Source organism: Cellulosimicrobium sp. SJTW-1, assembly GCF_047716875.1.
Lineage (GTDB): Bacteria > Actinomycetota > Actinomycetes > Actinomycetales > Cellulomonadaceae > Cellulosimicrobium > Cellulosimicrobium funkei.
This window is the reverse complement of sequence record NZ_CP136680.1, coordinates 281,167-338,837: the sequence shown is the minus strand read 5'-3', so window position 1 is coordinate 338,837 and position 57,671 is coordinate 281,167. Positions and strand designations below refer to the sequence as shown.

Here is a 57,671-nt window from a genome sequence, read left to right as displayed (position 1 = left end):
CATCGACGGCGTGCACTTCGACGACTACTTCTACCCGTACGCCGTCGCGGGCGAGACGATCCCGGACGCCGCGACCTTCGCGACCCACGGCGCCGGCTTCGACCGGGTCGAGGACTGGCGGCGCCACAACGTCGACACGTTCGTGCAGTCCATCTCGCAGCGCATCAAGCAGGCGAAGCCGTGGGTCAAGTTCGGCATCAGCCCGTTCGGCATCTGGCGCAACGCCTCGACGGACCCGCGCGGCTCGCAGACGGGCGGCTCGCAGTCGTACGACATGCAGTTCGCCGACACGCGCAAGTGGGTCCTCGAGGGCTGGCTCGACTACATCAACCCGCAGATCTACTGGCAGCTGGGGCTCGCCGTCGCGGACTACGCGAAGCTCGTCCCGTGGTGGGCCGACGTCGCCGCGCAGTCCGGTACGCACCTGTACATCGGCGAGGCGCTGTACAAGGTGACGTCGGGCGTCTTCACCGACCCGGCCGAGCTGTCGAACCACCTCACGTTCTGCCAGGAGCAGGAGCACCCGGTGCACGGCAACGTCTACTTCTCGGCCAAGCACGTCCCGGCCGACCCGCAGGGCTCGATGACGCGCGTGCGCGACGACCACTACCGGTACCCGGCGCTCGTCCCGGCCATGCCGCACCTCCCGGGCACGAAGGTCCGCACGCCCGTGCTCGCGTGGGCCGGCTGGCGCGACGACGGCGTCCGCGTGCACTGGACCGACGCCGGCGGCCGCCGGTTCGCGGCGACGTCGTTCGCGATCTACCGTGCCGACGGGTGGGTGCAGCACGTGGACACCGAGAACCCCGCGAATCTCGTCGCGACGCAGCGCGCCGAGGGCCGGGTGGTCCAGGACTTCCTCGACCCGACCGCCGTGCGCGGCCGCCGGTACACGTACGCCGTGACCGCGCTGGACCGCGTCTGGAACGAGTCCGCACCGAGCAGGGTCCGCTGGTCGGTGTGACGATCGTCGTGCCGGGCCTCGGCCCGGCACGATCGCCCTTCGCCGGAACTGGGGCCGCGCGAGGGGCAGGCCCGACGGCGCGTGGTTCGCTGGGTGCGCCACGCGCCGTCGGGGTTCCTCGGCCGCCCCGCCGTGGGTGCCGGGTGGCACAGTGGGACGCGTGAGCACGCCCGACCTGCGCCCCGCCGACCCCTCGACCGCCGGAGCGTCGGCCCCGCCGTCCGACCTCCCGCCCCTGCGCACCGTCGGGTGGGTGAACGTCCGTGACGGACGCCTGCTCGCGGTGCGGACGACCGGGAAGGACCGCTTCTTCATGCCGGGCGGCAAGGTGGAGCCCGGCGAGACGGACACCGAGGCGCTGGTGCGCGAGATCCACGAGGAGCTCGGCGTGCGCCTGGACCCGGGGACGGTCCGGCCCGCGTTCGTCGCCGAGGCCCCGGGGCACGGGCTGGGCGGGCGCGTCGTGCGGATGCACTGCCTGTACGCCGAGCCGCTGCCCGGGTCCCCCGAGCCGGCGCCGAACGCCGAGATCGCCGAGCTCGCGTGGCTCACGCCGGCGGACGCGGACCGCGTCCCGCCCGCCGGCCGCATCGTCCTCGAACGCCTCGCGGACGTCCTCTCGGCCTGACCGCGCGCCCGTCGGAAGGCCGCCCGGACGCGGCATGGGGACCTCGCCCCATGGGCACCCCGAGACGCGGGGGCGCCCGTCCACGTACGCTCCGGAAGCACGATCCGCCGCGACAGAGGGACGACCATGGGGTTCTACGGTGCCGACATCGGCGAGCTGCGCAGGCTCGCGCAGAGCCTGACGACGGCGTCGGAGTCGCTCGAGACGACGCGCGGCGGCCTCCAGTCCACCGTCAGCGGGGCCCGCTGGGCCGGGCCCGACGGCGACGAGCTGCGCGGCCGCTGGACCTCCGAGCTCGGCCCCGCGCTCGCCGCCGCCGCGGCGACGCTGCGCGACGCGGCCGACAAGGTGCGCACGAACGCCGACCAGCAGGAGAACGCCAGCTCCGACGGCACGGGCGGGGGTGCCGGCGGGGCTGGCGGGTCGGGCGGGTCCGGGTCGGGGTCCGGCGGCTCGGGCTCCGGAGGGTCGGGCGACGGCGGCTCGGGCGAGAGCGGTGACGGCCCCGGCGGACCGACGGTCTCGGTGAAGGGCAGCCAGAGCGGCGGCTCCGACAACGGCGGCCTGGGGAGCCCCGCGACGGAGGGCACGGACTCGAAGGTCGGCTTCGGCGTCTCCCACGACCCGGACAGCGGCGAGACGACGTACTCCGGCAGCGGGTCGCTCGCCGACTGGTTCAAGACGACCGACGGCTCCAAGGTCTCGTTCGGCGTCAACGGCGGCGCCGAGTACACGGTCGGGGAGAAGTCGGAGGACGGCTTCACCACCTACACGTCGAAGTCGGACGTCTCGATCGGCGTCGAGGGCGGCGTCTCGAAGGGCGGCACGGGCGTCAGCGGGGGGTACACGACCGGCGTCACGTCGGAGTACACCCTGAAGATGCCCGACGGCACCGACGTCGACCCCGGGTCCGTCAACCCGTTCGACCCGCGGAGCATGCCGGTCGGCTCGTCCGTGACGATGGACGGCGGGAGCTACTCCAAGACCGAGCTCGACGCCGCGTTCCGGCACATCGCGCTCGAGTCGTCCGTCAAGGACTCCGAGGGCGTGAGCAGCCTCATCGAGCGCACGGGCGACGACACCGTCCGCGTCACCGCGGGCCCGACGGAGGCGATCGCGAACCACGCGGGACTCGGCCTCGACTTCGACGCGGTCAAGGTCATGCTCGGCAACACGACGTCGCTCGACGGCGCGTCCCTGCGCAGCGCCGAGTTCGACCTGTCGACGCCCGAGGGCCAGGCCGCCTACGACACCTACCTCGTCACCGGCGAGATCCCCGGCGACCCGTCGACCGGGATCTCCGGCACGACGACCATCCAGCGCGTCAACTACGACTCGACGTCGACCGTCGGCTTCGACACGCCCGTGGGCGGGGCCGAGTGGCAGATCGGCCAGAACACCGGGTCGCTCGTCGCGACGACCTACCCCGACGGCAGCACCGAGCAGCTCATGACCGCGACGTACGGCGACCGGGGCGACTTCCGCCTGTCGCAGTCGTTCGACGCCTCCGGCACGGAGGACCTCTCGGCGCGCACGTACTCGTTCGACGTCACGGCCGACGACATGTCGTCGCAGTACTTCAACACGCGCGACTTCTCCGGATTCTCGCCGTCCGGCGAGGTGTCGCCCGGCCAGCAGGTGACGATGACGCTCACCGAGTCGCAGATGAACCGCCTCGCCGACAGCGTGCGGACCGCCGTCGAGAACGACGCCCTCGGTATGCAGACGCGGGCCGTCGTCACCGACTACGACATGCAGCCGCTCTCGGACCCGTACCAGCTCGCCACGAGCCTCGCCCGGGCGGCCGACTCCGACCTGGACCTCGTCATGATGATCAGCGAGATCAACGCCGCGGGCGACGGCTCGGTCACGGACCGGTCCGCCGCCCGGTTCCCCGGCACGGTGACGCCGGGGGGCTGACGCCGCGCCGCCCGGAGGGGCGCGGCGCCGGGTCGGCTCAGCGGGGCTTCTGCGCCGAGAGGTACGCGGTCGAGACGAAGCCCGTCCGGCCCCCGGCGGTCACCTTGAGCCACCCCTTCGAGGCGGTGCCCGCGTGCGTCACCGCGGTCCCGCGCCCGAGCCGTGCGACGACCTTGGACGAGGTCGACGCCGACGCCCGCAGGTTGAGGCTCGAGGCGGTGACGTACGACGTCGCGGCCTTGGGCGGTGCGGGCTTCGCGGGCGCCGGCTTCGCGGGAGCCGCCGGTGCGCTCGTCGAGGTGTACTGGGCGGAGACCCAGCCGGTCCGTCCGTTCGCGGTGACCTTGAGCCAGCCGCCCGAGGTCGACGCGACCGCGAGCTTCGTGCCCTTCGGCAGGCGTGCGACCACGGCCGAGGACGTCGTCGCCGAGGCCCGCAGGTTGAGCGACGCGGCCGTGACGTACCGCGTCGCCGGCTGGGGCGCCGACGGCTTCGGCGCCGGCTGGGGTGCCGGCGGCTTCGTCGCCGGGGGCGTGCTGACCGGAGCGGGCTTCGTCGGCCCGATGCTCGCGGCCGGGACCCAGCCCGTCGTCCGCCCCGACGTGACCCGGCGCCACGTGCCGCTCTCGTCCCCGGGCTTGCCGACGACGGTCGCCCCGCGCGCGACCCGGGCGACGACGGCACCGGTGCCCGCCCCGGCGCGCACGTCCACGGCGGCGTTCGTGTAGTAGGTGCACGACGTCGCGGTCGACCGGGCGGCCACCCGCGTCGCGTCGCGCCCGAGGTCGACGCCCTTGCCCTTGAGGTAGGCGAGCGGGTCGGTGTGCGACGCGCCCGACCCGTAGGTGCCGTTCCAGACCTCGAGGTGCAGGTGCGGCGAGGTGGAGATGCCGGTGGAGCCGACGTCGGCGATGCGCTGCCCAGCCTTGACCGTCTGCCCGGCCTTGACGTACTTGTCGCCGTCGATGACGTGCCCGTAGACGCTCGAGACCGTCTTCCCGCCGATGGTGTGCCGCAGGACGACCCACTGCCCGAACCCGCTGACGCTGCCCGCGCGCAGGACGGTGCCGTCGGCGATCGCGTTGATCCGCGTGCCGGAGGTCGCGCCGAGGTCCTGCCCGAGGTGCCAGGTCGAGGCGCTGGCGACCGGCATGCAGCGCGGGCCGTAGTAGGAGGAGACCGAGTAGGTGCGCGCCCCCAGCGGCGCCACGACGGCGGCCGCCGCGCTCGCGCTCGGGGCGACGAGCAGCCCGCCGAGCCCCGTGGCGAGCGCCGTCGCCATCGCCACGCTCGCCACGCCCGACCAGCGCCTCGCGTTCCGAACCATCCTCTGCCCCCTGAAAAGAAATCAGACATACCCGGCGTGTCGGGTTGACACGCCTCAGGAACGGTAAGCCCAGTCCGCGGGGACCGCCAGATGGACGACCGTCCAACACTGCCCGGGGCTCGACGACGCGGGGCGTACCGTCGTGCCATGACCGTCGGGACGGGACGCGCGGACGACGACCTCCTCGCTGCGACGCTGCCCGTGCTCGGCCTCGCGCTCGCGTCGGTCGCGGCCGTGCGCGACGCCGCGGCGCGGGCGGGCGGGTTCGACCCCGGACCGGCCCCGGATCCCGAGCGCGTCGCGGCGGCGTTCGCGAGCGACCGGCTGCTGCGGGTCGACGGCGCTCCGGTGGACGGGTTCGCGCCGCTGTCCGGCTTCTTCCGCACGGCGGACGGCTGGGTCCGCACGCACGCGAACTACCCGCACCACCGCGCGCGGCTGCTCGCGCTCCTCGACCTGCCCGCCGCGGTCGCGGACCAACCGTCCCGGGACGACGTCGCGACGGCGCTCGCCGCGCGGTCGGCGCAGGAGGTCGAGGACCTCGCGGCCTCGGTCGGCGCGATCGCCGTGCGCGTGCGCTCCGCGGACGAGTGGCGCGCGTCCGCGCCGGGCCGGGCCGCGGCGTCGGGCCCTGGCGTGCGGACCGCGGTGCGCGACGACGCCGCTCCCCCGCGCCCGCTCGCCGTCGGGCCCCGGCCGCTCGCCGGCCTCCGGGTCCTGGATCTCACCCGCGTCATCGCCGGGCCCGTCGCGACCCGGACGCTCGCGCTGCTCGGCGCGGACGTCCTGCGCGTCGACCCGCCGGGCCTGCCCGAGATCGAGGTCCAGCACCTCGACACGGGGCAGGGCAAGCGGTCCGCGCTGCTCGACCTCGCGACCCCCGACGGCCGCGCCCGGGCCCAGGAGCTGCTCGACGCCGCCGACGTCCTCGTGACGGGCTACCGCCCGGGCGCGGTCGAGGCGTTCGGCCTGCGCCTGCCGGGCGGCGCGGTGCACGCGCGCGTCAGCGCGTGGGGCGACGACGGCCCGTGGGCCCCGCGCCGCGGCTTCGACTCGATCGTGCAGGCGGCCAGCGGGATCGCGCTCGTGGAGGGCACGCGGGACGGGACCGTGGGCGACGCCTCGACTGCCGCGCCCGGCGCCCTGCCCGCCCAGGCGCTCGACCACGCGACGGGCTACCTCCTGGCCGCGGCCGTCGTGGACGCCCTCGCCGACCGCGCGGCCGACGGGCGTGGGCGCGACGTCGACGGCGCGCTCGCCCGCACCGCGCACGCGCTGCTCGTCGCCCCCGGGCGCGACCCCGCGCACGGGCCGCCGCGGACGCCGGGGGCGCGGTGCGTCGTCGGGCACCGGGTGCGCCTCGACGGCCGGGACGTCGAGGCGACGACGACCCGGCCCGCGCTCGACCGCCTCGCGGGCGAGCCCGTCGACGACTACCCGGCGCCGGCCCGGCCGTGGGGCGCGGACGCGCCGCGGTGGACGACCCCGCGCGGCGCGTCCGGAGCCGACGGCTGAGCGGGAAGCCCGACGTCAGGCGTGGTCGAGGCGACGCAGGATCGCGCCCTCGCGCAGCGCCCACGGGCAGATCTCGACCTCGTCCACGCCGAGCGCGCGCATCGTCTCGACCGCGACCACCCCGCCCGCGACGATCTGGAACGTGCGCTCCGGCGTGATGCCCGGCAGCGCGGTGCGGCCCTCGGCCGTGATGCGCGCGAGCCGCGGCACCCAGTCCGCGAGCTGCGCGCGGCGCATCCGCCACCGGTCGTCGGGGCCGACCGCCTCGGTCTGCATGCCCGCGAGCCGCGCGAGCGAGCGGAACGTCTTGGACGTCGCGACGACGTGGTCCGGGCGCGGGAGCCGGGCGAACCGCGCGACGGCGGGCGCGAGCGTCGCGCGCACGTGCTCGCGCAGCGCCTCGACGTGCTCGGGCGCGGGCGGGTCGTCGGGCAGGAAGGCCATGGTCATGCGGCCCGCGCCGAGCGGGAGGGACACGGCGAGGTCGGGCTCCTCGTCGACGCCCGACGCGATCTCGAGCGACCCGCCGCCGATGTCGAGGACGAGCAGCCGGCCCGCGGCCCAGCCGTGCCAGCGGCGCGCGGCGAGGAACGTCAGGCGCGACTCGTCCTCGCCGGAGAGCACGTGGACCGGCTGCCCGACGCGCTCGCCGATCGCCGCGAGCACCTCGGGCCCGTTGGTCGCCTCCCGCAGCGCCGACGTCGCCATGGGCAGCATCTCGTCGACGGCCGACTCGCGCGCGAGCGCCATCGCGTCGTCGACGGCGGCGAGCATCGCCGCGACGCCCTCCGGGGACAGCGACCCGTCGGGCCGGAGGTAGCGCATGATGCGCACGACCGTGCGCGCCCCCGCGGCCTGCACGGGACGCGCCGCGTAGGCGGCGTCGACGACGGCGAGGTGCACGGTGTTCGAGCCGATGTCGAGGACGCCCAGGCGCGTGGTGCTGCTCACGCGGCGAGCCTAGCGGCGCGGCGAGGGCCGCCGTCGGGCGTCCTGCCCGACGACGGCCCGCGTCCGGTGCGCGGCGCGCACCCGTGGTGACGCGGCGGTCAGCCGCAGGCCAGCGCCTCGTACGCCGCGTCGACCGTCGTGGTCGTGCCGTCCGCGGCGACGACCGTGACGGTCGCCGTCCCGGCCTCGACGGACGTCGCGCGCGTCGTGAACGACTGGTAGGCGCTCCTGCCCGGCTGCACGTGCCGGACCGTCCGCTCGCCGAACGGCGTCGTGAGGGTCACGTCCACCGGCGCGTCGGCCGTGCTGGTCGCGCGGACCGCGACGAACGCCCGACCGCCGAGGCAGCGCACGCTCGCCTCGACCTCGACCGGCGCGGGCGGGGCGACGGCGGAGACCGACGGGATGCGGTCGGCCGCCGCGGTGCCCCACGTCAGTCCGGCGCTCGTGTCGGACAGGTCGAAGTCGAGCGTGCCGCCGTCCTGCAGCGCCGCGACGTCGAGCCACGCGGCGGTGTGCGCGACGCCGTCGACCTCCAGGCCGGCGACGTAGCTCGGGAGCTTCTCGTTCGCGCCCGCCGCGTCGATGCGCAGCGTCGCCCCGGCGTCGGTCGTGAGCGTCGCGGCCTGCACCTTCGGCGCGTTGAGCGCGAGGATCCCCGAGCCCGGCATGACGGGCTCGAACCCGAGCGACGCCATGACGTACCAGGCGGCGAGCGTGCCGAGGTCGTCGTTCCCGACGCCGCCGCCCGGGGTGTCCGGGAAGCGGTTGAGGTTCGCGGCGAGGACGTCGTTCGTCTTCCACGGCTGGCCCACGTAGCCGTAGAGCCACGCGTTCATGATCGTCGGCTCGTTGCCCGGGTTGTAGCGGATGGTCGTGTAGTACGAGCTGCCGCCCTTGGCCCACGTGCTCGGCGAGACGCCGGGGTTCGCGGCGAGCGCCGGCTGGTCGAAGTAGTAGTCGAGACGCTCGACGAAGCCGCCCTCGCCGCCCATGACCTCCTGGAGGCCCGTGACGTCCTGCGGCACCATCCACTGGTACTGCCACGGCACGCCCTCGTGGAAGCCAGAGCGCGTGACGTCCGTCAGCTCGGGCAGGGTGACGAAATCGCCCGTCGGGCGCTTCGCGTTGACCATGCCCTGGAAGCCGCCCGAGAGCTGGACGTCCGGGTTCCAGAGGTTGCGCCAGTTGCGACCCTTGTCGAGGAACGCCTGGCTGCCCTCGCGGCCCGTGCGCTCGGCCGCGGCGCCGAGGCTCGCGTCGGCGAGCGCGAGCTCGAGCGTCGCCGAGCCGCCGTGGCGGTACTCCTCGAACTGGCCGCCGAGGCCGCCCTCGTTCTCGGGGTAGAACGGCACGTGGCCGTGCTCGGCGTAGAACTCGGTGCTGCGCCGCCCGACGGACGCGACGTCGTCCGGCGGGGTCGTCGTGGCGTTCTCCACGAGGTAGTCCCACAGCTCGTCGGCGATGTCGTCGGGGACGGTGCCGAGCGCGAAGTTCTCCGCGAGCCACGGCGTCACGGGGTCGCCCGCCATGATGTTGGTCTCCAGCGCGCCGAGCGACCAGCGCGGCAGCCAGCCGCCCTCGACGCGGTGCTGGTACATCGAGCGCACGATGTCCTGCGCGCGCTCGGGCAGCAGGAGGGCGTGCAGCGTCGCCTGCGTGCGGTACGTGTCCCAGAGCGAGAAGTTCTGGTAGTAGTCCCAGCCGTCGGCCTGGTGGACCTCGAGGTCCATGCCGCGGTACCGGCCGTCGACGTCGCTGCCGATCGTCGGGGACAGCAGGGTCTTGTAGAGCTGGGTGTAGAAGATCCGGCGCTGGTCGGGCGACGCGTCGATCGCGGCACGGCCCAGCTCGGCGTTCCACGCGTCGCGGGCCTCCTCGCGCACGGTGTCGAACGCGACCTGCCCGCCCTCGTCGGTGGCCTCGGCCTCGCGGTTGGCGCGCGCGCCGTCGACGCTCACGAACGACACGCCCACGCTCACCTCGACGTCGCGGTCGGTCGTGGTGTCGAACACCGCGACGGCGCCGTTGTTGCCGCCCGCGACCTCGCTCGTCGTGGAGCCCGCGACGTAGCGCGCGTCGGTGCCCCACGTGCCGCTCGACGCGACCGGGCGGTCGAACGTCGCGCTGAAGAAGTACCGCTGCTTGTCCGGCGTGCCGCCGCAGAAGCCGCCGTTGTCGACCCAGCCCTCGAGCGTGCGGTCGTCGACCCACGTCACCGAGCTCGCGCCCGCGTCGCGCAGGGTCTGGCCCACGTTGAACGACAGGTGCGACGTCGTCGACGCGGGGAACGTGTAGCGGTGCGCGCCGACGCGCGTGGTCGCGGTGAGCTCGGCGTGCACGTCGTTCGCGAGCGTCACCTCGTAGAACCCGGCCGACGCGCGCTCGGTGCTCTTCTGGTCCTTGATCGCGATGAAGGAGCGCGACGTGCGCGGGGTGGTGCTCGTGTCCGGCGTGACGAGCAGCTCGCCCGCCGCGGGGCAGCCCGCGCTGTTCACGTGCCGGTGGCTGAAGCCCCACACGCGCCCGGCGTTCGTGCTGTACGACGTCGAGGCGTAGGAGTTCGTGTTGTCCGGGCTGAGCTGGACCATGCCGAACGGCACGGTCGCGCCCGGGTAGGCGTTGCCCTCGCTCTCGGTGCCGACGAACGGGTTGACCTCGAGCGTGAGGTCGTCGCCTGCGGCGGCGGTGACGGTGCCCTCGTCGGCGGGGGCGGCGCCCGCGGCGGCGGGCAGCAGCGTGCCCGGCGCGACGGCGAGCGCGAGCCCCGCGGCGAGCAGGGCGAGTCGTGGTCGTCTCATGCCATGTCCTCTTCGACGTGCGACCGGGCGTCGTCGCCCGGGGCGCCCCGGGGCCGTCGGTCAGGCGCCGCCCGGGCCGCTCGTGGCGGGGCGACGGTGCTCCTGGTCGACGACGGGCGTCCGTCGGCCACCCTCTCCCGGCTATGACTGCGCTGTCAATCGCGTGCCTGAGGCAGCGGGTCCGTCCAGCGGACAGTGCTCAGCGTGCGGCGGCGGCCTCGTGGACGAGCGCCTGGGCGTCCGCGACGACCGCACGCTCCTCGGCCTGCGCCGCGGCGACGGCCTCCGCGCGGGCCGCGACGATCGCGCGGTGCAGGTCGGCGTGCACGCGGCGCCGCACGCCGCGCGCGATCTCGTCGGCCTCGTCCGGCTCCACCGGGTCGCCGTCCGCCTCGCGCAGCGCGACGACGTCGGCCACCTCGAGCGCGACGCGCCGCTCGGCGTCGGCCAGCAGGGCGACGACCGCGGTGTCCGCCGCCCGGCCGAGGCGCGTCTCCTCGAACGCCCGCGTGGCCTCGTCGACGATCGCGCGGGCCTGGGTCACGAGCTCGGACGCGATCGACGGCGAGTGCGCCGCGAGCGTCGCGAGGTCGTACAGGAGCACGCCCTCGACGTCGGCCACGCGCGGGTCGACGTCGCGGTGCAGCGCGAGGTCGAGCACGACCGTCGGGCGCGCGACGGGCTCGTCGCCCGCCCGCACCGCGGCCCGCTCGCGCGCCCGCACCACGGCGGCGGCGTCGAGCACGTGCTCGATCGCCTGCTCGCGCCGCTCGGGGCCCGGGCGCGCGGCGTCCGCCGCGAGCGCCCGACCGCGCGCGCCGCTGCACGACACCACGAGGTCCGCGTCCTCGAGCGCCACGACGAGGTCCGTCACGGCCTCCACGCCGCGCGCGGCGGCGAACTCCTCGGCGCGGCCGGACTGCGAGTAGACCCGCACGTCGTCGCACCCGAGCGCCCGCAGCGCGGCGAGGCTCGCGCCCGCGTACGACCCGGTGCCGATGAGGACGGCGCGGACCTGCGGCCACGGCGGCAGCTCGGCGGCGGCGAGGTCGAGCCCGAGCGCGACGACGGAGCGACCGGCCCCGCCGAGCGTCGTGTGGGTGCTGACCTTCTTGGACGTGCGCGACGCCGTCTGGAAGAGGAGCTCGAGCGTCGAGGACGTCACGCCGTCGGCGTGCGCGGTCTCGAGCGCCCGCTTGACCTGGCCGGCGATCTCGCGCTCCCCCACGACCATCGAGTCCAGGCCCGACGCGACGGCGAACAGGTGCTCGGCGACCTCGGTCCCGGCGCGCGTGCGGAACGACGCGAGCGCCTCGGCCACCTCCACGCCCGACGCGTCGGCGACCATGCGCGCGACGTGCTCGGTCGCGTGCTGCACGCCGGTGCCGTCGAGGGGGGCGTCCACGTCGAGGTACAGCTCGAACCGGTTGCACGTCGCGAGGACGACCGCACCGGTGATGACGTCGCACGCCGCGACCGCGGAGCCGCCGATCGAGTGGGCCCCGGTGGAGAGTCGTTCCAGGGCGTCGAGGTCCAGCTCGTGGTGGCTGGCCGTGAGGGAGAGAAGAGCCACAGTGCCTCCGATTTAATCATTCCCCCGGGAGAGAGGCAGAATCGGTAGCTGTGATTCCTGTCGCCCTTTCCCCGGGCCATCCCCTGACCGACGGCCGCACGGACCGTTCCCCGCTCGTGCAGGCCCTGCGCGCGGGCACGACCGGAAAGCGCCCGGAAATCACACCCGTGTGGTTCATGCGCCAGGCGGGCCGCTCGCTGCCCGAGTACCGTGCCGCGCGCGAGGGCGTGAGCATGCTCGACTCGTGCCTGCGCCCCGACCTCGCGTCCGAGATCACGCTCCAGCCGGTGCGCCGGCACCGCGTGGACGCGGGCATCTTCTTCTCGGACATCGTGGTGCCGCTGCGGCTCGCGGGCGTCGAGGTGGAGATCGCGCCGGGCGTCGGCCCCGTCATGGGCCAGGCGTACCGCACGCCCGACGACGTCGCCCGGCTCGTGGAGAGCGAACTCACCGAGGACGCGCTCGCCCCGGTCCGCGAGGCCGTCGCGCTGACCGTCGACGCGCTCGGCACGACGCCCCTCATCGGGTTCGCCGGGGCGCCGTTCACCCTCGCCGCCTACCTCGTGGAGGGCCGGCCGTCGCGCGACCACCTCGCGGCGCGCGCCCTGCTGCGCGGCGACCCGGAGACGTGGCAGCGCCTCGTCGACTGGGCGGCCGACCTCACCGGCACGTTCCTGAGGACGCAGGTCGAGGCGGGCGCGAGCGCGGCGCAGCTCTTCGACTCGTGGGCCGGCTCGCTCTCGCTCGCGGACTACGCGGCCGGCGCCGCCCCGGCGAGCACGCGCGCGCTCACCCACGTCGCGGACCTCGGCGTGCCCGTCGTCCACTTCGGCACGGGCACGGGCCACCTGCTCCCAGCGATGCGCGACGCCGTGACCGCAGCCGGGGTGCAGGACGTCGCCGTGGGCGTCGACTACCGCACGCCGCTCGACGACGCCGCCCGGCTCCTCGCCGAGGGCCACGCCCCCGTGCCGGTGCAGGGCAACATCGACCCCGCGCTGCTCGCCGCGCCGTGGGACGTGCTCGAGGCGCACGTCCGGGAGGTCGTGCGCCGCGGCCGCACGGCCCCGGGGCACGTGGTCAACCTCGGCCACGGCGTCCCGCCGGACACCGACCCCGACGTGCTGACGCGCGTCGTCGCGCTCGTCCACGCGCTCGCGGACGACGCTCCCGGCAGCGCCGCCGACACCGCCACCGAGGAGGCGACCCGACGGTGAGCACCGAGCCGACGACGCCCCGTCCGCCCGCACCCCCCGCACCGGAGGGGGTCGAGACCGCGGACGCGGTCGTCGTCGGCGCGGGCGTCGCCGGGCTCACCGCCGCGCGGACGCTGCGCGCGCAGGGGCTGCGCGTCGTCGTGCTGGACGCCGCCGAGGTGCCCGGCGGGCCCGTCCGCGGCGGGGACCTGCCCGGCCTCGACGGCGTGCGCGTCGACCTCGGGGCCGAGTCGTTCGCAGCCCGGGGCACCGCCGTCGGCGACCTCGTGCGCGAGCTGGGGCTCGACGTCGTCGAGCCGTCGGGCGCGGGCGCGTGGGGCTACGCCGCCGGGCACGCCTACCCCCTGCCGCGCGCGGGCGTCCTCGGCATCCCCGCGGACCCGTGGTCGCGCGACGTGCGCCGCGCCGTCGGCCTCGGCGGGTCGCTGCGCGCGAGCCTCGACCGCGTGCTGCCCCGCCGGTTCGCCGACCTGCGGACGCTCGAGACGTTCGCGCGGTCCCGCATGGGGGCGCGCGTGACCGAGCGGCTCGTCGCGCCGGTCGCCTCCGGCGTGCACTCCGCCCCGCTCGACCGGCTGGACGTCGCCGCGGTCGCGCCCGGGCTGCGCGAGGCGTTCGAGCGCGAGGGGTCGCTCGCGCGCGCCGTCGCGTCGATGCGCGCCCTCGCGCCCGCCGGGTCGGCCGTGCGCGGCATCGACGGCGGGATGCACCGGCTCGTCGAGGGGCTCGTCGCGGGGACCGACGTCCGGCTGCGCCACGAGGTCACGGGGATCTCGCGCGCCGCGGCCCCGGACGGCGGCCCCGGGACCTGGCTCGTGCGCGCCGAGACCCCGAGCGGCCCGGTCGACCTCGCCGCGCCGCGCCTCGTCGTGACGACCCCGGCGCTCGTCGACGCCCTCGGCCCGCTCGTCGGGACGGCGGCCGACCTCCTGCCGGACCCGGAGCCCGGCGCGGACGTGCGGCTCGTGACGCTCCTGCTGCGCGCGCCCGAGCTCGACGACGCCCCGCGCGGGACCGGCCTGCTCGTCGCCCCGCCGCACCGCGACGCCGGGCGTGCGGCGCCGCCGTCGGACGTCGAGGCGAAGGCGCTCACGCACTCGACCGCCAAGTGGCCCTGGCTGCGCGACCGCGTCCGCGCCGCCGCCGGGCCGGGGCACCACGTGGTGCGCCTCAGCTACGGGCGCATCGGCGCGACGACGGAGCCGGACCTCGACCGCGTCGTCCTGGACGCGTCGCGACTCTTCGGCGTCGACCTGCACGGGCGCGTCCTCGGCCACGTCGTCACGCGGTGGAACGGCGCGCTGCCCCCGCCTACGCCCGCGTTCCGGCGCGAGGTCGCGGCGTTCGTCGCGCGCGTGGACGCCGTGCCCGGGCTGGCCGTGACCGGCGGCTGGATCGCCGGGACGGGGCTCGCGTCGATCGTCGGCCACGCGCAGGAATGTGCCCGCGGCCTCGCGGCCGCGGGGTGAGGGAATCCTCACCGGATTGCACGCCGGAATAGTCCCGAGAATTCCGCGCGAAATGACCTGACACATTGTCCGCAACTTCCTGACCGGGCGTCAGGACCACGTCACTCCCCGCATCATTCCCGCGCCGTGACGTGCACATTTTCGTGGAATGCCGAAGTGGGGAGAGACTGGTTCCGTGAGTCCTGCAGGTACGACGCCCCTCCGCGTGGGCACGCGCGGCAGCGCCCTCGCGACGACCCAGACCGGCCACGTCGCCCGCCGCCTCGAAGAGCTGACCGGCCGCGACGTCGAGATCGTGCGCATCCGCACCGACGGCGACGTGCTCACCGGCTCGCTCGCCCAGATGGGCGGCACGGGCGTCTTCGTGACCGCGCTCCGCGAGGCGCTGCTCGACGGCCGGTGCGACGTCGCGGTGCACTCCCTCAAGGACCTCCCGACCGAGCCCGCACCGGGGCTCACCGTCGTCACGCCCGAGCGCGAGAACCCGCGCGACGTCCTGTGCGCGCGCGGCGGCCTGACCATCACGACGCTCCGGCGCGGCGCGCGCGTCGGCACCGGGTCGCCGCGGCGCGCCGCGCAGCTCCGGTCCGTCCGGCCCGACCTCGACGTCGTCGACATCCGCGGCAACGTCGACACGCGCCTCGCTCGGGCGCTCGGCGAGGAGGCGGACCTCGACGCCGTCGTGCTCGCGTACGCAGGGCTCGCCCGCCTCGGCCGGCTCGAGGCCGTGTCCGAGGTGATCGACACCGCGATCATGGCGCCCGCCGCCGGGCAGGGCGCGCTCGCCGTCGAGGTGCGCACGTCGTCGCTCGACGACCCGGTCCTCGCCCGCGCCCTGCACGACCTCGACCACGAGCCCACGCGCCTCGCCGTGCTCGCCGAGCGCGCGCTCCTCGGCCGGCTCGAGGCCGGGTGCGCGGCCCCCGTCGGCGCGCACGCCGTCGTGGAGGACGGCGACGTGGCGCTGACGGCCGTCGTCGCGCGGGTCGACGGCGCCGAGCAGCTCACGCACTCCGCGCGCGCCGCGCTCCCCCCGAGCGCCGGATCGCTCGCCGCGGCCGCGACCGCCCGGGACGACGTCGCGCGCGGGCTGGGTGCCCGCGTCGCCGACGCGCTCCTCGCCGACGGCGCCGCGCGCCTCGCGCCGCTGCGCGAGACCGGGGCGGGCACCCCTGTCCTCGACGCCCCGGCCGCGGAGGCCCCGGCGACCGACCGCGCCGTGGAGGCTGCCCGCGAGCAGCTCCGCGACGGCGGCTACCGCGGCGCGGCGGAATGAGCCCCGGACCGCTGCGCGACCCGTCGCGGGGGCCCGCGCCCGTGGTGCCCCCGCTCCCGGCGCGTGGCACGGCGGGCGCGGTGGACCCTGGTGCCCCGGTGGACGCTGGGTACCCCGTGGACGCCGTGGGGCCGGTGGACGACCTGGACGCGGCCCGCCGGGCCGACGCGCTCGCCGGTCGGACCGTCCTGGTCCCGCGTGCGCCCGAGCGCGCCGCTGGCCTCGCGGCGACGCTCCGCGACGCGGGCGCCCGCGTCCTCGTCAGCCCGGCGATCGAGCGCGCGCCCGTCGAGGACACCGCGCCCGTCGACGGCGCCCTCGCCCGCCTGGTCCACGGCGACTTCGCGTGGGTCGTCGTGACGAGCGTCAACGCGATCGACGAGCTCGTCGCGAGCGCCGCCCGCCAGGGCGTCGACCTCGGCGACGCCGCGCGCCGGGCCCGCTGGGCCGCCGTCGGGCCCGCGTCGCGCCGCGCCCTGGAGGCGGTCGGCGTCACCGTCGAGCTCGAGCCCGACGAGAACTCCGCCCGCGGCCTCGTCGCCGCGTTCGCCGCCCTCCCCCCGTCGGACCAGGCCTCTACCCCGGCGGACCGCGGCTCTACCTCGGGGAACCAGGGCTCTACCTCGAGGGACCAGGGCTCTACCTCGCGAGGTAGAGGTGTGGTCCTGCTGCCGCAGGGGGACCTCGCGGCGCCGACGATGCACGACGGCCTGCACGACCTCGGGTACGTCCCGCACGTCGTCACCGTCTACCGCACCGTCACGCACACGCTCGCGCCGGACGTCGTCGCGGCGTGGCGCGCGGGCGCGGTGGACGCCGTCGTGCTCACCTCGGGGAGCGTCGCGCGCGAGGTCGCGCGGCAGCTCGGCCCGCGCGACGACGTCGTGGGCGTCGCGATCGGCGACCCGACCGCCCGGGCCGCGCGCGACGTCGGGCTGCGGCTCGATGCCGTCGCGGAGCGCCCGACCGACGCCGCGCTGGCCGCCGCGCTCGTCGGCGCGCTCGCCGCCACCCGCACCACCGCCGGCTCCGCCGCCCTGCCCGACGACCCGGCCGCTGCCCCGGCCGCCGGCACGACCGGCGTCGACCCGACCCCCGAAGGAGACCCCTCGTGACCCACCAGCTCCCCGTCGGGCACCACCGGCCGCGCCGCCTGCGCACGAGCCCGCGCGTGCGACGGCTCGTCAGCGAGACGCGCGTGCACGCGTCCGACCTCGTGCTCCCCCTGTTCGTCAAGGAGGGCCTCGACGCGCCGCGCCCCATCTCGTCGATGCCGGGCGTCGTGCAGCACACCGAGGCGACGCTCGCGGACGCCGTGCGCGACGCCGCGCGCGCCGGGGTCGGCGGCGTCATGCTCTTCGGCATCCCGGCCGAGCGCGACGCGACCGGCACCCAGGCGGACGCCGAGGACGGCATCCTGCAGCGCGGCATCCGGATCGCGGTCGAGGCGGCGCGTGAGCACGCGGGCGGCGGGCCGGTCGTCATGGCCGACACGTGCCTCGACGAGTTCACCGACCACGGGCACTGCGGCGTGCTCGCCGAGGGCCGGGACGGGGGCGTCGTCGTCGACAACGACGCGACGCTCGACCGCTACGCCTCGATGGCCGTCGCGCAGGCGCGCGCGGGCGCGGACGTCGTCGCGCCGTCGGGCATGATGGACGGCCAGGTCGCCGTGATCCGCGAGGCGCTCGACGCCGCCGGGTTCGACGACGTGGGCATCCTCGCGTACTCCGCGAAGTACGCGAGCGCGTTCTACGGGCCGTTCCGGGAGGCCGTGGACTCGGCGCTCCAGGGCGACCGCCGCACCTACCAGATGGACGCGGGCAACGCCCGAGAGGGCCTGCGCGAGGCCGACCTCGACCTCGCCGAGGGTGCGGACATGGTCATGGTGAAGCCCGCCGGGTCGTACCTCGACGTGCTCGCGGCGGTCGCGGAGATGTCGGCGGTGCCCGTCGCGGCGTACCAGGTGTCGGGCGAGTACGCGATGATCGAGGCGGCCGCGGCGAACGGCTGGATCGACCGGCGCGCCGCCGTCACGGAGTCGGTGCTCGGCATCAAGCGCGCCGGCGCGGACGTGATCCTCACCTACTGGGCGACGGAGCTCGCGGGCTGGCTGGACGAGAACGACGGAAGGACGCGGGCATGACGGACACGGGCGGTTTCGGGACGGCGGAGGCCGTGCAGGCGCAGGACGCGGCGCTGTTCGGCGCGCCGGGCGCGGGCGGGGCGGACAACCACGCCGCGTTCGTGCGCGCGCAGGGCGTGCTCCCGGGCGGCGTCAGCTCGCCCGTGCGCGCCTACGGGTCCGTGGGCGGCGACCCGCGGTTCCTCGCCTCGGCGCGCGGCCCGTACGTGACCGACGTCGCGGGCCGCGAGTACGTCGACCTCGTGTGCTCGTGGGGCCCGGCGCTGCTCGGGCACGCGCACCCCGACGTCGTCGCCGCGGTCCAGGAGGCGGCGGCACGCGGGCTGTCGTTCGGCGCGCCGACGCTCGGCGAGGTCGAGCTCGGGGAGGAGATCCGCCGCCGGGTGCCCGCCGCGGAGCGCGTGCGCCTCGTGTCCACGGGCACGGAGGCCACGATGACCGCGATCCGGCTCGCGCGCGGCGTGACCGGGCGCGACCTCGTCGTGAAGTTCGCCGGCTGCTACCACGGGCACGTGGACGCGCTGCTCGCCGAGGCGGGGTCCGGCGTCGCGACGCTCGCCCTGCCCGGCTCGGCCGGGGTCACCGAGGCGACGGCGGCCGAGACGCTCGTGCTCCCGTACAACGACCTCGCGGCGGTCGAGGCGGCGTTCGCGGAGCGCGGCTCCGAGATCGCGGCCGTCATCACCGAGGCGTCGCCCGCGAACATGGGCGTCGTCCCGCCCGCGGAGGGCTTCAACGAGGGCCTGCGCCGCATCACGGCGGCGCACGGCGCGCTGCTGATCCTCGACGAGGTGCTCACGGGCTTCCGCGTCGGGCCGAGCGGCTGGTGGGGCCTCGAGAACGCGGTGCTGCGCGGCCAGGGCGCGGACGGCTACACGCCCGACCTGTTCACCTTCGGCAAGGTCGTGGGCGGCGGGATGCCCGTCGCCGCGGTCGGCGGACCGGCGAGCGTCATGGACCAGCTCGCGCCCCTCGGACCCGTCTACCAGGCGGGCACGCTCTCGGGGAACCCCGTCGCGGTCGCCGCGGGCCTGGCGACGCTGCGGCTGGCCGACGAGACGGTGTACGCGCGCGTGGACGAGGTCGCGGGCGTGCTGTCGGCGGCGGTGAGCTCCGCGCTCGACGCCGCGGGCGTGCCGCACCGCGTGCAGCGCGCGGGCTCGCTCTTCTCCGTGATGTTCGGCGAGCTCGCCGCGACCGCGGGCGTGCGCGACTACGCGCAGGCCCAGGCGCAGGAGTCGTTCCGGTACCGCGCGTTCTTCCACGCGATGCTCGACGCCGGGGTCAGCCTGCCGCCGTCGGTGTTCGAGGCGTGGTTCGTCTCGGCCGCCCACGACGACACCGCCGTCGCCCGCATCCTCGACGCGTTCCCCGCCGCCGCCCGCGCGGCCGCGGAGGCCCGCCCCGCCTGACGGCGCCAGGCCGGAGCGTCCCACCCGCCGAGCACGGGGTTGCTGTCGTTCTGACGCTCAGAACGACAGCAACCCCGTGGTCGGCGGGGGTCAGTACGTGCCGGGTGTGGCCGCGCGTCCGGCCTGTCGGCCGAGCGAGCGGATCTGGACGCCGAACGCGATGAGCATGACGCCCCAGACGATCGCGAAGAGCGCGAGCAGCCACACGATCGACACCAGGCCGGCGTTGACGTTGAACAGCACGAGCAGACCGAAGACGATGCCGAGCAGGCCGGCGACGACGCCCCAGCCCCACCCGCTCCCAGGGACCTTGCGCAGGTCGAGGCTCGCGACCGTCTGGAACAGGCCGTAGACCACGGCCCAGAACCCGACGATCCAGGTGAGCACGATCGCGGTCTTGCCCGGCCAGACGAGCAGCACGACGCCGACCGCGAGGCTCAGGACGCCCATCGTCACGAGCAGCGCGGTGCCGCTGCCCGTGCCGCGGCGCCGGATGCCCTCGACGATCTCGACGATGCCGTCGACGACGGCGAAGATGCCGATCACCCAGATGACGACGGCCGCCGTCTTGTCCGGCCACGCGAGCGCGATGATGCCGAAGAGGATGGCGAGCACGCCGCGGATCACCGGCCAGTACCAGACCTGCTTCGCGGTGCGCGAGAAGGCGGTGAGGATCGGGTCCTGGATCGTCATGGTCACTCCCCTGCCGAGGTGACGGGCCGGCTCCCGACGGCCTGGGCCCGGGCGCCTCCCGCTTCGCCTCCATGGAACACCCGGCGGTGCCGCGTGTCGCGGCGAACCGCGCGTCTCGCCCGTACGGGGTGACCCGGGCAGCGGGCCGGGTCGCGTCGCTCAGGCGCGCGCGGGGTGCGGCGCGAGGGCGGGCGAGGGCGCGCGGCGTCGTCGGCCTCGCCAGACGACGAGCGCCGCGAGCGCGAGCACGCCGGCGAACGCGAGGACGGGCCCGGCGAAGAACGGCCCGATCCGCTTCTCGGCGACCACGGCGTACGTCGGGGTGAAGGCGACGTCCGCGGCGGCGGGGGCGAAGGAGAAGTCGGAGACGATCTGCGTCGCCGGCTCGGTGAACACCTGCTCGTGGGCCGTGACGAAGCCGCCGGCGGCGAGCAGCGCCGCGAGCTCCTCCGACGCGACGTCCGCCGGGTCGAGGCGGCCGGCGAAGCGCACGGTCGGCTCGTGCGCCTCGGCGGTCGGGTCGACGCGGTCGACGCGGTGGTCGGCCAGGACGTACGTGCGCGTGCTCTGGGTGTCCTCCGCGACGGCCGACATGCGCATGGGGTAGACGAGCGAGCCGCTCGGGAACGTGACCCGGAGCGGCTGGAGCGTGCCGTCGAACGCGGCGGCCTCCTCGGGCGCGAGCCGGGCCGCGACGAACGACCAGCCCTCGCCGACGTAGGGGGCGAGGGCCGTCCGGATCGTCTCGGGGAGCTGGAACCCGCGCTCGGTGAGCCAGGCGTCGAGCGCGCCCGTGTCGGTCGCGCCGAGCGTCGTGACGTCGAGCGGCCCGAGGCGGACCTCGTCGAGCACCGTGACGCCCGCGCCCGCCACGGCGTCCGCGCCGCTCCCGAAGCCGAGCTCGGGCCACCACCGGGTGTCGGAGACGACGGCGCGCGGCCGGGTGAGCTCGTCGAGCTCGCGGAACACCTGCGGGTCGGCGAGCGCGACCTCGGCGGGTGCGGGCGTGGGCAGCAGCAGGCCGACCTCGGGCGCGTTCGACAGCGTGGAGAGCTCGACGAGCATCGTCTCGGTGGTCCCGTCCCACTGGAGGACCGCGGTCTCGTGGGAGACCGCCGTGTCGTACGCGGGCCCGTCGACGAGGCCGCCGCACGCGCACGCGCCCGCGGGTGGCGCCGCGACGACGCCCGTCCCCGCGAGCGCGACCGACACCACCGCCACGCGCAGCGCGCGTCGTGCTCCGGCTCCCCTGCCCATGCTTGGGAGGGTAGGTGCGTGCCCGGGGCACCGCGCGGCGGGTGCCGAATCGTGATGCCGTCGTGACGGCGTCGTGACCGGCCGTCAGCCGACGGCGGCGCTCACCCCGAGGTGCACGACGACGCCCAGCACCAGGGCCCAGGCCGCGACGGCCACGACGCCCCAGGTGAAGACACGGGCGCGCGGGGCCCCGAACCCGACCATCGCCGCGGCGGTGACGTGGCTCGGCAGGAGCAGCGGCCCGAGGAGGCTGACGCCGGGCACGCCGTAGCGGTCGAACACCTGCCGCATCCGCTGGCGCTTGGGCGTGGTCTCGACGGTCCGTCCGCGCGTGATCCCGCTGCGCGCGGCGCCGATGACCCAGACGACCAGGGCGAGCGCGATCGCGTTGCCGACGATCGCGACCGGGATGGCGACGAACGGGTTGACGCCCGCCACGACCCCGAGGACCGCCGCGCCCTCGGCCTCGACGTAGGGGATCGCGCCGGCGAGCAGGACCCCGACCCAGCGCAGGAAGGGCGGCAGGCCCTGCGTGAGGTCCTGGAGCCCGGTGACGATGTCGGTCATGGTGCGCCTCTCGTTGGTGGTGCTTCCAGCCTCGCGGCGGCACGGCGTCTGCGGCAGTGCGGCCCGTCACCGGACGGGGTGGAGTCCTCACCCGACGGGCATGACACGTGTCATGCGCTCGGAGGGGATCGTCGAACCTCCCGACGGATACCTCACGGGGGTATGATGGGGCGTACCCTGACGGGGTATCACCGCCGCACCACCCGCGCGGCGGGCGCGCTACCGCGTCCTGGACGAGGAGGAGAGCATGAGCGACACGACCGAGGCGACGGCCGTCGAGCAGGAGCAGGCGGTCCACACCGGTCCGCACGGCTACGCGTCCGACAAGGAGGCGTACCTCAAGCGCATGCGCCGCATCGAGGGCCAGGTGCGCGGCATCGCCCGCATGATCGACGAGGACGTCTACTGCATCGACATCCTCACGCAGGTCTCCGCCGTCACCAAGGCGCTCCAGGCCGTGAGCATCGGCCTCGTCGAGGACCACCTGGGCCACTGCGTCGTGGACGCGGCCCGCCAGTCCGAGGCGGAGGGCGCGGCCAAGGTCAAGGAGGCCGCCGACGCCATCGCCCGCCTCGTCCGCAGCTGACCACCCCACCACCCGAGGAGCACCATGAGCACCGTCACGACCCTGGGCGTCACCGGCATGACCTGCGGCAACTGCGTCGCCCACGTCACGAAGGACCTCGAGGCCGTCGCCGGCGTCGAGAACGTGAGCGTCGAGCTCCGCGTCGGCAGCACGTCCGAGGTCACGGTCTTCTCCGACGACCCGCTCGACGAGGCCGCGCTGCGCGAGGCCGTCGACGAGGCCGGGTACGAGGTCGCGTCGGTCGAGGTCCAGCAGGACGCGCTCGCCGCGCAGTACGCCGAGCAGGCGGCCGACAAGCAGGAGGCGCACGACTGCACGTGCGGCTGCGGCACCGAGCCCGCCGCCGACGCCGCCCCCGCGACGAAGACGTACGACCTTCAGGTCCCGCCCCGCGCCTGACCGTCCCCGGTCCGCACCTCCCCGGTGCCCGACGGCGGGACGCGCCTCGACCGCACGAGGCCGCGACCGTCGTCGGGCACCCCGGGTCCCGGTCGCCACCGCGACCCCGACCCCCGCGCCCACCAGCAGCGCCGCGCACGCCGCGACGGCCACCACGCCGGACCACCGCGGCGACCTCGCCCCGCACCCCGTCGAGGAGCCCCACCGATGACCGCACAGCCCGCGCCCACCCCGACCGCCGCACCCGGCGGAGCCGCGGAGGCCCGGCCCGTCGCCGAGGTCGACCTCGCGATCGGCGGCATGACGTGCGCGTCGTGCGTCGCACGCGTCGAGAAGCGCCTCAACCGCGTCGAGGGCGTCACGGCGACGGTCAACCTCCCGCTGGAGACCGCGCACGTCGTCCTCGCGACCGACGTCACCGACGCCGACCTCGTCGAGGCCGTCGAGAAGGCCGGCTACACGGCCCGCGTCACGACCCGCCGCGCAGCCGCCGCGACCGACCGGGGCACTCCCCCGGCGGATCAGGGCGAGACGACCGCCGAGGCGGCGGTGCGGCCGGAGGACCCGGAGGCGGGCCCGCGCACCTCCGCCGACCCTGCCACCGAGCCGGGCCCCGCCATCGGGCCCGACCGCGCCGCCGGGCCTGACCGCGCCACCGCCGCACCCGACGACGGCGCCGTCCCGACCGACCGCGGCGCCGTGCTGGCGCAGCGCCTGCGCGTCGCGGCGGTGCTCACCGTGCCGGTCGTCGCGCTGTCGATGGTCCCGGCGCTGCAGTTCACCGGCTGGCAGTGGGTCGTCGCGGCGCTCTCGCTGCCCGTCGTCACGTGGGCCGCGTGGCCGTTCCACGCGGCGGCGTTCCGCGCGGCCCGGCACGGCGCGTCGACGATGGACACGCTCGTGTCGCTCGGCGTGGTCGCCGCGACGCTCTGGTCGCTGTGGGCGCTGCTGCTGGGCGGCGCGGGCGAGCTCGGGATGCGCATGGAGCCGACGCTCGTCCCGTCGCGCGGCCACGCGGGCGCCGCTCCCGAGCTCTACTTCGAGGTCGCGGCCGTCGTCACGACGTTCCTGCTCGCGGGCCGGTACGCCGAGCACCGCTCGAAGCGGCGCGCGGGCGACGCGCTGCGGTCGCTGCTCGCGCTGGGCGCGAAGGACGCGGAGCGCGTGCTGCTCGCCCCCGACGGCACCCCGCGCACCGGGCCCGACGGCGCGCGCGTCACCGAGCGCGTGCCCGTCGCCGACCTCGCGGTGGGCGACGTGTTCCTCGTGCGGCCGGGCGACAAGGTCGCGACGGACGGCGTCGTGCTCGAGGGGTCGAGCGCCGTCGACACGTCGCTGCTCACGGGCGAGCCGGTCCCGGTCGACGTCGGCCCCGGCGACGCCGTGACCGGCGCGACGGTGAACGCGGCGGGCGCTCTCCTGGTGCGCGCGACGCGCGTGGGCGAGGAGACGACGCTCGCGCAGATCGGCCGCCTCGTCACGCAGGCCCAGACGGGCAAGGCGCCGGTGCAGCGGCTCGCGGACCGTATCTCCGCGGTGTTCGTGCCGGTCGTGCTCGTGCTCGCGGTGGGGACCCTGGCCGCGTGGCTCCTCGCGGGCGCCGGGACGCAGCTCGCGTTCACCGCCGCGGTCGCGGTCCTCATCATCGCGTGCCCCTGCGCGCTGGGGCTCGCGACGCCGACGGCCCTGCTCGTCGGCACGGGCCGGGGCGCGCAGCTCGGCGTCCTCATCAAGGGCCCGGAGATCCTCGAGTCGACGCGCCGCGTCGACACGGTGGTGCTCGACAAGACGGGCACGGTCACCCAGGGCGCGATGGCGCTCGAGGCGGTCGTCACGCCGTCGGGCCGCGCGCCGCTCGACCGGCTCGTGGCCGACGGCCCCGCGGCTGCGGACGCGCGCGACGCCTTGCGCCACGCGGGCGCGGTCGAGGCCCTGAGCGAGCACCCGATCGCTCGCGCGATCACCGCGGCCGCGCGCGACCTGCCCGCGGGCGCCCCGGCGTCGGACGACGGCCCCCGGGTCGGGGCCGACGGCGTCGCGGTGGGATCGCTGCAGGCGTTCGACTTCCGCAGCGCCCCGGGCGGCGGGGTCGAGGCCGTCGTCCGGACCGCGCACTCGGGCCTCTCGCGGGGCGCCGGGGCCGCGGGGCTCACCGCGCGCCGGGTGCTCGTCGGGCAGCCCGCGTGGCTCGCGCGCGAGGGCGTGACCCCGGAGCCGGCCCTCGACGACGCGTTCGCGGCGGCCGAGGCGTCGGGGGCGAGCGCCGTCGTCGTCGCGTGGGACGGCCGGGCGCGCGCGGTGCTCGTGCTGCGCGACCCGGTGAAGCCCACGTCGGCCGAGGCCGTGCGCGAGCTCCGGGAGCTCGGCCTGCGGCCGTACCTGCTCACGGGCGACGGCGAGGGCGCGGCCCTCGAGGCGGCGCGCGCCGTCGGCATCGCGGAGACGGACGTCGTCGCGCGCGTCCTCCCCGACGAGAAGGTCGACGTCGTGGCCCGGCTCCAGCGCGAGGGCCGCGTCGTCGCGATGGTCGGGGACGGCGTCAACGACGCCGCCGCGCTCGCGACGGCCGACCTCGGGCTCGCGATGGGGACCGGCACGGACGTCGCGATCGAGGCGAGCGACCTCACGCTCGTCCGCGGCGACCTGCGCAGCGCGGCGACCGCGATCCGGCTGTCGCGCCGCACGCTGCGCGTCATCCAGCAGAACCTCTTCTGGGCCTTCGCGTACAACGTCGCGGCGATCCCGCTCGCGGCGGCCGGCCTGCTCAACCCGATGATCGCGGGCGCGGCGATGGCCGCGAGCTCGGTGCTCGTCGTCGGGAACTCCCTGCGCCTGCGCCGCGCTGCCTGACACCCGGCACCCGCCCCGGAACCGACACCCGCCGAACACGGGGACGGCGACCGGAACCGCTCGGATCCGGTCGCTGATCCCGTGCTCGGCGGGAGGGGTGGGGGTCAGAATGAGGGTCAGCGGAAGCGGCGGCCCTCGTCGCGGCGGTAGGCGCCGACCGCGAGGACGGCGAACAGCACCGTCCAGCCCAGGAGCACGAACCACGCCGCGCCGTACGCCGGCTCGCCCGTGAGGGCCTGGACGAGCAGGTCGCGGCCCGCGCGGGTCGGGGTGGCCTTCGAGATCGCGTCGAGCCAGTCGGGGAAGAGGAACGGCGGCAGGAACAGGCCGCCCGCGAACGCGAGCGGGAAGAGGATCACCTGCACGACCGGGAGCGCCGCCTTCGCCGACAGCGAGTAGCCGATCGCCATGCCGAGCAGCACGAACGGCACGGACACGAGCAGCACCGTCCCGACGCCCGCGAGGAGCTGGGTCGCGGTGACGCTCGCGTCGGTGAACAGCCAGCCGATGAGGATGAGCGGCACGAGGCCGAACAGCGAGAAGATCCCGCCGTTGAGCACGCGCGCCGCCATGCGCGGCGCGGGCCCCGCGGGCAGCGTGCGGACGAACGGGTCGAACGGCAGCTGCCGGTCCTCCGCGACGCCGAGCCCGTACGTGAACAGGCTCGCCGAGCAGATCGCGAACAGACCGAGCGACGCGACGGCCATGGTCGCCGCCACCGGGTCCTGCGCCACGGCCTTCTGCGGCACGACGAAGAAGAACATCGCGAGCGCGGGGAACAGCAGGTTGCCGAGCACCGCGACGGGTACGCGCACGGTCTCGAGGAACTGGTACTTGAGGTGCAGCCACGTGAGGCGCAGCGGCCCGGGCAGAGCCGCCGTCCGCGGGGTGGTGGTCGTGGTGGTCATCGGGCCCGTGCCTCCGTCGTCGGGGCCGCGTCGCGCGCGACCATCTGCTCGAACGCCTCCTCGAGGCTCGCGCCTCGGATCTCGAGGTCGTGGAAGTCGACGCCCGAGGTGACGAGCTCGCGCACGAGCGCGTCGGCGTCGGGCGTGTACAGCTCCTGGCGGCCGTCGCCGAGGCGGTCGGCCCGCACGACGCCCGGACGGTCGCGCAGGTCGACGGCCGACCCGACGACGACGCGCCGCAGGGACACGCGCCGCAGGATCGCGTCGAGCGAGTCGTCGGCCTTCACGACGCCCTGGTCGATGACGACGACGCGCTGCGCGAGCGCCTGCACCTCCTCGAGGTAGTGGCTCGTGAGCAGCACCGTCCCGCCGCCCGCGTGGTACGCGCGGATCGCGTCCCACAGCGCCTGGCGCGCGCCGACGTCGAGCCCTGTCGTCGGCTCGTCGAGCAGCACGACGCGCGGGCGGCCCACCAGCGAGAGCGCGACGGCGAGGCGGCGCTTCTGCCCGCCGGACATCGCGCCCGTCTGGCGGCCCGCGAGCTCGGTGAGGCCGAACTGCTCGAGCAGCTCCGCCGTCGGGACCGGGTCGGGGTAGTGGCCGCCGACGAAGTCCACGACCTCCCGCACCTTGAGCGTCGCGGGCAGGCCCGTCTCCTGCGGCGTGAGACCGAGGCCGACGCGGCTGCGCGCGTCGCGCGGGTCGCCCCCGAGGAGCCGCACCGTCCCGGAGTCGGGCCGCCGCTGCCCGCTGACCAGGGACAGCAGCGTCGACTTCCCGGCGCCGTTCGGGCCGAGCAGCCCGACGAGCTCACCACCCCCGACGGTGAGGGAGACGTCGTCGAGCGCGACGACCGCACCGAAGCGACGCGTCACGCGGTCGACGGCGACCACGGGCGGGGTGCGGTCCGTGCCCGACGGCGCGGGCTCGGCTCGGGCGGTCCGGACCGGGCCGGTGCGCGGGGCGCGCTCGGTGCGCTCGTCGCTCATGGTCGGGCTCCCTTCAGGAGGGCGTCGAGGGCGGTCGTGTAGTCCTCGAAGGCGACGCGACCGCGGGCGGTGAGGGACAGGTAGGTGGCGGGCGTGCGGCCCTCGTGCGTCTTGGTGACGGTCACGTAGCCGGCGTCCTCGAGCTTGCGCAGGTGCGTCGAGAGGTTGCCCGCGGTCATGTCGAGGAGCTTCTGGAGCTTGGGGAAGGACAGCTCGTCGCCCGTCGGGAGGGTGGCGAGCGTCGCGACCACGCGCAGCCGCGCGGGCGCGTGGATGACGGGGTCGAGCTCGGTCTCAGGCATCGGCCGCACCCTCCGCCGGCCGGGCGGGCACGGGGCGGGACGCGCGACGCCGTCGTCGGACGCGCACGACCTGCTCGATCCCGGCCATGACGAGGAAGCCGCCGCCGCCCGCGAGCGCCATGACGAGGTAGGTGAGCGGCAGCCCGGCGAACGTCGCGACGGCCGCGGTGAGCAGGATCCACACCCCGAGGACGAACAGCCCGCGGTCGCCGAACGCGGCCGCGCCGCCGAGGTAGAGGAGGCCGACGACGACGCACGCGAACGCGTTGCTGGCGAGCGCCATGACCTCCTCGGACGCCCCGGCGCGGGCCAGCCCGCCGAGCACGAGGCCGAAGCAGAGGAACCCGAGCATCCACGACCACCCGTACATCGCCCCGGTGCGGGCGCTCACGCCGCGCGTCCCGGCGGTGCGCGTGACGCTGTGGACGATCGTGAACGCGACGGCGGCCGCGATGAGGCTGAAGAAGACCCAGAAGGCCCACGGCTCGGGCTGGGCGCCCATGACCTGACCGGCGCCGCTCGTGACGCGGACCGTCGCGGTCCCGTCCGCGACCCGGACCGCGCTCGTCCACAGGCACAGGTAGCCGACGAGCCACGCGACGCCCCACGCGAGGAACAGCAGCCGGGAGTCGGGCTCGGTCGCCTGGCGCGCGCGCTCCTGCTGCTCCCGGATGAGGCGGAGCGTCTCGGCGGCGCCGAGGGACGGCTCGTCGGGCTCGCCGACGGCTCCGTCGTGGACGGCGTCGCCGTGGTCGGTCGTCATGGTGGCCTCTCGGTGGTGCGGGACGTTCCGGAAACTACTTTGCACTGCAAACCTGTTTGTAGATTCCCACACGCGGGCGCCGTCGCGCAAGACCCGGGAGACGGATGCGGCGCTCCTCCGAAATGTGATATCACTTTGCTATACACGACGCGGCCCCGCCGCAGGAGAGGACGACCATCGTGACCGAGAGCGCAGCACCCCCGCAGGAGTCCGTCGGCGGCGAACCGACCGGCCGCCCCGTCGGCCACGACGGCACGCGCGTCGACGTCACCGAGCGGCCCGCCTGGTCCCTCGGCGCGGGCGGCGCGGCCGCCGTCATCGCGCTGAGCATCGTCCTTCTCCTCGGCGGCACGGGGCTCGTCGTGGCCGCCGCGGCGGAGGCCGGCAACCCCGCCGTGCTCATCACGCTCGGCGTCCTGGCGTTCCTCGCGGGCGTGCTCGTCCCGACCGGCGTCGCCGTCATCAACCCCGGCGAGACGGTCGTCGTCCAGTTCTTCGGCCGCTACCTCGGCACCGTCCGCACCACGGGCCTCGTCGCGACGGTGCCGCTCAGCACCCGCCGCCGCGTGTCCGTGCGCGTCCGGAACTTCGAGACGAGCGAGCTCAAGGTCAACGACGCCGACGGCAACCCCATCAACATCGCCGCGATCGTCGTCTGGCAGGTCGCCGACACCGCCAAGGCGTCGTTCGCGGTCGAGGACTACGACGACTTCGTCGTGGTCCAGGCCGAGTCCGCGCTGCGCCACGTCGCCATGTCCCACCCGTACGACGACGCCGAGGCCGGCGAGGAGTCGCTGCGCGGCGCGACGGAGGTCGTCTCGGCCGAGATCGCGGCGGAGGTCGCGGAGCGCGTCGTCGTGGCGGGCGTCGAGGTCATCGAGGCCCGCATCTCCAACCTCGCCTATGCGCCCGAGATCGCGCAGGCGATGCTCCAGCGCCAGCAGGCCGGGGCGATCATCGCGGCACGCTCGCGCATCGTCGAGGGCGCGGTCTCCATGGTCGAGGACGCCCTGTCCCGCCTCGAGGCCGAGGACATCGTCACGCTCGACGACGAGCGCCGCGCGACGATGGTCTCCAACCTCCTCGTGGTGCTCTGCGGCGACAGCCGCGTGACGCCCGTCGTCAACACGGGGTCCCTGTACCAGTGACGCCCGTCGGGCCCACGCCGCCCGAGAAGCGCGACGCGCCCGACGACGGCGACCGGCCGTCGTCGGGCCGCGGCGTGCCCGCGGGGGAGCCGGCCACGCCGGAGGGCGACGCACCCTCGCCGGGCGAGCAGGCGTCGTCGGGCACAGCGCCCGGCGCGGGCGCGGGCGCAGACACGGGCACGGAGACGACCCCGGGCGCGGGCCGAGCGCAGCGGCCGCAGCGCAAGTCGGTCCTCCTGCGCCTCGACCCCGCCGTGCACGACGCCCTCGCCCGCTGGGCCGGCGACGACCTGCGCAGCGTCAACGCGCAGATCGAGATGCTCCTGCGCCGAGCGCTCGACGACGCGGGCCGCCTCCCCCGCGACGTCCGCCCACCCCGCCGCCCGGGCCGCCCACCTCGCCCATAACTCCCCACCCGCCGAGCACCGGGTCCGCGACCGCTCTCGTCTCGATCCGGTCCCGGATCGCGTGCTCGCGGGGCGCTCCGACCGTGGTCGGTGGACAGGTGTCGTCCAGGAGGCACCGAGGTGGCTTTCGGTGAGCGGTGCTATAACCGGACCGTGCCCGACCTGACCGCTCCCGGCTCCCCCGCCGCGCCCGTGCCCGGCCCGACGGCCGCCGTCGTCCCCGGCACCGCCGACGGCGCTCCCGCGCGCCCGGACCGCGCCACGCGCCGTCGTATCGGCGCGGAGATCTGGATCGTGCTCGGGCTCAGCCTCGGCAAGTCGGCGGTCTACGCGATCATCAACATCGTCGCGCGGCTCACCGCCGGGACCCCGCTCGGCGAGCAGTCCGCGAGCCTCAACGTGAGCCGGTCGGCCCGCCCGTACCTCGACCTCGCCTACCAGCTCGTCGGGATCTTCTTCGCCGTGCTGCCCGTCGCGCTCGCGCTCTACCTGCTCAGCGCGCGCGGCCGCTCCGCCGTCCGCGCCATCGGGCTCGACGGCGCCCGGCCCCTGCGCGACGTCGGCTGGGGGTTCGCGCTCGCCGCGGCCATCGGCATCCCCGGCCTGGGGTTCTACGCGCTCGGCCGTGTCCTCGGCATCACGGTCGAGGTGCAGGCGTCGGCGCTCAACGCCGCGTGGTGGACGGTGCCCGTGCTCATCCTCGCCGCGCTGCAGAACGGCCTGCTCGAGGAGGTCATCGCGGTCGGCTACCTGTTCGAGCGCACGCGCGACCTCGGCTGGGGCCGCGTGAAGTTCGTCGTGTGGAGCTCGCTCCTGCGCGGGTCCTACCACCTGTACCAGGGCTTCGGGCCGTTCGTGGGGAACGTCGTCATGGGCGTCGTGTTCTCGTGGTTCTACACGTCCCGCTGGGGCCAGCACCGCGTCATGCCGCTCGTGATCGCGCACACCCTGCTCGACGTCGTCGCGTTCGTCGGGTACGCGCTGCTCCCCCTGGAGTGGAAGCAGTCCCTGGGCCTCGCCTGACGCCGCCCGCCGAGGGAGAGCCGAGGTCGTCCGGATCAGGGCTCTACCTCGGCAGACCAGGGCTCTGTCTCGGCAGACCACGGCTCTACCTCGGCAGACCACGGCTCTACCTCGGCAGACCAGGGCTCTACTTCACCAGACCACCGCTCTACCCCACGGGACCACGGCTCTCCCTCGGCAGGCCAGGGCGTCAGGCGCCGCGGAGCGCGCGGAGCTGCTCGCGGCGCTCCGCCTGGAGCACCGGGTCGGGCACGGGCAGGGACGCGAGGAGGCGCTGCGTGTACTCCTCGCGCGGGCTGCCCAGCACCTCGGCGCCCGTACCTTCCTCGACCAGCCGCCCGCGGTAGAGCACCGCGATGCGGTCGGACAGCAGGTCCACGACGGCGAGGTCGTGCGACACGAACAGGCTCGCGAAGCCCAGCTCGCGCTGCAGCTCGGCGAACAGCTCGAGCACGCGCGCCTGCACGGAGACGTCGAGCGCCGACGTCGGCTCGTCGGCTACGAGCAGCTCCGGGTCGAGCGCGAGGGCCCGGGCGAGCGACGCGCGCTGGCGCTGCCCGCCGGAGAGCTCGTGCGGGAACCGGTCACCGTACGACCGCGGGAGCTGCACGGCCTCCAGGAGCTCGTCGACGCGCCCGCGCGCCGCCTGGGGCGACTCCGCGCGCCCGTGCACGACGAGCGGCTCCGCGACGCAGTCCGCGATCGTGAGCAGCGGGTTGAAGCTCGTCGCGGGGTCCTGGAACACGAACCCGATGCGCGGCCGCACGGGGCGCAGCTCGCGCTCCTTCACGCCGTTCATCTCGACGCCGAGCACGCGCAGCGACCCGCCCGTCACCCGGGTGAGGCCGGCGACGGCGCGCGCGAACGTCGTCTTGCCGGAGCCGGACTCGCCCACGAGGCCGAGCACCTCGCCGGGCCGGATGGTGAGCGAGACGTCGTCGACCGCGGTGAAGCCGGGACGGCGCAGGCGGCCCGGGTAGGTGACGGTCAGTCCCTGCGCCGCCACCACGGGCTCCGCGTCCGCCCATCCGACGTCGCGGGCCGACGCGCGGGCCTCGGCCCGCGCGGTCCCCTCGCCGACGCGCGGCACGGAGTCGAGCAGCGCGCGCGTGTACGCGGCCTGCGGGGCGGCGAAGAGCTCGCGCGCGGGCGCCTGCTCGACGACCTTCCCCTGGTACATGACCGCGACCCGGTCGGCGAGGTCCGCGACGACGCCCATGTTGTGCGTGATGAGCACGATGGCCGTGCCGAACTCGTCGCGGCACCGGCGCAGGAGGTCGAGGATCTCGGCCTGGACGGTCACGTCGAGCGCGGTCGTGGGCTCGTCCGCGACGATGAGCCCCGGGTCGAGCACGAGGGCCATGGCGATGACGATGCGCTGCTTCTGCCCGCCGGAGAACTGGTGCGGGTAGTGGTCGACGCGCGTCTCCGGGTCCGGGATGCCGACGCGCCGCAGCACGTCGACCGCGCGCCGGCGCGCCTCGCGCCGCGACACCTTCGTGTGCGCCCGGATGCCCTCGACGATCTGCCAGCCCACCGTGTACACCGGGTTGAGCGCGGCGGACGGCTCCTGGAAGACCATCGCGACGTCGGTCCCGCGGACCTGGCGCAGCCGCTCCCCGCCCAGCGTCACGACGTCGTGGTCGGCCGTCCCGGCCTTGTTCGTCAGCACGACGGCGCCGCGCGCCGTCGCGGTCGACGGCAGCAGGCCGAGGATCGTCTTCGCGGTCACCGTCTTGCCGGAGCCCGACTCGCCGACGACGGCCAGCACCTCCCCGGGTGCGACCTCCAGGTCGACGCCGTCGACGGCGCGCACGGCCCCGGCGTCGGTCGCGAACGACACCGCGAGGTCGCGGATCGTCACGACGGGGCGTGCGGCGTCACCGCTCTCGCGGCGGGTCGTCTCGGTCACGGCGCTCATCGCCGGTCCTCCGTCTCGTCGTGGGGCGCGTCCGCCGGAGCAGGCGCAGGACCGGCCGCGGGGCCCGCCGCCGGACCTGTCGGAGGGCCGTCGTCCGCCGTGCCGCCGGGCCGCCCGTCGAGCCCGACGGCGTCGGGGTCGCGCTGCCCGGGGACGGCGGCGAGCTCGTCGGAGCGCGAGCCCGCGCCCTCGATCGCGTCGAGGCCGCCGGGACCGGCGGTGAGCGTGCCGCCCGGCACGACCGACGTCTCCGCGACGTCGCCCGACACCTCGGCGGACGCGCGGCGCGAGCGCAGCCGCGGGTCGGCGAGGTCGTTGAGGCTCTCGCCGACGAGCGTGATGCCGAGCACCACGAGCACGATCGCGAGGCCCGGGAAGAGCGCGGTCCACCAGATGCCGCTCGTCACGTCGGACACGGCCTTGTTGAGGTCGTAGCCCCACTCGGCGGCCGCGGTCGGCTCGATGCCGAACCCGAGGAACCCGAGCCCGGCGAGCGTGAGGATCGCCTCGGACGCGTTGAGCGTGACGATGAGCGGCAGCGTGCGGGTCGAGTTCCGCAGGACGTGGCGCACCATGATGCGCCGGTGCGGCGTGCCGAGCACGCGCGCCGAGTCGACGAACGCCTCGCCCTTGATCCGCACGACCTCCGCGCGCGTGACACGGAAGTACTGCGGCACGAACACCACGGTGATCGAGAAGGCCGCGGCGAGGATGCCGCCCCACATGCTCGACTGGCCGCCGGAGATGACGATCGCCATGAGGATCGCGAGGAGCAGGGACGGGAACGCGTAGATCGCGTCGCAGACCACGACGAGCAGGCGGTCGGCCCAGCCGCCGAAGTACCCGGAGACGAGCCCGAGCAGCACCCCGACGACGATCGAGGCGAGGATCGCCACGACGATGACGAGGAGCGCCGTCTGCGCGCCCCAGATGACGCGCGACAGGACGTCGTAGCCGCCGACGGTCGTGCCGAGCAGGTGCTCGGCCGACGGCGGCTGCTGCGCGCCGAAAGGCCCGTCCGCGGTGCGGAGCTGGCTGTACCCGTAGGGGGCGAGCACGGGCGCGAGGGCGGCGGTGAGCAGGAAGAGGCCCGTGATGACGAGGCCGGTGACGAGCATGCCGCGCTGCAGCCCGACGCTCTGCCGGAGCTGGTGGACGACGGGCAGGCGCTTCCACCACGCGACGCGCCCGCGCTCGGGGACGACGACGGGGACGGGGCCCCCGGTTTCCGGACCGGCCGGGACGACGGTCTCCGCGACCATGTCAGTACCTCACCCTCGGGTCGATGAGCGCCGCGATGATGTCGACGAGGAAGTTCGTGACCGCGACGATCACGGCCATGAGCACGACGATCCCCTGCACGGCGACGAAGTCGCGCGCCTGGAGGTACTCGGCGAGCTGGAAGCCGAGCCCCTTCCACTCGAACGTCGTCTCGGTGAGCACGGCGCCCGCGAGGAGCATCGCGACCTGCAGACCGATGACGGTGATGATGGGGATGAGCGCGGGGCGCCACGCGTGCGCGCGCACGAGCCGGGACTCGCGCACGCCGCGCGACCGCGCCGCGACCACGTAGTCGGTCGAGAGCGTCCCGATGACGTTGGTGCGCACGAGCCGGAGGAACACGCCCGCCGTGAGCAGCCCGAGCGCGAGCGCCGGCAGGACGGCGTGCTGGAGCACGTCGCCGACGATCGCGGGGTCGCCCGTCCGGATCGCGTCGATCAGGTAGAAGCCGGTCGGGTCGTCGAGGAACTGCAGCTCGATCTCCGCGTCGGTGGACGCGCGCCCGGACACGGGCAGCCAGCCGAGCCACACCGAGAAGACGAGCTTGAGCATGAGGCCGGCGAAGAACACGGGCGTCGCGTAGGCGAGGATCGCGGAGACGCGCAGGATCGCGTCGGGCACGCGGTCGCGCAGGTAGCCCGCGAGCATGCCCAGCGGGATGCCGACCACGAACGCGACGAGCAGGGCGTAGACCGCGAGCTCGAGCGTCGCGGTGCCGTACGTCGCGAGCACCTCGGTGACCGGGCGGTTGTCGCTGATCGTCGTGCCGAAGTCGCCGCGGACGATGCCGCCGAGGTACTCGAGGTACTGCACGACCACCGGGCGGTCGTACCCGGCCTCGTGGATGCGCTCGGCGAGCTGGTCCGGCGTGAGCCGGCCGCCGAGCGCCGCGGTGATCGGGTCGCCCGTGGCCCGCATGACCACGAAGACCGTGGTCACGAGGATGAAGACCGTCGGGATGATGAGCAGCGCGCGGACCAGGATGTAGCTCCCGAGCCCGCCGCCGCGACGGCGGGTCGTGCGCGGGGTGCGCACCCGCCCCGCGCGGCCGGGGCCGCGGGGCGCGTCCTCGCCGACGGGCACGTCGGTGGTGGTGGTCGTCATGTCGTCTCTTCCTCAGGTGCCCGGGGCGTCGGCGTGGTCGCCGGTCCGGACGAGCGGTGCCCGGCCCTCCCCGCGGGTCGCGCGGGGAGGGCCGGGCGGCTGGGGCGGCTGCCGGTCAGCCCTTGGACAGCGCCGCGTAGCGGAACTTGAAGGACGGGTCCAGCGTGTCCTCGGCCCCCTCCACGTCCGTCCCGACGACCGCGACCTGCGCGCCCTGGAGGTACGGGAGCGTGGACAGGTCCGCCGCGACCTTGCTCTGGATCTCCTCGATGAGCGCGGTGCGCTCGTCGGCGTCGGGCGTCGCCGCCTGCTGGAGGATGAGGTCGTTGACCTCCTGGTTGGCGTAGTGGTTCACCAGGAAGTTCTCCGTGAGGAAGAACGGCGTGAGGTAGTTGTCCGCGTCGGAGTAGTCCGGGAACCAGCCGAGCTGGTACGCCGGGTAGACGTCGGACGTGCGCTCCTTGGCGTACGTGACCCACTCGGTGGTCTGCAGGTTGACCGTGAAGAGGCCGTCCTTCTCGAGCTGGTCCTTGATGAGCGCGTACTCGTCGGCCGACGACGGGCCGTAGTGGTCGTTCGAGTACTGCAGGTTGAGCGTCACGGGCGTCTCGACGCCGGCGTCGGTCAGGAGCTGCTGCGCCTTCGCGGCGTCGGGCTTGCCCGCGCCGTCGCCGTACATCTCCTTGAGCGGCTCGGCGGCGCCGGTCAGGCCCGCGGGGACGTAGGAGTACAGCGGGGTGTAGGTGCCCTTGTAGACCTGGTCCGAGAGCTCGTCGCGGTCGATGAGCGACGCGGCGGCCTGGCGCACGGCCAGCGCCTTGGCCGGGTCGGCCTCCGGCGTCTTCGCACCGAACGGCTGGGTGTCGAAGTTGAACGTGATGTAGCGGATCTCGCCGCCGGGACCGTCCACGACCTTGACGTCGTCGTTGCCGCGCAGGTCCTCGATGTCCGTCGCGGACAGGCTGCGCCACGCGACGTCGATCTTGCCCTGCTGGATCTCGAGCTTCATGTTCGACGCCTCGGCGAAGTACTTCACCGCGACCTTGTCGGTCTTCGCCGGGCCGAGGAGGCCCTCGTAGCCGTCGTACGCCTCGTAGGAGACGAGCTCGTTGAACTTGTAGCCCGTGATCGTGTACTGGCCGGCGAACGCCTTGCCGTCGACGATGTCCTGGTCCGAGGTGAGCGCGTCGGCCGCGAAGACGTCCTCGTCGACGATCGGGCCCGCCGGGCTGGACAGGATCTGCGGGAAGAGCTGGTCGTTCTCGCTCTTGAGGTGGAAGACGACGGTCGTGTCGTCGGGCGCCTCGACGCTGTCGAGGTTGTAGAGCAGCGACGCCGGCCCGTTCTCGTCGTTGATCGCGACCTGGCGGTCGAACGAGAACTTCACGTCGGACGACGTGAGGTCGTTGCCGTTGGCCCACTTGAGGCCCGGCTTGAGCTTGACCGTGTACTCGGTCGGCGAGGTGAACTCGGCCGACTCCGCGATGTCGGGCTCGACGTCGGGGCTGCCGTACGGGGTGTTCATGAGGAACGGGAAGACCTGGTTCATCACGGCGAACGAGCCGTTGTCGTACGAGCCGGCCGGGTCGAGCACCGTGATCTTGTCGGTGGTGCCGATGACGAGCGAGCCGCTCGCCGAACCGCCGCCGTCACCGTCGCCCTCGCCGTCGCTCGGGCCCCCGCCGCACGCGGTCAGGGTCAGCGTCACCGCCGTGATGCCGGCGGCCGCGGCGAGGAGCCGCTTCCTGGACACCGCTGTCATGTGTCTACCTCTTTCTCGGGTTTCTCGGGGTGCGAGACACCGGTGGCGCGACCTTGCACGCACCAGGACCCCGACCTGTCGGCGGAGTGCCGTGATTTCTAGCACAGTGCCGTGTCGCACAGGTGTCAGGATCGACAGAAACCCGGACAGAACGCCAGCGTTGTTACCCGGTCGTAACCCTGCGCCCCGGGCAACGGTCGTGACGTGAGACACACTCACGGCGGTCGCGCCGTGGGTGTAAGGTCCCGCCCCTTTCGGGGCGCCCGGCCCTGGCGGACGACGGCCGCACGGCCCTCAGGAGCCCGCGCGGTCCTCCGGTCCTGCTGCCCCGGGACCACCCGCTGCCGGGCCGTCCGGGGCAGGCTCGACCGGGGCGGGCTCCACCGGGGCGGGCTCGGCCGGCGCGGGGTCGGCCGGGGCGAGGTCGCTCGTCGGGGACGCGTCGGGCGCGGGAGCCGCCGGGTCGGCGGCCAAGGTTCCGGCGGGCGCCCCGCCCACGGCCGACGGCGGGGCGACGCCCGGGTGCACCGCGGCGGCGCCCAGCACCGACCCGCCCGTCACGACGACACCGGCCGCGACCGCCTGCGCGCGCAGGTCGGCGAGCTCGCGTGCGACCGCCCGGACCGCGAAGCCGGACACCACGTGGATCGCCCCCGACACGAAGGCGTACAGGGCGAACACCACGGTCACGAGGCGCAGCACGTCGAAGGCGTCGAGCGGGCGCGTGACGAGGAGGATCCCGAAGAGCACCGACACGATCCCCACCGCGAGCATCCACGCCCAGCCGAGGTCGCGGTTGCGCACGAGCGCCGCCGCCCCGGCGATCGTCGTGATGCCGAGGACGAGCACCCAGACGGCGAGGACGTAGTACAGCGCCGTCGCGCCGAGGTCCGGCCACAGCGCCACCACGACGCCGAAGACGACGTTGACCCCGGCCTGCGCGAGCCACCACGCCGACCCGACCTGCTTGCGGTGCACGAACCCTTGCACGGCGACCAGCACGCCGTCGGCCACGAGGAACGCCCCCAGCACGACCCGGAGGGTCCCCAGCTGCTCGAGCGGCTCGATCATGAGGAGCAGGCCCAGGACGACGAGGAGCGTGCCGCGGACGACGGGGAGCCACCACACCCGGCGGAAAGGGTTGCGCTCCTGCCCGCTCTCGTCCGGCGTCGCGGGTGCGGCGCCTCCGGCCTCGTCGCGCTGCGTCGTCGTGCCACGTGCCATGCCGACCTCCCCAGGGGTGCTCGCACCCCCATGCTAGGGAGGCCTTCCTCACACCCGCCCGTCGAACAACCCCCCACGGGCATCGGACAAGCGGTCGAACCGGGCGAATCACCCGGAGGAATCGGCCAAATACCGCGCCTGCCGGGACCCCCGGACCTAGACTCGCAGGCATGTCCTCCCCCGCGCCCGAGCCGACGACGGGCGACACGCCCCACGGGGGCGCGGTCGTCGAGGTCGGGTCGCTCGCCGCGTCGGGCCGACGTGACGCCCGTCCCCAGACCGGCGCGCTCGAGGCGCTGCTCGCCCCGCGCGACGCCGACGACGAGGGCACCGTCCGGGTCGTCGACACCGCCGAGCAGCGGGTCCGGCACCCGATCGACTTCGTCAACCTCGTGCTGTGCGCGGTAGGCGTCGCGGTCGTCATGCTCATGTCGGTGTACGCGCACGGCACGACCGAGGGCGTCGCGGAGGACGTGCAGAACTTCTCGGACGTGCTCGCCCGGGTGCTCTTCCTCCCGGTCACCGTGCTCGAAGGGCTCATCACGCTCTTCGTGCCGCTCGCCGTGCTGGTCGAGCTCGGTCTGCGCCGGCTGGGGCGGCAGGTCGTCGAGTCCATCGTCGCCGCGGCGCTCGGCCTGCTCCTCGGGGTGCTTGTCGTGCTCGCGCTGCGCACGTGGGGCTCCGACGACCTGATCCGCGGGCTCTCCGCGTTCATCGACGGGTCGTGGCAGCTCACCATCCCCGACTACCTGTACGTCGCCGCGATCGCCGGCCTCCTCACGGCCGCGGGCACGCGCACCCGGCGACGCACCGTCAAGTGGTCGTGGAACCTGCTGTTCGTCGCGATCGGCGTCGTGCTCATCACCGGCCAGGTCTCGCTGCCGGGCATCATCATCACGCTGCTGCTCGGGCGCATCGCCGGGCTGGCCGTGCGGTACGTCTCCGGCGTCCGCAGCGAGCGCGCCTACGGGCCCGACCTCGTGGCCGGGGTCCGGCGCGCGGGCTTCTCCCCCGTGGCGCTCGTCCGCGTGCGCGACGTCACCGACGACGACGAGCTCGCCGAGGCGGCGGACGACCCGATCACGGAGGTCGACGCCGAGGGCCGGATCACGGCCGAGGTGCACGTGGGCGTGCTGCGCGCGCCGGGCGCGGGCGACGACGGCGGGACCGTCCTCACCGCCGACGCCGCCCTCGCGGCGCACCACCTCGGGGCCGCGCACCCCGACGAGAGCGAGGCCCCGCAAGGCACGGACGCCGCCCCCGAGCCGCAGGACGCCCCGTCCGACCCGGCCGCGATCGCGCTGACGCGCGCGGGCGACAACCGCGTCTACGCGATGCTCGCGGAGGACGACGTGCGCCGCGACGTCGTCGTGCTCGACGGCGACCGCCAGGTCGTCGGCTTCCTCACCCGCTTCTGGCGGTCGCTGCGCCTGCGCGGCAGCGAGGGTCGCGCCGCGATCTCGCTGCGCGCCGCCGCGGAGCGCACGGCCCTCCTGTCCTACGCGGCACGGGCGGCCGGCGTCCGCACGCCGCGGCTCCTGGGCGTCGCCGAGTCCGCCGACTCGATGGTGCTGGTCCAGGAGCACGCGACGGGCGCCGTGTCGCTGCGCGACCTGCCCGTCGAGGACGTCACCGGCTCGGTGCTCAACGAGGCGTGGCGCCAGCTCCGCCTCGCCCACTCCGCCGGGATCGCGCACCGCGCCCTGACCTCCGACGTCGTGCTCGTCTCGCACGACCCGGCGACGGGCGCCCCGGAGGTGTGGCTCACCGGGTGGGAGCAGGGCGACATCGCGTCGTCCGAGCTCGCGCGCCGCATGGACCTCGCCCAGATGGTCGCGCTGCTCGCGCTGCGCGTCGGGGCGCAGCGCGCCGTCGAGTCCGCGGTGAGCGTGCTGCCCGACGACGACATCGCCGCCATCGGCCCGCTGCTCCAGTCGGTCGCCCTGCCGCCGAGCACGCGCGAGGAGATCCGGCAGGACAAGGAGCTGCTCAAGGAGCTGCGCGCCGCGCTCGTGGAGCGGCTGCCCGAGGCGGACGTCGAGCCGCAGCGGATCACGCGGTTCGGCGCCCGCACGGTGCTGACGATCGCGCTCGTGATCGCCGCGGTGACCGCGCTCGTCACGTCGTTCAACTTCGAGCAGATCGCCGAGGCCGTCACCGAGGCGAACCCGTGGTGGGCCGTCCTGTCGTTCGTCCTCGGCATCCTCACGTGGGTCGGCGCCGCGCTGACGCTCACGGCGTTCTCGCCGAAGCGCCTGCCGTTCTGGCGCGTCAACCTGACCCAGGCGGCCGGCTCCTACGTCGCGCTCGCCGCGCCCGCGGGGATCGGCCCGGCGGCGCTCAACCTCCGGCTGCTCACGAAGCGCGGCATCTCGACGCCGATGGCCGTCGCCACCGTCGCGCTCGTGCAGGTGTCGCAGTTCGTCGTGACGATCCTCATCCTCGTGGTGCTGTCCGTCTTCACCGGCGAGGGCGGCCTGGTCCAGCTGCCCTCGACGACGGTGCTGCTCGCCATCGGCGGCGTCGCGCTCGCCGTGCTCGCGACGCTCCTCGTGCCCGCAGTGCGGACCTGGGCGCTCGCCAAGCTCCGGCCGACCGTCCAGCAGGTCTGGCCGCGGCTCTCGGAGATGCTCGGCCAGCCAGGGCGCCTCGCCGTCGGCCTCGCGGGGAACATCGTCATGACGCTCGGCTACGTGCTGGCCTTCGACGCCGCGCTCGCGGCGTTCGGGCAGGAGCTCGACCTCGTCGACGTCGCCGTGATCTACCTGGTCGGCAACGCGGCGGGTGCCGCCGTCCCGACGCCGGGCGGCCTGGGCACCATCGAGCTCGCGCTGACCGCGGGGCTCACCGCGGCCGGCGTCCCGGTCGCGCTCGCCACGTCGGCCACCCTCCTCTTCCGCGTCGCGACGTACTGGGCGCGCATCCCCATCGGCTGGTTCGCCATGCGCTTCCTGCAGAAGAAGGGCGACCTCTAGCCCGCACGCCCGGCCCCGTCGCGGTCCGCGCGCCGCGCGGGCGGACGCCGCGGCCCCGGGGACGTTCGACCCGGGACGGCGCGGGCGGCCCCCGATAGGCTCGCCGCGCACCCGCCGTCCCCACCGGTCGCGCGGGCGCTCACGATGCTCGACGAGGTGAGGAGCCCGCACGTGAGGATCGGTGTCCCCCGCGAGGTGAGGGACGGGGAGCGGCTGGTCGCCGCGACCCCGCGCACGGTCGAGCGCCTGCGGGCGCTCGGGTACGAGGTGGTCGTCGAGCACGACGCGGGCGCGGGGGCCACGTTCTCCGACGCCGCGTACGAGGCCGCGGGCGCCGCGGTGGTCGACGCCGCGACGGCGTGGGGGGCCGACGTCGTCACCGCCGTGAACGCGCCCACCGACGCGCAGGTGGCGCTCCTGCGCCCGGGCGCGACCCTCGTGGCGATGCTCGGCCCCGCGAACGACCCCGACCTCGTGCGGCGCCTCGCCGACCACGGCGTGACCGCGCTCGCGCTCGACGCCGTGCCCCGCATCTCTCGCGCCCAGGCCCTCGACGTCCTCAGCACGCTGTCGAACGTCGCGGGCTACCGCGCCGTCGTCGAGGCCGCGGCCGAGTACGGCGGCATGTTCGCCGGGCAGGTCACCGCCGCGGGCAAGACGCCGCCCGCGAAGGTCTTCGTCATCGGCGGCGGCGTCGCGGGCCTCGCCGCGGTGGGCGCGGCCGCGAGCCTCGGCGCGCAGGTGCGCGCGTTCGACGTCCGCTCGGAGGCGGCCGAGCAGATCGAGTCCATGGGCGGCACCGCCGTGCGCGAGCCCGCGGCGCAGCAGGGCATGTCGGCCGACGGGTACGCGAAGCCGCTCACGCCCGAGCAGGAGGCGGCGGCCCTCGCCGTCTACGCGCGCGAGGCGGCCGACGCGGACGTCGTCGTCACGACGGCGCTCGTGCGCGGCCGGGCGCCGCGCACCCTCACGGCCGAGGCGGTCGCCGGGATGCGGCCCGGGAGCGTCGTCGTCGACCTCGCGGCCTCGGGCGGCGGCAACTGCGCGCTCACCGTGCCGGGCGAGCGTGTCGTCACCGAGAACGGCGTCGTGGTCGTCGGCTGGACCGACCTCGCGGGCCGGCTCCCGCAGCACACGTCGCAGCTCCTGGGGACGAACGTCGTGCACCTGCTCGAGCTGCTCACGCCCGGCACGGACGGCGTGCCCGTGCTCGACCTCGACGACCCGGTCCAGCGCGGCATGACCGTCGCGCGCGCCGGCGAGGTCCTCTGGCCGCCGCCGCCCGTCGCGGTGAGCGCCGCGCCGTCCCCCGCCGCACCACCACCGCCGGACCCCGCCCAGGAGGCCGCGGACCGCGAGCGCGCCGCCGCGGAGGCCGCCGCGGCCGCGAGCCTGCGCCGCCGCCGTCGGACCGTCGGCGCCGCGCTCGCCGCGGTGCTCGTCACGCTCGCGCTGTCGTTCGCACCGCCGTCGCTCGTCGGGCACGTCACGGTGTTCACGCTCGCGGTGATCGTCGGGTACTACGTCATCTCGAACGTCACGCACTCCCTGCACACGCCGCTCATGGCCCAGACGAACGCGATCTCCGGGATCATCCTCGTCGGCGCGCTCCTGCAGCTCGGCTCCGACGACTGGGTCGTCACGACGCTCGCGCTCGTCGCGGCGACGCTCGCGAGCATCAACGTGTTCGGTGGCTTCCTCGTCGCGAACCGCATGATCGGCATGTTCCGCAAGGACGTCCCCGCCCGCGCGCAGGGGGTGGCCCGATGACCGCCACGTCCGTCGCCCAGGCCGTCTACGTCCTCGCGGCCGTCCTGTTCGTGCTGAGCCTCGCAGGCCTGTCGAAGCAGGAGTCCGCGCGCCGCGGCAACGTCCTCGGCATGGTCGGCATGGTCCTCGCCCTGGCCGCGACGATCGTCCTCGCGCTCGGCACGAGCGCCCGCCCGGTCCTCGTCACCGCGCTGCTCGTCGCGGTCGTGCTCCTCGTGGGCGCCGCCGTCGGGACGTGGCGGGCCCGCCGCGTCGAGATGACGCAGATGCCCGAGCTCATCGCGATCCTGCACAGCTTCGTCGGGGCCGCGGCCGTGCTCGTCGGCTTCAACTCCTACCTCACCGCGCAGGCCGCGGGGCACGACGACGTCGCGCACCTCGTCGAGGTCTCGCTCGGCGTGCTCGTGGGCGCCGTGACGTTCACCGGCTCCGTCGTCGCGTTCCTCAAGCTGTCCGGCCGCACGCGGTCGGCGCCGCTCCAGCTCCCCGGCCGGAACCTGCTCAACCTCGGGGCGCTCGTGGCGAGCCTCGGGCTCGTCGCGTGGTTCGTCGTCGCGCCGTCCGTGTGGCCGCTGCTGCTGCTCACCGTCGTGTCGCTCGCGCTGGGCTGGCACCTCGTCGCGTCGATCGGGGGCGGCGACATGCCCGTCGTCGTCTCGATGCTCAACTCGTACTCCGGCTGGGCCGCCGCCGCGGCCGGCTTCATGCTGGGCAACGACCTGCTCATCGTCACGGGCGCGCTCGTCGGGTCCTCCGGTGCGATCCTCAGCTACATCATGTGCCGGGCCATGAACCGGTCGTTCGTGTCCGTCATCCTCGGCGGCTTCGGGGCCGAGGAGGGTGCGGCCCCCGCGGGCGGCGAGGGCCCGCAGGGCGAGCACCGCGAGGTGAGCGCCGACGACGTCGCGGCCCTCCTGCGCGACGCGCGGAGCGTCGTCATCACCCCGGGCTACGGCATGGCGGTCGCCAAGGCGCAGTACCCCGTCGCCGACCTCGTGCAGATCCTGCGCGACGGCGGCGCCCAGGTCCGCTTCGGCGTCCACCCCGTCGCGGGCAGGCTCCCCGGGCACATGAACGTGCTGCTCGCGGAGGCGCGCGTCCCGTACGACATCGTGCTCGAGATGGACGAGATCAACGACGACCTGGCCGGGACGGACGTCGTGCTCGTCATCGGGGCGAACGACACCGTGAACCCGGCCGCGCTCGACGACCCCGGCTCGCCCATCGCGGGGATGCCCGTGCTGCACGTGTGGGAGGCGAAGCAGGTCGTCGTCTTCAAGCGGTCCATGGCGGCGGGCTACGCCGGGGTGCAGAACCCGCTGTTCTTCCGCGAGAACACCGGGATGCTCTTCGGGGACGCCAAGCAGCGGGTCGAGGACATCGTGGCGGCGCTCCGCGCGGGCTGAGGGGCCGCGGGCGACGGGGACGGCGCGGGCCCGCGGAGCGCGCCCCGGCGATCAGCCGGGCACGCGCTCCCGGGCAGGGGCGAACGTCAGCGACGGCAGCGTCTCGAGCGTGCGGTGCGCGGCGACGTAGTCCTTGAGGTCCCCACGGAAGACGACGCGACCCGGCAGGTCGAGCAGCGTCTGAGGCCGCACCTGCCACCGCTCGACCCCGAGGTCCCACACGCCCGCGCCGTGCAGCACGTGGTAGACGAACTCCGAGCAGAAGAACCGGTCCTCGGCCTCGTGCCCGCGGCCGAACCGCGCGCCGACGAGGCCGCGCACGTTGTACGAGAACGCGTGCGAGTCGAGCAGGAACTCGGTGATCCGGACGCGGATCGCCTCGTGCTGCTCGGGGGTCACGGGCACCGCGAGCACGACCCCCGGCACGACGTCCATGCCGCGGTACAGGCCGTCGTCGAACCGCTCGCGCCGGAAGCAGCCGACGAACGGGTTGCCCGCCCGGCGTCGGCCGAAGCTGAACATGAGGTCGAGCCCCTGGTCGAGCGCCAGGGAGGAGTGCGTGAACTCGTCGCGCGTCGCCAGCGCGATCGTCCGGGACAGGACCGTACGACTGCGGGACAGGACGACGTAGACGTTCACGCGAGTGACCATACGATGCCCGAGCCCGCAAGCGGAACGGGCGGAGCGGGGTATTTGTCCGGTCGGCCGCGACGAGGCGCCGTCGGCCGGGCCCGCGAGCGCGAGATCCTCGCGCTCATCCGTCCGACGGCGCCCGGTCGAGAACCACCCGGTCGAGGACCGCCCGTGCGTGCCGGAGGACCGGCTCGTCGACCATGCGGCCCTCGAACGTGAAGACGGCGCCCGCGCCGCCCGGGTTCGCGGCCGCGGCGTCGAGCAGCGCGCGGGCGTCGGCCACCTGCTCGGCGGTCGGTGCGTAGGCGGCGCGGATCACGGGGACGTGGCTCGGGTGGATGCACGCCGTCGCGGCGAACCCCGACGCGGCGGCGTCCTCGGCCTCGGCACGCAGCCCGTCGAGGTCACCCACGTCGAGGTGCACCGCGTCGACCGCGGCCTTCCCCGCCGCACCGGCCGCGAGCAGCACCGCGGCGCGGGCGTGCCGCGCGACGTCGCGGTACGTGCCGTCGGGCCGGCGGCTCGACGTCCCCCCGAGGGAGGCGACGAGGTCCTCCGCGCCCCACATCAGCGCGACGACCTCGGGCCTGCGGGCGAGCTCCGGCGCCGCGAGGACGCCGGCCGCCGTCTCGCACAGCGCGAGCAGTCGCACCCCGGGGAGCGTCGTCGCGAGCCCGCCGAGCGACACGAGCAGCTCCGGCCCGGCCTTGGCGACCATGACCGTGCGCAGGCGCGTGTCCGCGAGCGCCGCCACGTCGAGCGCGTGCTCGGGCGTCCCGACGGGGTTCACGCGCACGACGGTGCGCGCCGGGTCGAGCGTCGCGGACGCCTCGACGACGGCACGCCGCGCGGCGTACTTGGCGCGCGGGGCGACGGCGTCCTCGAGGTCGAGGATCACGGCGTCCGCGCGGTCCGCGGCCTTGGCGAACCGGTCGGGCCGGTCGCCGGGGCAGAACAGCAGCGCGGGCCCGAGCCCGAACCCTGGCGGGGAGGCGGCGCGGTGCCCGACGCCGTCGGTCACCACGCGCTCTCCTCGTCGCCGCGCTCGAGCACGGGCTCGTGCACCCCCGCCGCGTGCTCGCCGAGCCCGGGGCCGTCGTCGTGCCCGGCGCCGGGCCCGGGGGTGTCAGCGGGATCGGTACCCACCGTGCCCACAGCCCCGGGTCCGGTGGACGCCCCGGGGGACCGGGCGTCGTCGGGCACGGCCGCGGACGCCGCCTCGTGGGCGGCGCGCGTCCAGAAGAGCGCGGTGCGGACGGCGCGTGCGACGAGCACGCCGTCCTGGTTGAGGCCGCGGTGCTCGAGGGTCACGACGCCCTGCCCCGGCCGCGACGCGGAGAGCCGCTTCTCCACGACCTCCGTCTCGGCGTAGAGGGTGTCGCCGTGGAACAGCGGCTTCGGGAACTCGACCTCGCGGAACCCGAGGTTCGCGACGATCGTGCCCTGCGTGACCTGCCCGACGGAGAGCCCGACGAGCGTCGACAGCGTCATCATCGAGTTGACGAGCCGCTGCCCGAACGGCTGGGTCGCGGCCCACGCGGCGTCGAGGTGCAGCGCCTGGTGGTTCATCGTGAGCGTGGAGAAGACGACGTCGTCCGCCTCCGTGAGCGTGCGGCCGGGCCGGTGGCGGTACACCACCCCGGTCTCGAGCTCGTCGTAGTACAGGCCCCGCTGGACCACCTCGCGCATGCTGCTCCTCCCCTCGTCCCTGACGGCGCGAGCCGCCGACCACGAGGTTGCTGTCGGGATGACCGTGAGAGCGACAGCAACCTCGTGGTCGGCGTCGGTCCCGCGCTAGCCGTCCAGTCCCAGGCTCCTCGCGATGACCATGAGCTGCACCTCGGTCGTGCCCTCGCCGACCTCGAGCACCTTCGCGTCGCGGTAGTGCCGTGCGACGGGGTTCTCGTTGAGGAACCCGTAGCCGCCGAAGATCTGCGAGGCGTCGCGCGCGTTCGCCATGGCGGCCTCGCCGCCCACGAGCTTCGCGACCGACGCCTCCGCCTTGAACGGCTTGCCGCGCACGAGCTTCTGCGCGGCGTCGAGCCACGCGAGGCGCGCGGTGTGGACGCGCGCCTGCATGCGGGCGAGCGTGAACGCGACGTGCTGGTTCTCCCCGATCGACCGACCGAACACGACGCGCTCGCGCGCGTACCGCAGCGCCTCCTCGAGGCAGCCCTGCGCGGCGCCGGTCGCGAGGGCGGCGAACGCGATGCGGCCCTCGTCGAGCGCGCGGAGGAAGTTCGCGTAGCCGCGGCCGCGCTCGCCGAGCAGGTTCCCGGCGGGCACGCGGACGTCGGTCAGCGTGAGGGGGTGCGTGTCCGAGGTGTGCCAGCCGACCTTGTCGTACGACGGCCCGACCTCGAGCCCGGGCGTCCCCGCGGGGACGATGATGCTCGACAGCTCCTTGCGCACCTCGCCCTCCGGGCCGACCGTCTCGCCCGTGACGGCGGTGATCGTCACGAGGCTCGTGATGGGCGTCCCCGAGTTGGTGATGAACTGCTTGGACCCGTCGATCACCCACTCGTCGCCGTCGAGCCGCGCGGTCGTGCGGGTGCCGCCTGCGTCGGACCCGGCGCCGGCCTCGGTGAGCCCGAACGCCGCGAGCGCCCGCCCGGCCAGCAGGTCGGGCAGCCACCGCTCCTGCTGCTCGCGCGACCCGTGCCGGTAGAGCGGGACGATCCCGAGCCCGACCCCGGCCTCGAGCGTCACCGCGATCGACTGGTCGACGCGCGCGAGCGCCTCGACGGCGAGGCACAGCGACACGTAGTCCTGGCCCTGGCCGCCGACGTCGCGCGGGAACGGCAGCCCGAACAGCCCGAGCTCCCCCATCTGCGCGATGATCTCCATCGGCAGGCGGCGTTCGGTGTCGTAGCGGTAGGCGGCGGGGGCGACGACGCTGTCCGCGAAGTCGCGCACCACCTGGCTGAGCTTCCGCTGCTCGTCGTCGAGCAGGACGTCGGCCTCGATCATGATGCTCCCTGGGTGTCGGGTTGCGGGACCGGAGCGGCGGGTTGTGCCGCACCGGAGTCGTGAGGGTGGACGACGGCGACCACCTGGTCCCGGCGCACGAGGTCGCCGGGGCGCACGCGCACGTCGGCGACGCCGTCGTGCGGGGCGAGGAGCGGGTGCTCCATCTTCATGGCCTCGACGGTGACGAGGACGTCCCCGGCGGTGACGGGCTCGCCGTCCGCGGCGGCCGTGACGACCGTGCCGGGCATCGCGGCGCGCACCTCGGGGTCGGTCGCGCCGGGCGCGTCACACCGTGCCCGACGGCGGTCGGCCCGCGCCCGGGCGGCGCGCTGCTCCCGGTCCGGGGCGGCCAGGGCGACGGTCCGCCCGTCGCGCCACACCCAGACCGTCGCGGGCTCGCCGTCGGCGGGGGGTGCGTCGAGGGCGAGCCGCACGCGCTCCCGGACACCGTCCAGGGTGAGCCACCACGCGCCGTCGGCCCCGGGGTCCCGGGCGAGCGACGCCCGCACCGCGTGCGTCGTCGAGCCGGGCCACGCGCCGTCGTCGGGTGCCGGCACGTGCACGACGGCGTCCCCCACCACCCCGGACACCCGCACCTCGTGCGCGCCCCCGCCGGCATCGACGAGCAGGACCCGCCGCGCCGCCGCGTCCCCGTTGAGCCGCCACCCGTCCCCCACCCGCCAGGGATCGCCGTCGGCAGCCACTCCGACGTCGAGCAGGCGGTCATGGCCCGTCCCGCCCCCCGGACGAGCCACAACCACCTGCTCGACGAGGAACAGGGCTGCGGCGACGAGGTCGACCCAGTCCGGGCCGTCGGACGGCGAGCCGACCTCCGAGGCGAGGGGGCGGGGGGTGTGCGCGCCGTCGTGGTCGGGCCTGGCGGGAGCGCCCGAGGAACGAGGGCGCGGAGGGTAGACGGCGCGCGCACCCCCCGGCCCCTCGCCGGACCCGGCCATCCCGGAACCGGCGGAGACCAGACGGTCGATCAGGCCGGTGTCGAGCCGGCCCGCACGGACGTCGTCGTCCGCGAGGAGAGACCGCAGGAACGCCGTGTTCGTCTCGACACCCAGCACGACCGTCCGCGCGAGCAGGCCGTCGAGGCGCTCCACGGCCTCGTCGCGCGTCTCTCCCCACGCCACCGCCTTGGCGAGCATCGGGTCGTAGTGACCGCCGACCACCGAGCCTGCGCAGATGCCGGAGTCCAGGCGCAGCGGCGAGGCGCCGGGCCCGGCAGGGGCGTCGCCGTCGTCGTAGACCCGGACCGACCCGGTGGCCGGGAGGAAACCGCGCTCGGGCGACTCGGCGTAGAGGCGCGCCTCGACGGCGTGGCCGCGGAGCACGACGTCGCTCTGCGCCAGGCCCAGCGGCTCGCCCGCCGCGACGCGGAGCTGGAGCGCGACGAGGTCGAGGCCGGTGACCATCTCGGTCACGGGGTGCTCCACCTGGAGGCGCGTGTTCATCTCGATGAAGAAGAACTCGTCCGGGCTCGCGGCGGGGACGAGGAACTCGACCGTCCCGGCACCGACGTACCCGACGGACCGCGCGACCTCGCACGCGGCCTCGCCCATGCGGGCGCGCTGCTCCGCGGTGAGGAGCGGCGACGGCGCTTCCTCGACGACCTTCTGGTGGCGGCGCTGGAGCGAGCACTCGCGCTCGCCGAGGTGGACCACGGTCCCGTGCGTGTCCGCGAGCACCTGCACCTCGATGTGGCGCGGCGCCTCGACGAGGCGTTCGAGCAGGAGCGTGTCGTCGCCGAACGACGACGCGGCGACCCGGCGCGCGGACGCGAGGGCGCCGGGCAGGTCGGCCTCCGCGCGCACGACGACCATGCCCTTGCCCCCGCCCCCGGCGGACGGTTTGACGAGCAGCGGGAACCCGACGGCGTCCGCGGCGGCGAGGAGGTCGTCGTCGGACATCCCGGGCTCGCCCGCCCCCGGCACGACGGGCACGCCCCGCGCGCCGACGATGCTCTTCGCGGCGAGCTTGTCGGCCATCGCCTCGAGCGCGTCGACGCCCGGCCCGACGAACGCGATCCCCGCGCGCTCGCACGCCCGGGCGAGCGCCGGGTTCTCCGAGAGGAAGCCGTAGCCGGGGTGGACCGCCTCGGCCCCGGTCGCGACCGCCGCGGCTACGACGGCGTCGACGTCGAGGTAGCTCTGCGTCGCGGGCGCGGGCCCGAGCCGGACCGCGACGTCGGCCTCGCGCACGTGGCGCGCGTCGGCGTCGGCGTCGGAGAAGACGGCGACGGACCGCACGCCGAGGCGGCGCAGCGTGCCGATCACGCGGCACGCGATCTCACCGCGGTTCGCGACGAGGACCGTGCGGAAGCCAGTCCCGCCGGACGGGTGGGCGGTCGCGTCGAGGAAGGTGCGGGAGGTCATCGGCTCACATCCGGAAGAGGCCGAACCGGTCACCGGTCCAGGTCTCGGCGAGGGGCGTGCGCGCGCACACGCCGAGGGCGAGGCCGAGCACGCGGCGCGTGTCGGCGGGGTCGATCACGCCGTCGTCCCACAGCCGCGCGGTCGCGTAGTAGGGGCTGCCGTGCTCGTCGTAGTCGGCGCGGATGCCGGCGGAGAACGCGGCCTCCTCGTCGGGGTCCCACGTCTCGCCGCGCGCCGCGAGCTGGTCGCGCTTGACGGTCGACAGCACCGACGCGGCCTGCGGGCCGCCCATCACGGAGATGCGGCTCGCGGGCCACGACCACAGGAAGCGCGGCGAGTACGCGCGCCCGCACATCGAGTAGTTCCCCGCCCCGAACGACCCGCCGACGATCACCGTGAGCTTGGGGACGCGCGTCGTCGCGACGGCCGTGACCATCTTGGCGCCGTCCTTCGCGATCCCGCCCGCCTCGGCGTCGGTGCCGACCATGAAGCCGGAGATGTTCTGCAGGAACAGCAGCGGGATGCCGCGCTGGTCGCACAGCTCGACGAAGTGCGCCCCCTTGAGCGCGGACGCCGAGAACAGCACGCCCTGGTTCGCGAGGATCCCCACCGGGTGCCCGTGGATGCGCGCGAAGCCCGTGACGAGCGTGTCGCCGTACTCGCGCTTGAACTCGTCGAACCGGCTCCCGTCGACGAGCCGGGCGATGACCTCGCGCGGGTCGTAGGGGGCCTGGACGTCGGCCGGGACGGCGGCGTACAGATCCTCCCCCGGGTCCTGTACGGCGGCACCCGCGACGCGGGGAGGCTCGCTGGTCGCGACGTCCCACGCGGGTTCCGGGTCGGGCGGGAGCGTCGCGACGATGCGCCGCACGGTGTCGAGCGCGTCCTCGTCGTCGTCGGCGAGGTGGTCGACGACGCCGCTGCGGCGCGCGTGCAGCTCGCCGCCGCCGAGCTCCTCGGCCGTGACGACCTCGCCGATCGCCGCCTTCACGAGCGGCGGCCCGCCGAGGAAGATGGTGCCCTGCCCGCGCACGATGACGGTCTCGTCGCTCATCGCGGGCACGTAGGCGCCGCCCGCGGTGCACGACCCGAGCACCGCGGAGATCTGCGGGATCCCCGCCGCCGAGAGGCGCGCCTGGTGGTAGAAGATCCGGCCGAAGTGGTCGCGGTCCGGGAACACCTCGGCCTGCCGGGGCAGGAACGCGCCGCCCGAGTCGACCAGGTAGACGCACGGCAGCCGGTTCTCCAGCGCGATCTCCTGCGCCCGCAGGTGCTTCTTCACCGTGAGCGGGTGGTACGTGCCGCCCTTCACGGTCGCGTCGTTGCAGACGACCATGACCTGCCGCCCGCTCACGACGCCGATCCCGGCGACGACGCCCGCGGCCGGCCACGCGCCGTCGTCCACGCCGTACCCGGCGAGCGGCGCGATCTCCAGGAACGGGCTGCCCTCGTCGAGCAGCCGGTCGACGCGGTCGCGCGGGAGCAGCTTGCCGCGCGCCACGTGCCGGTCGCGCGCCGACGCCGGGCCGCCGCGCGCGACGTCCGCCGTGCGCTCGCGCAGCTCCTGAGCGAGCCCGCGCTGCGCGGCGTCGTTCGCCCGAGCCGCGTCCGACCCGGGCTCGACGGCGCTCGTCAGGACGGTCACGCGACCACCTCCTGCCGGCTCCCGGCGAGGAGCGCGAGCGCCGGGTCCTCCAGCAGGGCACCCAGGTCGGCGAGGAAGCGCGCGCCCTGCTCGCCGTCGACCACGCGGTGGTCGAACGACAGGCTGAGCGTGACGACGTCGCGCAGCGCGACCTCGCCGTCGTGCTCCCAGGGCCGACGCCGCACCGCCCCCAGGCCGAGGATCGCCGCCTCGCCGGGGACGAGGATCGGGGTGCCCGCGTCGACGCCGAACACCCCGACGTTGGTGATCGAGATCGTCCCGCCGGTCAGGCGCTCGGGCGTCGTGCGGCCGTCGCGCGCGGTGGTCGTGAGGTCGGTCAGCGCGACCGCGAGGTCGGGCAGGTCGAGCGCCTGCGCGTCGGGCACGTGCGGCACGACGAGCCCCCGGTCGGTCGCGACCGCGATCCCCAGGTGCACCCGCCGGTACCGCACGATCTCTGCCGAGCCGTCGGGGAGGTCGCGCCACGCGCTGTTGAGCGCGGGGTGGCGCGGCAGCACGAGGCACAGCGCGCGGGCCGCGAGCGCCAGCACGGTGATCCGCGCGCCGCGCACGAGGCGGTGGGTGCGCAGCCGCTCCAGGAGCTCGACGCTCCGCGTCACGTCCACGGTGAGGAACACCGTCGCGTGGGGCGCCGTGAACGCGCTCGCCACCATCGCCGCCGCGGTGTGCTTGCGCACGCCCCGCACGGGCACGACCTCCGCCTCGAGGCCGGCCGCGCGGTCGGCGGCCACGCCCGTCACCGCGCCCGGCGCCGAGAGGGGAGAAGTGGCCCCTCGGCCGCGGTCCGGAGGGGCCACTTCTCGCTTCTCGCCGCTCGGTGCCCCCGGGCCGGCGGACGTCGCAGGGTGCGCGTGGTGCTCGTCGCGCGGTCGGCGTGCGACGTCGCGGTGGCAGCTCACCGCCGCGAGGACGTCCTCGCGCGTGATGAGCCCGTCGCGGCCGGAGCCCTCGACGCGGTCGATCCGCACGCCGAGCTTCTTCGCGAGCGCGCGCACCGGCGGCGTCGACCGGGGCCGCTCGCCGGTCACGGTGGTGCGGCGGGGCGCCTCGGCGACGTCGGGCCGTGAAACCTGGGTCTCAGTCGCCGCCCGCCGGGGTCGACGCGCGGGCCGCCCGACCCGGTCGGGTCGGGCCCCGTAGCCGACGAGGTTCGGCTCGGGTGCGTCGGCGGGGTCTGCCAGGGTGGCGGCCGGGTCACCGCCCGAGGAGCGGGCCGGGCCGTCGGACAGGCCTCCCGTCGGGGCGGCTCCCACCCCGGCGACCGCCCCGACCAGGGCGGGGACGGCGTCGGGCACCCGGGCCGGGACCTCGGCGGACCCGGGCGCCGCGGCGCCGTCCGCCACCGGGGCGGCACCGCCGCCGGACGCGGGGGCCGCGCCGTCGTCGACCTCGAAGGTGACCAGCGGCTCGCCGACGCTCACCGTCTGGCCCTCCTCGGCGTGGAGGGACGCGACGACGCCCGCGTACGGGGACGGGAGGTCGACGAGGGCCTTCGCGGTCTCGACCTCCGCGATGACCTGGTTGAGCTCGACGCGGTCGCCCGCGTGGACGTGCCAGCTGACGATGTCGGACTCGGTGAGACCCTCGCCCAGGTCGGGGAGGCGGAACTCGCGCAGGGCCGTCATCGGGCCACCTCCGCGACGGGACGCCCGGACGACGGCACGAACGGCTCGACGCGCCCCAGGACGCGGTCGACGCCGTCGAGGATGCGGTCGAGGTCGGGCAGGTAGTGGCCCTCGAGCTTCGCGGGCGGGTACGGCATGCCGTGGCCCGTGACCCGCACGGGCGGGGCCTCGAGGTACTCGAAGCAGCGGTCCGTCACGGTCGCGGCGATCTCCGCGCCGAGCCCGGCCTGGCGCGGGGCCTCGTGCGTAACGACGACCCGCCCGGTCTTGCGGACCGACGCCGCGACGGTGTCGTGGTCGATCGGCGACAGCGAGCGCAGGTCGACCACCTCGACGGACACGCCGTCGTCCGACGCGGCGACGGCGGCGTCGAGCGCGGTCCCGACGAGGCCGCCCCAGGTGACGAGCGTGACGTCGTGGCCCTCGCGCACGACGCGGGCCCGGTCCATGGGCGGCGGGTCGACGGGGTCGAGGTCGACCTCGCCCTTGAGGTGGTAGCGCCGCTTGGGCTCGAAGAAGATCACCGGGTCGTCGCACGCGACGGCCTGGCGGAGCACGGTGTACGCGTCCTGGGGGTTCGCGACCGACACGACGCGCAGCCCGGCCGTGTGCGCGAACAGCGCCTCGGGCGACTCCGAGTGGTGCTCGGCCGCGCCGATGCCGCCGCCCACGGGGATGCGGATCGTGATCGGCAGGCGCACCTTGCCGCCGGTGCGGGCGTGCATCTTCGCGAGCTGGGACAGGATCTGGTCGAACGCGACGAACACGAAGCCGTCGAACTGGATCTCGCACACCGGCCGGTAGCCGCGGTACGCGAGCCCGACGGCCGTCCCGATGATCCCGGACTCCGCGAGCGGGGTGTCGAGCACGCGCCGCGGTCCGAACTCCGCCTGGAGCCCGTCCGTCACGCGGTAGACGCCGCCCAGGCGGCCGACGTCCTCGCCCATGACGACCACGCGGTCGTCGTCCGTCATCGCGCGGTGCAGCCCGGCGCCGAGCGCCTTCGCGAGCGTGAGGGTCGTCATCGCGCCTCCTCCCCGTCGAAGCCGGCGAGATAGTGCGCGTACTCCGCGCGCTCGCGGTCCAGCGCGTGGTGCGGCTCCGCGTAGACGTGGTCGAAGAGCGAGAGCGGCGGCGGGTCGGTGAGCGCGACGCACCCGGCGCGCAGCTCGGCGGCCGCCGCGTCGGCGACCTCCTGCACGTGCGCCGCGCCCGCGTCGTCGAGCACCCCGACGGCGCGCAGGTACGCCTCGAAGCGCGCGATCGGGTCGCGGCGCGTCCACTCCTCCACCTCGGCCGCGTCGCGGTAGCGCTTCGGGTCGTCGGCCGTGGTGTGCGGGCCCATGCGGTAGGTGACGGCCTCGATCAAGGTGGGGCCGCCGTCGTGCCGGGCGCGGTCGAGGGCCGCGCGGGTCACGGCGAGCACGGCGAGGACGTCGTTGCCGTCGACGCGCACGCCCGGCAGGCCGAACCCGCGGGCGCGCTCCGCGAGCGGGACGCGCGACTGGAGCGCGACCGGCTCGGAGATGGCCCACTGGTTGTTCTGGCAGAAGAACACCACCGGCGAGCGGTACGTGGACGCGAAGACGAACGCCTCGTTCACGTCGCCCTGGCTCATCGCACCGTCGCCGAAGTACGACACCCCGACCGGCAGCCCGGCGGCGGCGTCGACGCGGCCGGCGTCGACGTCGTTCTGCACGCCCATCGCCCAGCCCGTCGCGTGCAGCGCCTGGGCGCCGATGATGACCTGCGGCGACGCCATGCCGATCGCGTACGGGTCCCAGCCGGAGACCGCGACGCCGCGCCACACGCGCACGAGGTCGACGAGCGCCGCGCCGCGCACACGCGCGACGGCGTGCTCGCGGTAGGAGGAGAAGACGAAGTCGTCGTCGCGCAGCGCGCGCGCCGAGCCGACCTGCGCCGCCTCCTGGCCGAGGAGCGGTGGCCAGAGCGCGAGCTCGCCCTGCCGCTGGAGCGCCGTGGCCTCCGCGTCGATGCGACGCGCCACGACCATGTCCGTGTGGAGCCGCAGCAGCGTCGACCGGGCCGACGCGCGCGCGGCGTCGTCAGACGCCGTCGGGTCGAGGTCCGCGAGCCACCGGTCGAGGTCCGGGTCGCGGTGGCGGGTGCCGTCCTCGTCGAGCACGCGCAGGGTCGGCGTCGACCCGGGGCCCGGGTCGGGCGGGTCCTGCCGCGGCGCGTCCTTGCGCACGTCGCGCACCACGTTCTTCCGGTCTGCTCGTGCGTCGCGCGGGGTTGCCGCCCGGTGACCGTCGTACGCCTTCGGCGGGGTCGCCGCCGTCGGTCCGGTCCGCACCGCAGGTTCGCTGGGCATCGTCGCCACCTCACCTCGGGGAGCCGGTCCTCTCCGTCGAGGACCGAGGTAGGGGGAACGTAACCCGCGTCACGCACATGGCTCCACCGACGCCTGCCGCACCGTGCACTGTGACCGCTGTCACTCGGTTAGGGTGAGCACCATGCACAGCGCCGACGCTGTCGACCTCGACCTCCTGCTCGCGCTCGCCGACGACCCGCGGGCCACGATCGTCGCGCTCGCCGACCGGCTGCGGCTCTCCCGCAACACGGTCGCCGCGCGGCTCGCACGCCTCGAGGCCGAGGGCGCGTTCCTCGACCTCGACCGGCGCATCGACCCGCACGTGCTGGGACACCCCCTCACGGCGTTCGTCGAGGTGCAGCTCCGGCAGAAGGAGCTCGCGCGCATCGTCGACGACCTCGCGCGCATCCCCGAGGTCGTGCAGGCGTTCGGGCGCAGCGGCACCGCGGACCTGCGCGTCACCGTCGCGTGCCGCGACACGGACCACCTGTTCCGCATCGACGCCGCGATCCTCGCGATCGACGGCGTCGAGCGCACGGAGACCTCGCTGTCGATGGGCGAGCTCATCCCCTACCGGCTGCGGCCGCTCATCGAGAAGCAGCGCCGCGGCCCGCGCTGACGGGGACGGTCAGCTGAAGCCGATCGCGCGCTGCGCGACCCGGTAGGCCAGGACCGTCACGCGCCGTCCCGCCGGACCGGGGAGGTTGGCGATCTGCCCGAGGCCCGACCAGCGCACCTGGTGGTAGAGCTGGGGGTCCTGAGCGCGCAGGCGCGACCAGAGCCGCTCCTTCTCCACGAGGCACGCGGGCGTCCCCGCGCGCACGAGCAGGATCGACGACACCGCGCAGATGATCTCCACGTAGTGCAGCAGGTAGCGGCGCAGGCGCCGGTCGGTCACCGGGGTCCGCGAGACGTGCTCGAGCATGAGCCAGTTGACGCGGAGCTGCTGGTCGAGGCGCTTGAGCATGACGGCCTCGTGCACGGACTGGTCCTCGCGGCCGATGAAGTACCGGTAGAGGTCGACGTCGAGGTAGTACAGCGTGCGCACGTGCGCGAGCGGCACCAGCGCGTACAGGTTGTCCACGTAGAACGTGTGCTCGGGGAGCCGCAGCCCCGCGTCGCGCAGCACCTGGGTCCGGTACATGAGAGCGTGCATCATCATGTACTGGCGCTTGGCGAAGCGGCGGGTCTGCGACCACGTGAGGACGCGTCCGCGCGGCAGCGCGCCGCGGTACCGGACGGCCGTCTTCACGCGCTTGCCGACCTTCTCGTACACGAAGTTGCTCACCAGCAGGTCGACGGGCTCCCCGCCGGGGGTGCCGGCGTCCACGAACCGGCGCACGAACCCGCGCAGCGTCGCGAGCACCTGGGCGAGCGCGGCGCGGTCCACCCAGTCGTCGGCGTCCACGACCTTGAGGTACTCCCCGCGCGCGTGGTCGAGGCCGGTGTTGATCGCCGACCCGTGCCCGCCGTTGGCCTTGCGCAGTACGTGCACCTCGCCCGGGAACCGGTCCGCGTAGCCCTGGG

The 57,671-nt window shown here is 75.2% G+C and carries 44 protein-coding genes and 2 pseudogenes (2 of these 46 only partly in view); 20 read left to right on the top strand and 26 right to left on the bottom strand.

From position 1 onward, the window contains the following. The 3 genes from RSE42_RS01595 to RSE42_RS01585 all read left to right on the top strand — a co-directional run. Window positions 1-964, top strand: partial view of a glycoside hydrolase family 10 protein gene (locus RSE42_RS01595; protein ID WP_415297699.1) — the 3' portion only. It extends 674 nt beyond the left edge of the window; 964 of the gene's 1,638 nt are visible here — the last part of the coding sequence; the start codon falls outside the window, past its left edge; it ends in the stop codon at window positions 962-964. 160 nt (window positions 965-1,124) lie between these two features. After that, window positions 1,125-1,592: an NUDIX hydrolase gene (locus RSE42_RS01590; RefSeq protein ID WP_222123552.1), complete on the top strand. Its 468-nt coding sequence runs from the start codon at window positions 1,125-1,127 to the stop codon at window positions 1,590-1,592. 126 nt (window positions 1,593-1,718) lie between these two features. Beyond that, the gene (locus tag RSE42_RS01585) at window positions 1,719-3,512 is read left to right on the top strand and encodes a hypothetical protein (protein WP_415297698.1); all 1,794 of its coding nucleotides are present in this window, start codon (window positions 1,719-1,721) and stop codon (window positions 3,510-3,512) included. A 37-nt stretch (window positions 3,513-3,549) separates the two neighbouring features. Here the strand turns inward: RSE42_RS01585 and RSE42_RS01580 are convergent, their stop codons facing one another. Continuing rightward, complete coding sequence (locus RSE42_RS01580) at window positions 3,550-4,809, bottom strand: SH3 domain-containing protein (protein ID WP_415297697.1); 1,260 nt, start codon at window positions 4,807-4,809, stop codon at window positions 3,550-3,552. Window positions 4,810-4,986: 177 nt separating this feature from the next. Here RSE42_RS01580 and RSE42_RS01575 point away from each other — a divergent pair, with 177 nt between their 5' ends. Next, a complete protein-coding gene (locus RSE42_RS01575; protein WP_415297696.1) occupies window positions 4,987-6,354 on the top strand; it encodes a CoA transferase in 1,368 nt (455 codons plus the stop codon). Between the two features lie 15 nt (window positions 6,355-6,369). Here RSE42_RS01575 and RSE42_RS01570 read toward each other — a convergent pair whose 3' ends face one another. The 3 genes from RSE42_RS01570 to RSE42_RS01560 form a co-directional block, all read right to left on the bottom strand. Beyond that, window positions 6,370-7,305 carry a Ppx/GppA phosphatase family protein gene (locus RSE42_RS01570; protein ID WP_232322643.1) on the bottom strand — a complete coding sequence of 312 codons (936 nt, stop codon included), beginning with the start codon at window positions 7,303-7,305 and terminating at the stop codon, window positions 6,370-6,372. 98 nt (window positions 7,306-7,403) lie between these two features. Next, window positions 7,404-10,106 carry a GH92 family glycosyl hydrolase gene (locus RSE42_RS01565; RefSeq protein ID WP_415297695.1) on the bottom strand — a complete coding sequence of 901 codons (2,703 nt, stop codon included), beginning with the start codon at window positions 10,104-10,106 and terminating at the stop codon, window positions 7,404-7,406. A 199-nt stretch (window positions 10,107-10,305) separates the two neighbouring features. Then, window positions 10,306-11,679: a glutamyl-tRNA reductase gene (locus RSE42_RS01560; RefSeq protein ID WP_415297694.1), complete on the bottom strand. Its 1,374-nt coding sequence runs from the start codon at window positions 11,677-11,679 to the stop codon at window positions 10,306-10,308. 176 nt (window positions 11,680-11,855) lie between these two features. Here RSE42_RS01560 and hemE point away from each other — a divergent pair, with 176 nt between their 5' ends. The 6 genes from hemE to hemL all read left to right on the top strand — a co-directional run bounded on the left by hemE (window position 11,856) and on the right by hemL (window position 19,199). Then, window positions 11,856-12,896: a uroporphyrinogen decarboxylase gene (gene hemE, locus RSE42_RS01555; protein WP_415298812.1), complete on the top strand. Its 1,041-nt coding sequence runs from the start codon at window positions 11,856-11,858 to the stop codon at window positions 12,894-12,896. Continuing rightward, on the top strand, window positions 12,893-14,365 hold the full coding sequence (locus RSE42_RS01550; RefSeq protein WP_415297693.1) for a protoporphyrinogen/coproporphyrinogen oxidase: 1,473 nt from the start codon (window positions 12,893-12,895) through the stop codon (window positions 14,363-14,365). Before hemE ends, RSE42_RS01550 begins: the two co-directional genes overlap by 4 nt. Window positions 14,366-14,513: 148 nt before the next feature. Next, a complete protein-coding gene (gene hemC / locus RSE42_RS01545) occupies window positions 14,514-15,641 on the top strand; it encodes a hydroxymethylbilane synthase (RefSeq protein WP_378225782.1) in 1,128 nt (375 codons plus the stop codon). A 98-nt stretch (window positions 15,642-15,739) separates the two neighbouring features. Beyond that, window positions 15,740-16,756, top strand: a complete 1,017-nt coding sequence (locus tag RSE42_RS01540; RefSeq protein ID WP_415297692.1) for a uroporphyrinogen-III synthase — start codon at window positions 15,740-15,742, stop codon at window positions 16,754-16,756. Then, window positions 16,753-17,787: a porphobilinogen synthase gene (gene hemB / locus RSE42_RS01535; RefSeq protein ID WP_396049548.1), complete on the top strand. Its 1,035-nt coding sequence runs from the start codon at window positions 16,753-16,755 to the stop codon at window positions 17,785-17,787. The genes RSE42_RS01540 and hemB overlap by 4 nt, the downstream gene beginning before the upstream one ends. Next, window positions 17,784-19,199 (top strand): glutamate-1-semialdehyde 2,1-aminomutase, encoded by a 1,416-nt coding sequence (hemL, locus tag RSE42_RS01530; protein ID WP_415297691.1) that lies wholly within the window; start codon window positions 17,784-17,786, stop codon window positions 19,197-19,199. The genes hemB and hemL overlap by 4 nt, the downstream gene beginning before the upstream one ends. Before the next feature lie 90 nt (window positions 19,200-19,289). Here hemL and RSE42_RS01525 read toward each other — a convergent pair whose 3' ends face one another. The 3 genes from RSE42_RS01525 to RSE42_RS01515 all read right to left on the bottom strand — a co-directional run bounded on the left by RSE42_RS01525 (window position 19,290) and on the right by RSE42_RS01515 (window position 21,716). Beyond that, window positions 19,290-19,892: an HdeD family acid-resistance protein gene (locus tag RSE42_RS01525; RefSeq protein ID WP_043658622.1), complete on the bottom strand. Its 603-nt coding sequence runs from the start codon at window positions 19,890-19,892 to the stop codon at window positions 19,290-19,292. A gap of 159 nt (window positions 19,893-20,051) precedes the next feature. Then, window positions 20,052-21,149 carry a DUF2330 domain-containing protein gene (locus RSE42_RS01520; protein ID WP_085386779.1) on the bottom strand — a complete coding sequence of 366 codons (1,098 nt, stop codon included), beginning with the start codon at window positions 21,147-21,149 and terminating at the stop codon, window positions 20,052-20,054. A gap of 84 nt (window positions 21,150-21,233) precedes the next feature. After that, entirely contained in the window at window positions 21,234-21,716 is a 483-nt protein-coding gene (locus RSE42_RS01515) for a hypothetical protein (protein ID WP_021483345.1), read from the bottom strand. Window positions 21,717-21,963: 247 nt separating this feature from the next. On the opposite strand from RSE42_RS01515, the gene RSE42_RS01510 reads away from it, so the two are divergent. The 3 genes from RSE42_RS01510 (at window position 21,964) to RSE42_RS01500 (ending at window position 25,551) form a co-directional block, all read left to right on the top strand. Continuing rightward, a complete protein-coding gene (locus RSE42_RS01510) occupies window positions 21,964-22,302 on the top strand; it encodes a metal-sensitive transcriptional regulator (RefSeq protein ID WP_061267062.1) in 339 nt (112 codons plus the stop codon). A 24-nt stretch (window positions 22,303-22,326) separates the two neighbouring features. Then, window positions 22,327-22,701, top strand: a complete 375-nt coding sequence (locus tag RSE42_RS01505) for a heavy-metal-associated domain-containing protein (RefSeq protein ID WP_137279901.1) — start codon at window positions 22,327-22,329, stop codon at window positions 22,699-22,701. 207 nt (window positions 22,702-22,908) lie between these two features. After that, window positions 22,909-25,551 (top strand): heavy metal translocating P-type ATPase, encoded by a 2,643-nt coding sequence (locus RSE42_RS01500; RefSeq protein ID WP_415297690.1) that lies wholly within the window; start codon window positions 22,909-22,911, stop codon window positions 25,549-25,551. 116 nt (window positions 25,552-25,667) lie between these two features. Here the strand turns inward: RSE42_RS01500 and RSE42_RS01495 are convergent, their stop codons facing one another. Genes RSE42_RS01495 through RSE42_RS01480 form a run of 4 tightly spaced genes read right to left on the bottom strand, consistent with a single transcriptional unit; the run spans window position 25,668 to window position 28,513 of the window. Next, window positions 25,668-26,459, bottom strand: coding sequence for an ABC transporter permease (locus RSE42_RS01495; protein ID WP_137279903.1), 792 nt, complete (start codon window positions 26,457-26,459; stop codon window positions 25,668-25,670). Beyond that, window positions 26,456-27,448 carry an ABC transporter ATP-binding protein gene (locus RSE42_RS01490; protein ID WP_144721048.1) on the bottom strand — a complete coding sequence of 331 codons (993 nt, stop codon included), beginning with the start codon at window positions 27,446-27,448 and terminating at the stop codon, window positions 26,456-26,458. Before RSE42_RS01490 ends, RSE42_RS01495 begins: the two co-directional genes overlap by 4 nt. Further along, complete coding sequence (locus RSE42_RS01485) at window positions 27,445-27,750, bottom strand: transcriptional regulator (RefSeq protein WP_021482836.1); 306 nt, start codon at window positions 27,748-27,750, stop codon at window positions 27,445-27,447. Before RSE42_RS01485 ends, RSE42_RS01490 begins: the two co-directional genes overlap by 4 nt. Then, window positions 27,743-28,513 (bottom strand): hypothetical protein, encoded by a 771-nt coding sequence (locus RSE42_RS01480; RefSeq protein WP_137279905.1) that lies wholly within the window; start codon window positions 28,511-28,513, stop codon window positions 27,743-27,745. Before RSE42_RS01480 ends, RSE42_RS01485 begins: the two co-directional genes overlap by 8 nt. A gap of 179 nt (window positions 28,514-28,692) precedes the next feature. Here RSE42_RS01480 and RSE42_RS01475 point away from each other — a divergent pair, with 179 nt between their 5' ends. From RSE42_RS01475 to RSE42_RS01465, 3 genes are all read left to right on the top strand, one after another. Further along, complete coding sequence (locus RSE42_RS01475) at window positions 28,693-29,661, top strand: SPFH domain-containing protein (protein ID WP_021482834.1); 969 nt, start codon at window positions 28,693-28,695, stop codon at window positions 29,659-29,661. Then, window positions 29,658-30,068 carry a hypothetical protein gene (locus tag RSE42_RS01470; RefSeq protein WP_409141218.1) on the top strand — a complete coding sequence of 137 codons (411 nt, stop codon included), beginning with the start codon at window positions 29,658-29,660 and terminating at the stop codon, window positions 30,066-30,068. Before RSE42_RS01475 ends, RSE42_RS01470 begins: the two co-directional genes overlap by 4 nt. 162 nt (window positions 30,069-30,230) lie before the next feature. Beyond that, entirely contained in the window at window positions 30,231-31,091 is an 861-nt protein-coding gene (locus RSE42_RS01465) for a CPBP family intramembrane glutamic endopeptidase (protein WP_415298810.1), read from the top strand. A 190-nt stretch (window positions 31,092-31,281) separates the two neighbouring features. Here the strand turns inward: RSE42_RS01465 and RSE42_RS01460 are convergent, their stop codons facing one another. The 5 genes and pseudogenes from RSE42_RS01460 to RSE42_RS01440 all read right to left on the bottom strand — a co-directional run bounded on the left by RSE42_RS01460 (window position 31,282) and on the right by RSE42_RS01440 (window position 38,383). After that, window positions 31,282-33,012 carry a dipeptide ABC transporter ATP-binding protein gene (locus RSE42_RS01460; protein WP_137279908.1) on the bottom strand — a complete coding sequence of 577 codons (1,731 nt, stop codon included), beginning with the start codon at window positions 33,010-33,012 and terminating at the stop codon, window positions 31,282-31,284. Between the two features lie 262 nt (window positions 33,013-33,274). Then, a pseudogene (locus tag RSE42_RS01455) lies at window positions 33,275-34,130 on the bottom strand (ABC transporter permease); the annotation flags it as partial. 145 nt (window positions 34,131-34,275) lie between these two features. Further along, a complete protein-coding gene (locus tag RSE42_RS01450; protein WP_085386785.1) occupies window positions 34,276-35,397 on the bottom strand; it encodes an ABC transporter permease in 1,122 nt (373 codons plus the stop codon). A 115-nt stretch (window positions 35,398-35,512) separates the two neighbouring features. Continuing rightward, window positions 35,513-37,159 (bottom strand): ABC transporter substrate-binding protein, encoded by a 1,647-nt coding sequence (locus tag RSE42_RS01445; protein WP_144721038.1) that lies wholly within the window; start codon window positions 37,157-37,159, stop codon window positions 35,513-35,515. Between the two features lie 294 nt (window positions 37,160-37,453). Beyond that, window positions 37,454-38,383 carry an HdeD family acid-resistance protein gene (locus tag RSE42_RS01440; protein WP_137279910.1) on the bottom strand — a complete coding sequence of 310 codons (930 nt, stop codon included), beginning with the start codon at window positions 38,381-38,383 and terminating at the stop codon, window positions 37,454-37,456. A 170-nt stretch (window positions 38,384-38,553) separates the two neighbouring features. On the opposite strand from RSE42_RS01440, the gene RSE42_RS01435 reads away from it, so the two are divergent. From RSE42_RS01435 to pntB, 3 genes are all read left to right on the top strand, one after another. Then, the gene (locus RSE42_RS01435; RefSeq protein ID WP_415297689.1) at window positions 38,554-41,358 is read left to right on the top strand and encodes a lysylphosphatidylglycerol synthase domain-containing protein; all 2,805 of its coding nucleotides are present in this window, start codon (window positions 38,554-38,556) and stop codon (window positions 41,356-41,358) included. A 171-nt stretch (window positions 41,359-41,529) separates the two neighbouring features. Then, window positions 41,530-43,128, top strand: a complete 1,599-nt coding sequence (locus RSE42_RS01430) for a Re/Si-specific NAD(P)(+) transhydrogenase subunit alpha (RefSeq protein ID WP_194521737.1) — start codon at window positions 41,530-41,532, stop codon at window positions 43,126-43,128. Further along, complete coding sequence (pntB, locus tag RSE42_RS01425; RefSeq protein ID WP_194227739.1) at window positions 43,125-44,534, top strand: Re/Si-specific NAD(P)(+) transhydrogenase subunit beta; 1,410 nt, start codon at window positions 43,125-43,127, stop codon at window positions 44,532-44,534. The genes RSE42_RS01430 and pntB overlap by 4 nt, the downstream gene beginning before the upstream one ends. 51 nt (window positions 44,535-44,585) lie before the next feature. On the opposite strand, the gene RSE42_RS01420 is transcribed toward pntB, so the two are convergent. The 9 genes and pseudogenes from RSE42_RS01420 to RSE42_RS01380 form a co-directional block, all read right to left on the bottom strand. Then, window positions 44,586-45,173: a hypothetical protein gene (locus RSE42_RS01420; protein ID WP_051028391.1), complete on the bottom strand. Its 588-nt coding sequence runs from the start codon at window positions 45,171-45,173 to the stop codon at window positions 44,586-44,588. 115 nt (window positions 45,174-45,288) lie between these two features. After that, the gene (locus RSE42_RS01415; protein WP_415297688.1) at window positions 45,289-46,191 is read right to left on the bottom strand and encodes an HpcH/HpaI aldolase/citrate lyase family protein; all 903 of its coding nucleotides are present in this window, start codon (window positions 46,189-46,191) and stop codon (window positions 45,289-45,291) included. A 176-nt stretch (window positions 46,192-46,367) separates the two neighbouring features. Continuing rightward, window positions 46,368-46,856: pseudogene (locus tag RSE42_RS01410) on the bottom strand (MaoC family dehydratase); the annotation flags it as partial. 105 nt (window positions 46,857-46,961) lie between these two features. After that, window positions 46,962-48,137, bottom strand: a complete 1,176-nt coding sequence (locus RSE42_RS01405) for an acyl-CoA dehydrogenase family protein (protein ID WP_034654689.1) — start codon at window positions 48,135-48,137, stop codon at window positions 46,962-46,964. Then, window positions 48,134-50,518, bottom strand: coding sequence for a biotin carboxylase N-terminal domain-containing protein (locus tag RSE42_RS01400; RefSeq protein ID WP_415297687.1), 2,385 nt, complete (start codon window positions 50,516-50,518; stop codon window positions 48,134-48,136). Before RSE42_RS01400 ends, RSE42_RS01405 begins: the two co-directional genes overlap by 4 nt. Before the next feature lie 4 nt (window positions 50,519-50,522). Further along, the gene (locus tag RSE42_RS01395; RefSeq protein WP_137279916.1) at window positions 50,523-52,163 is read right to left on the bottom strand and encodes a carboxyl transferase domain-containing protein; all 1,641 of its coding nucleotides are present in this window, start codon (window positions 52,161-52,163) and stop codon (window positions 50,523-50,525) included. After that, window positions 52,160-53,809: a dihydrolipoamide acetyltransferase family protein gene (locus tag RSE42_RS01390; protein WP_415297686.1), complete on the bottom strand. Its 1,650-nt coding sequence runs from the start codon at window positions 53,807-53,809 to the stop codon at window positions 52,160-52,162. Before RSE42_RS01390 ends, RSE42_RS01395 begins: the two co-directional genes overlap by 4 nt. Beyond that, entirely contained in the window at window positions 53,806-54,834 is a 1,029-nt protein-coding gene (locus tag RSE42_RS01385) for an alpha-ketoacid dehydrogenase subunit beta (RefSeq protein WP_021483500.1), read from the bottom strand. Before RSE42_RS01385 ends, RSE42_RS01390 begins: the two co-directional genes overlap by 4 nt. After that, on the bottom strand, window positions 54,831-56,144 hold the full coding sequence (locus tag RSE42_RS01380; protein ID WP_415297685.1) for a thiamine pyrophosphate-dependent dehydrogenase E1 component subunit alpha: 1,314 nt from the start codon (window positions 56,142-56,144) through the stop codon (window positions 54,831-54,833). Before RSE42_RS01380 ends, RSE42_RS01385 begins: the two co-directional genes overlap by 4 nt. Before the next feature lie 142 nt (window positions 56,145-56,286). On the opposite strand from RSE42_RS01380, the gene RSE42_RS01375 reads away from it, so the two are divergent. Then, entirely contained in the window at window positions 56,287-56,763 is a 477-nt protein-coding gene (locus RSE42_RS01375) for an Lrp/AsnC family transcriptional regulator (RefSeq protein ID WP_021482549.1), read from the top strand. Between the two features lie 9 nt (window positions 56,764-56,772). Here the strand turns inward: RSE42_RS01375 and RSE42_RS01370 are convergent, their stop codons facing one another. Next, window positions 56,773-57,671, bottom strand: partial view of a glycosyltransferase family 2 protein gene (locus tag RSE42_RS01370; RefSeq protein WP_043658914.1) — the 3' portion only. Its footprint extends 145 nt past the window's final position; the window shows 899 of its 1,044 coding nt (coding positions 146-1,044); its start codon lies off the right edge, out of view — the gene reads right to left on this strand; the stop codon is at window positions 56,773-56,775.

Excerpts from the sequence above, each read along its gene's own strand:
- RSE42_RS01585 (WP_415297698.1), top strand. The coding sequence starts at position 1,719 with ATGGGGTTCTACGGTGCCGACATCGGCGAGCTGCGCAGGCTCGCGCAG.
- RSE42_RS01575 (WP_415297696.1), top strand. The coding sequence starts at position 4,987 with ATGACCGTCGGGACGGGACGCGCGGACGACGACCTCCTCGCTGCGACG.
- RSE42_RS01565 (WP_415297695.1), bottom strand. The coding sequence starts at position 10,106 with ATGAGACGACCACGACTCGCCCTGCTCGCCGCGGGGCTCGCGCTCGCC.
- hemE (WP_415298812.1), top strand. The coding sequence starts at position 11,856 with ATGCGCCAGGCGGGCCGCTCGCTGCCCGAGTACCGTGCCGCGCGCGAG.
- hemC (WP_378225782.1), top strand. The coding sequence starts at position 14,514 with ATGCCGAAGTGGGGAGAGACTGGTTCCGTGAGTCCTGCAGGTACGACG.
- hemL (WP_415297691.1), top strand. The coding sequence starts at position 17,784 with ATGACGGACACGGGCGGTTTCGGGACGGCGGAGGCCGTGCAGGCGCAG.
- RSE42_RS01525 (WP_043658622.1), bottom strand. The coding sequence starts at position 19,892 with ATGACGATCCAGGACCCGATCCTCACCGCCTTCTCGCGCACCGCGAAG.
- RSE42_RS01520 (WP_085386779.1), bottom strand. The coding sequence starts at position 21,149 with ATGGGCAGGGGAGCCGGAGCACGACGCGCGCTGCGCGTGGCGGTGGTG.
- RSE42_RS01515 (WP_021483345.1), bottom strand. The coding sequence starts at position 21,716 with ATGACCGACATCGTCACCGGGCTCCAGGACCTCACGCAGGGCCTGCCG.
- RSE42_RS01510 (WP_061267062.1), top strand. The coding sequence starts at position 21,964 with ATGAGCGACACGACCGAGGCGACGGCCGTCGAGCAGGAGCAGGCGGTC.
- RSE42_RS01505 (WP_137279901.1), top strand. The coding sequence starts at position 22,327 with ATGAGCACCGTCACGACCCTGGGCGTCACCGGCATGACCTGCGGCAAC.
- RSE42_RS01500 (WP_415297690.1), top strand. The coding sequence starts at position 22,909 with ATGACCGCACAGCCCGCGCCCACCCCGACCGCCGCACCCGGCGGAGCC.
- RSE42_RS01495 (WP_137279903.1), bottom strand. The coding sequence starts at position 26,459 with ATGACCACCACGACCACCACCCCGCGGACGGCGGCTCTGCCCGGGCCG.
- RSE42_RS01490 (WP_144721048.1), bottom strand. The coding sequence starts at position 27,448 with ATGAGCGACGAGCGCACCGAGCGCGCCCCGCGCACCGGCCCGGTCCGG.
- RSE42_RS01485 (WP_021482836.1), bottom strand. The coding sequence starts at position 27,750 with ATGCCTGAGACCGAGCTCGACCCCGTCATCCACGCGCCCGCGCGGCTG.
- RSE42_RS01480 (WP_137279905.1), bottom strand. The coding sequence starts at position 28,513 with ATGACGACCGACCACGGCGACGCCGTCCACGACGGAGCCGTCGGCGAG.
- RSE42_RS01460 (WP_137279908.1), bottom strand. The coding sequence starts at position 33,012 with ATGAGCGCCGTGACCGAGACGACCCGCCGCGAGAGCGGTGACGCCGCA.
- RSE42_RS01450 (WP_085386785.1), bottom strand. The coding sequence starts at position 35,397 with ATGACGACCACCACCACCGACGTGCCCGTCGGCGAGGACGCGCCCCGC.
- RSE42_RS01445 (WP_144721038.1), bottom strand. The coding sequence starts at position 37,159 with ATGACAGCGGTGTCCAGGAAGCGGCTCCTCGCCGCGGCCGCCGGCATC.
- RSE42_RS01440 (WP_137279910.1), bottom strand. The coding sequence starts at position 38,383 with ATGGCACGTGGCACGACGACGCAGCGCGACGAGGCCGGAGGCGCCGCA.
- RSE42_RS01435 (WP_415297689.1), top strand. The coding sequence starts at position 38,554 with ATGTCCTCCCCCGCGCCCGAGCCGACGACGGGCGACACGCCCCACGGG.
- pntB (WP_194227739.1), top strand. The coding sequence starts at position 43,125 with ATGACCGCCACGTCCGTCGCCCAGGCCGTCTACGTCCTCGCGGCCGTC.
- RSE42_RS01405 (WP_034654689.1), bottom strand. The coding sequence starts at position 48,137 with ATGATCGAGGCCGACGTCCTGCTCGACGACGAGCAGCGGAAGCTCAGC.
- RSE42_RS01400 (WP_415297687.1), bottom strand. The coding sequence starts at position 50,518 with ATGACCTCCCGCACCTTCCTCGACGCGACCGCCCACCCGTCCGGCGGG.
- RSE42_RS01390 (WP_415297686.1), bottom strand. The coding sequence starts at position 53,809 with ATGACGGCCCTGCGCGAGTTCCGCCTCCCCGACCTGGGCGAGGGTCTC.
- RSE42_RS01385 (WP_021483500.1), bottom strand. The coding sequence starts at position 54,834 with ATGACGACCCTCACGCTCGCGAAGGCGCTCGGCGCCGGGCTGCACCGC.
- RSE42_RS01380 (WP_415297685.1), bottom strand. The coding sequence starts at position 56,144 with ATGCCCAGCGAACCTGCGGTGCGGACCGGACCGACGGCGGCGACCCCG.
- RSE42_RS01375 (WP_021482549.1), top strand. The coding sequence starts at position 56,287 with ATGCACAGCGCCGACGCTGTCGACCTCGACCTCCTGCTCGCGCTCGCC.